Genomic DNA, 42,281 nt, shown 5'->3' with positions numbered 1-42,281 from the left:
CCTGAATTATTCATAGAAAATCATTAATTGGTTACAATCGTTATTCCAATAAGCTTTTTTGTTAAATGTTAATTCACTTGATAAATGAAAAAAGAATCCATTTCTGATAAGGTTAAAACAACGACGAAATAACCACAGAAAGGATTCTTATAATGGCTACTTTACCGCAAATTACCCTTGATTTCAATCGCAAAATTAAATTGTCAAATGATGGAGGGGATCTGTCCTCCGATACTGGTGAATTTCTTTTTAGGGAATTCGATGAGAAAATTGGATTTTCAAAAACACTAGAAAACCATTTGAGGTTAAACGATTCTAGGGCCTATTACCTCCATTCAAACGAGAACTTATTACGTCAAAAGATTTATCAAATGATTGCGGGCTATTCCGAGGATGATGCAGCTGATCATTTAACGAAAGATCCAGTTTTCACCCAAATCATAGGAACGCCAGCGCTCGCTTCACAACCGAGTTTATCTCGTTTTTACACACGTTTTGATAAAGAGTCTATTGATCATTTAAATCAAGCAAACCAAGAATTACTTGATAAAATCCATTCATTTCGGGGGTCCGAAGCTTTATTTATCGATTTGGATTCAACCCATTCTGATACTTATGGAAATCAAGAGGATTCTTCCTACAATACGCATTATGGAACAATGGGTTTTCATCCATTGGTTGCTTTTGATGGTGCTACAGGTGACTTTCTTAAAGCGAAGCTTCGTCCCGGAAATGTATATACTTCAAATGGTATTGTTGAGTTTATTCAGCCATTAATTGAACACTACAACCAAAAGTTCCCTGAAACGAATTTATTCCTTCGTGGAGACAGTGGGTTTGCCGTCCCCGACTTGTACGAATTGTGTGAAAAGGAATCCGTTTTATATGTGATCCGATTAAAATCTAACCTACAATTACAAAGTCTTGCTAAAGAATACCATCCTTCTTCTGCACCACGAGATGTTTCAGAAACAGAGCGCTATTTTGAAGAAGCCACTTATCAAGCCAAGTCATGGTCGAAACCAAGAAAAGTGATTATCCAATCGGTACGACCAGCTGGTGAATTACTTTTTGCCCATTCCTTTTTTGTTACAAATTTTGAAATAGCTTCTCCAAAAGACATCGTACGAGCTTATCAAAAAAGAGGAACGATGGAAAACTATATCAAGGAATCAAAGAATGGCTTTTATTTGGATCACATGAATAGTCATTCTTTTCAAGTCAACACGGTAAAAATGATGCTAAGCCTGCTTGCTTATAATTTAACGAATTGGTTACGAACCATTTGCTTTCCACAAGGTCAAAAGATGATGCAAATTGATACCATACGTACAAGGCTTATTAAAGTTGCCAGTAAACTAGTGAAATCAGGTAGATCTTATTACTTTAAATTGTCATCAAGTTTTGTCTATCAGAAATTCTTTTGGAACGTATTGGGTCAAATACAAAAACTCCAGATTGAGTAGCTTAACTTGGTTTTACCAACTGAAAAAAATTTAAATTTCAGTTAAGGGGAGAAGTCTGCCTAAAAATAGGACATTTCCAATGGGAAATAAATTAATTAGATTTTAAAGGTTAGAAAATGTTCAATCTTATAAAAAGATAGAAAACTCTCACCTGCATTTTAGAAAAACGTGCATCTTTTAAAGTGCTATGAATATTTCAGGTATCTATTTTTTTTATTTAGCAACTAGGGTTATTCGTGATTTTGGAGAATTGGTAACAACATTTATTCTTCCTATCACTCCTGTAGAAATTTGTAATTTTAGCTTAATAGTAATCCTTACCTACATCATCTATTTAGGAATGGAAGTCTTAGGAAGAGTAACAGAAGTATTTACACCATACGCCATTTTGTTCCTTATCATTATGACCTTTCTATTAATTGGAGATGGTGACATAAAATTAGAGAGAATTACACCTATTTTAGCTACAGGTATAACACCAGTGTTAGATACCATTTTCCCGTATGAACTCATTAGACCATATGGTCAATTATTTACATTAACATTTTTATTCTCTAATTTGCCACAACAAAAATATGTACGACATACATTAATTTACTCTGTAATTTCATCCGGCTTTTGGTTGACGATAGGAACTCTAATTATAACTACTTCTTTAGGCACTTCCATCGCAATTCGAAGTAATTTTCCACTTGTAAGTGCATCTCGCTTAATTAACATAGGCGATTTCTTACAAAGATTAGATGCATTCGCCGTGTTTATTATCGCATTAGGTGTGATTATTAAAATTTGTATTTTTTCCTTTGCAGGTTTAAAAGGTTTAGAATACATCTTTAAAATCCCCTATCGAGTATTAGTCGTTCCAACCATGTGTATTTTATCCCTGTATTCCACCTTTATTAGTTTCGAACTTTCTGACCATATCACCGAATCAGTAACGGTAGTTCCATATTTTTTAAGCTTACCTTTATTTTTTCTATTACCTAGTTTATTTATGTTATTAGCAATAATTAAACTGAATTTTAAGTCACAGTGACAACCCGAAATTTGTCGATAAATATAGGTATATCTGTATCTATCCTACGCAAATGGATTAATCAATTTCGATTTAAATAAGGAATATTCCCAAATGAAGTTCGTTCATTTGTCCTCCCAAAAAATATATGCGGTGTAATTGCATTCATTTTTCTTTACAATGTTGCCATCACAATCACTTAAAAATACAGCATTGCAATCTTATTAACTCCCTGTCAACATAATTCAAGGTATCACTATGACAGAGAATCAATATACTCGCAGATGAAAAAAATCAATCATGATGAGTATTTAGAATGGTGGAGGATAACAATAGCGAACTCACTCAGCTTGCAGAAAAGAAAAATGACATGATCTCCATGCTTGAAAGTAATCGACAAGTTAAAAGAAGAGCTTCTTCCATTTCTTAACTTTGATTGCTAACGTCCGAAATTCTACATCGTCTCATCAATATAATCAATGTAAAAGAAGACGGCACACCGGTTATTCATTACCGATTTGCCGCCCCGACATTTGTATAGAAGCATGATTTCCCCTTATCGGGAGCCTGCTTCTTCTTTTAAAATCATCTGCGATACTACCTCAACATGGCTTGAGAGGACAGAATGAATGTCATTTGAACCTGCCAGTTCTCGGAAACATATCTACTGCGTTTTTGGGGCTATCGGTAGACGGAAACATATCCACTCAGTCAAATTACCTTCACTGGACGAACCACGCTGTCATCTTCATCATTAATCAACTTTCCTTCTAAATATTTATCAAATATTCCAAGAGAAAGAAAGGTAACAACTCCGTCATTATTTTAAATTTCCAATTCTATTGGCTTTGACGAAAGGAAAATCAAATGCACTTTTATATCCTCATCCACACCGATAAATTCCTTTACTTTCTAAGGTTCTGAAAGTATTATGTCATATCTCTGCCTGCAACGATCATAATACCCATATAACATCAAAATCACCATAATATATTTCCCAATCACCGAAAATCCTTTGGTATTTTACATCTTTTTCATTAATCTTTTTAGAGTATGGGATAGGTTTGTACGTAACGAGGATTAGCATAATAGGGCGGTCTAGGTCCTATTAACGGCATTGACCACGTGTAAGGGTTGTTATTATAGAGCATCTCTACTTTTTCATCTAGAAAATTCACTAGTAATAATTTGACTTCAGGGCTATATTGAAACAAGCGAATAACCTCCTCTTAAATTTACCTAATACACCTTATTCAGCAACCTCTTATAAAGAGCAAGTACTTCTTTCATAAAGCTTTAAACAATTTTGGATTGGAACATGCACTAGGTACGCCCATGCAACATAATGTAAAATGGTATTTTCTATTAATGCAAGGAGGTCTCCAATGAAACAGTATGAGCAAAAAAATCAGAAGAGAATCACCGATGGAAATTATCCAATATATCCAAATTACGGGGTAATAACTCGCTATGAAGAAATTCCGATTAATGTCCCTGAACAACGTCAACTTCGACAACCGGGCGTTGAAAAACTGATGGTTCCCCGGCCTATTATTGAAAATCCAGAGTACAGGGGAAGCGGGAAATTAACAGGGAAAGTCGCCCTCATCACAGGTGGGGACAGTGGGATCGGAGCAGCTGTAGCAATTGCGTTTGCTAAAGAAGGTGCTAGTGTTGCCATTTCCTACTTGGATGAACATGAAGATGCAAGCAGAACAAAAGCACGGATCGAACAACTCGACCAGCGTAGCATTTTATTGCCAGGTGATGTCCGAGAGAAAATTCAATGTATCTCCATCGTGGAACAAACGATCCAATCATTCGGACGATTGGATATTCTTGTTAACCACGTGGGTATCCAGTTCCAGCAGCCAAGTTTACTCGATATCACTGACGAGCAATTCGATGACACCTTTAAAGTTAATATCTATTCTCATTTTTACACAACTAGAGCAGCGCTTCCCTATTTGAAACCAGGCAGCTCAATTATTAATACATCTTCGGTTACGGCTTTTAAAGGTCCTTCACAATTGATTGATTACACATCAACGAAGGCAGCGAATATTGGCTTTACTCGTGCTTTGGCCAATAATCTTATAGATAATGGAATTCGGGTCAATGCTGTAGCACCAGGATCAACCTGGACTCCACTCCAACCGTCAACATATTCTGCAGATCAGGTCGCTATATTAGGTTCCAGTAATCCGATGCGGAGAATGGCCCAACCATTTGAGCTTGCGCCAGCATACGTCTATCTTGCCTCTGACGATTCCAGATTTGTTACTGGCCAAACCATTCATGTTAATGGTGGAGAGCTAACATCATCATAAGAAACTATTCGACCAGTAAGATTAGTTAATCTTGATGCTTGATAAATTCCATTAAATAAGTTAATAATTGTGGGTACAACTTGTCAGTTCCTTGGTGTTAGGGATTAAGTGTTGCGTGTGGTAACCCCACTTTTAATCTAAAACTATGGGGGTGGCAAGTTTTTTGCATTTATAGCCCTTTAAATCAAGGATTATTAACTTTTTTAATATAAAAGTTTTGACATTACGGTATGTTATAAAGGAGGCGAATTATGATTCTCTCTAAATTTGTAGACGAACTACCCATCCCACCTATTTTAAAACCTCGATGGAAAGATCAGTTTTATACTTATTACGAAGTAAATATGACTGAATTCAGTCAATCACTTCATAGTCAGTTAAATGACTCAACTGTTTGGGGGTACGAAGGTGGATATCCAGGACCTACAATTGAAGTCGAAAGTGGAGAAAAAGTGTTTATTAAATGGATTAACAATCTTCCTGATAAGCATCTTTTTCCAATCGATTATACGGTTCATGGGGCTCATCGGGACGTGCCTGATGTAAGAACAGTCGTGCACGTACACGGTGCTTGTGTTGAATGGGAAAGCGATGGCTACCCAGAGGCTTGGTTTACAAAGGGATTCAAACAAGTGGGGCCATATTTTAGAAAGCAAATCTATCGATATGATAATTGTAATAATGCTTGCACGCTGTGGTATCATGACCATACGATTGGGATTACGAGGCTAAATATTTATGCAGGTTTGGCAGGATTTTATCTTATCAGGGAAAATCGGGAGCGTTCATTGAATTTACCGAGTGGAAAATATGAGATTCCTCTTATGATACAAGACAAGACATTTAATGAGGATGGTTCTCTTTACTACCCGAAGCAACCGGAAAAACCGATTCCTGAATTAGAAATGTCGATTATTCCTGAATTTATTGGGGATACGATTCTAGTAAATGGTAAAGTATGGCCTTATTTAAAAGTGGAACCACGTAAATACCGATTTAGGCTTTTAAACGGATCCAACACTCGTTTCTATAGGATTAAGCTTGATTCTGAACAACTTATGTATCAAATTGCGACTGATGGAGGACTGCTAGAATATCCAATTGGTATCAAGGAAATCATGTTAGCCCCTGCAGAAAGGGCAGATGTAATCATTGATTTTACCAACTTAGAAGGGAAGAATATTATCATGAAAAATGATGCCCCCGCTCCTTTTCCAGGGGGGATCAAACCGGATCCAAATACGGTTGGTCAAGTGATGCAATTTAGAGTAACTCTTCCTTTATCAAGTGTTGACACTAGTACAATTCCGGCTTATATGATACCTGTTCCAAAAATAAAGGAACAGTCAGTTACGAGGATAAGATACCTAACATTAAATGATAATATGGATCAGTACGGTCGTGAATGGATGCTATTGGATAATAAACCATGGGATGCACCCATATCAGAAAATCCAAAATTAGGGGCAACCGAAATATGGTACCTCATCAACGTAACTGATGATTCACACCCAATTCATCTTCACTTAATTGATTTTCAAATACTTGACCGAAGAAATTTCGATGTTGATAAGTTTAACAAGGAGAAGGTTATCGAATATACAGGTCCGGCAATGCCACCGGAACCACAAGAACGAGGATGGAAAGATACCGTTCGAGCTAATCCGAAGCAAGTTACTCGAATAATCATGCGGTTCGGACCATTTACCGGGTTATATATATGGCACTGTCATATCTTGGAGCACGAGGATTATGAGATGATGAGACCGTATATTGTTATCCGATAATAATCGATGGCTCGAGAGGACAGAACGAATGTCTTTCGAGCTGTCGGTTCTTGGAAACATATCCACGACATTTTTTACACTATCGGTAGGTAGGAACATATCAATCAATTTTCCATTTTTTGAGAAACATGATATGAGGGAATATATCCATCTTAAGCTAAATTTACATAAATCTTATCACATATTAACTTAATCACGCTCCTAAATTTAAGTATTATCACTACTCATTTTTCTAGTGAAAACTATAATTGCTATAGACATAACTATAACAGCATATCCAATTACCCACCATAAATGTGGGAATATATGATGATAGTCACCTGAAATTGCAGCCCGTCCTGCATCAACAGCATGTGCAAAGGGAAGCAATTCAGCAATTTTCTTAAAGGGTCCTCCAACAAGGGCAAGATCAAACCAAGTACCTGAAAGCCATGCACTTAAATTTGTCAGTAAAGCTCCGCATACGCCACCTACCTGCTTATCGGTGAACAAACTGCCACAAAGTAATCCAATAGCAATAAACAGTATTGCAGCTGGAACTAAAACTATAACTGCTAGTAAAACATTTAAACTAATTGTCAATCCAAGAAAGAATGCAACAGCAAAGCACACTCCAACCTGTAAGATTGCCATGGGTAGTAAGGGGAGTGTGTACCCAAATATGAAATTACTGGACATAAGCGGAGATGTGAATAAGCGTAACATCAATGAACTAGTTCTGTCTTTTGCAATCAACATGCCGGAGAAGAGTGAAATAAATGATAGTCCGAAAACAGCAATTCCAGGAGTCAATTGTTCAATTACAAATAGCTCTACAGGAACATTCGATTGAATAGCAGAGAGTAACAAGAGTAAAATAACGGGAAAGCCTATGCCAAAAGCTAAGTTAAGTTTATCCCTCAAAATTTCTTTACTATTCCTCGTAGCCAATGCTAATGTCTTCATACACTAGCCCTCCCTTCTCCTGCAATGGCAATAAAGGCATCTTCAAAACTTTCGGCGCTTGTTTTTTTAATCAGTTCGTCAGCTGTACCAACTTCTTTTAACTCTCCTTTTGTCATTATCCCTATACGATCTGACAAAGAGACTGCTTCCTCTAAGTAATGGGTGGTTAATATTATCGTGACCTTACCTTTCATTTTTTTAATAATAGTCCAAAGTTCTCTTCTTGCAATTACATCAAGTCCAAGAGTGGGTTCATCAAGAAATAATAACCGTGGTTCTGATATTAATGCCATTGCAATACTAAGACGTCTCTGCCAACCACCTGATAATGTTTTAGCTCGATCTTTTGCTATGTTAGACAGACCAAATGAAGAAATGATTTCATTTGATTTTTCTTTGGAATCTTTTCTATCATACCCATATATTCCGGTAATAAATTCAAGGTTCTCTCTAACAGTCAAATTTGGAGCGATTGCAGTTTCTTGAGGAGAAACATTAATTAATTCTTTTACCTTGAAAGCATCTGAGATAATGCTGTTTCCTAATACTAAGGCATCACCATTTGTTGGTTTTACAAGACATGATAACATTTTTATAGTTGTAGTTTTACCAGCACCATTTACTCCGAGCAAAGCAAATAATTCTCCTTGATTAACGCTTAGATTAAGAGCATTAACTGCAACTCTCTCCTTATATTTCTTTGTAAGATTTTCTGTTTGGATTGCTATCATTCCTCGCCCTCCTTATCTTTATTTAGCTTTTTGATTTCTTCCGCAAAAATTAAACTATCTTTTTCGTTATGCTCAGGATAAATTTCTTTTGATCTCCCATCAAGAATTGCATCTGCAATCTTGTCGAAAACACCCATCCGTTCAATTGCAATACCTTTTTGAGCGTCTGCAAGTAGTATCAATGTATCCCCAGATTCAATGCTAAACATATCACGCACTTCTTTTGGTATAACAATCTGTCCTTTAGGTCCTACTTTAACTGACCCCATGTATTTACCATCCTTTTCTTTATCACTCTTCATAACATAACCTCCAAATCATTTTTATAATTTTATCTACCAACTCGTTTTACTTGTATAACAAGTTATACTAATTATACTTATAAATAATTCCCTTGTCAATAATTATTTGAGTAGGCCGACATTCAAAGAGAGTTTTCTTCTCACTCGGCAGCCTTCTAATCTGAGTTATATTTCTATATCAATCTCAACATCCGATTTGAATTCAACGGTGAGTTTATCATCAAAAACTGTTACCTTTTCAATAAGCCGCCTTACTAATTGCTCATCATATTCCTCCAACTCGCAGGATTGCTCATTCAAGAAATCAGTCATTTCAGCGATTCGTTGCCTTTTTCCTTCTCGCTCTGCATTTTCAACAAGTGCTTTTTGCTTTAATTCTTGAAGTCGGTAAATTTCATCAGCAACATCTTCATAGTCATTCTTGGACTTTGCTTGGACAAGAAGCTGTTGTTGTAATTCTTCCAATTTGCTATCAATGTCATCAGTGATATTATCTTTTTCTTCATTAAATACAGTAGCTATGTTTTTCTGTAGCGCCTGGATGAAGGGTTCTTTGTTAGCCAAAAGTTCGTTAATAGCCTTAACCACTGCTGTCTGCAATGTTTCCTCGTTTATGGTAGGGGCAGTGCATTCAGACCCTTTTTCCTCCAAACGACTGACACATCTCCAAACAATAGACTTGTAACCTCGGTTATTCCAGTGTACTCGTCGGTAAATATCACCGCATTGCCCGCAGTAAACAATACTTGATAAGGCATACTTACTACTATAAACTCGCTTTTTACCGCCCTTGCCGCCGCGAAGATTTGCTCTTCGAACCATCTCTTCTTGAACCTGCATAAAAAATTCACGTGGGATGATAGGCTCATGGCTGTTTTCTACGTAATACTGGGGAACGATGCCGTTATTCTTGACCCGCTTTTTAGAAAGGAAATCAACTGTGTATGTCTTTTGTAGTAGGGCATCACCGATATACTTTTCATTCTGCAGTATCTTTTTCAGTGTTTCCGGTCTCCATTTTGCTTTGCCTGCTGCTGTAAGAATACCGTCTGCTTCAAGTCCTCTTGCTATCTGCAAAAGGCTGGCTCCCTCTAGGTACTCCCTATAAATCCGTTTAACAACTTTAGCACCCTCTGGATCAATCACTAATTGCTTGTTTTCATCCTTAGTGTAACCAAGGAAACGCTTGTGGTTGACTTGAACCTCACCTTGCTGATATCGATACTGAATACCTAGCTTAACGTTCTGGCTTAAGGACTGGCTCTCCTGCTGGGCAAGTGATGCCATAATGGTAAGTAGGACTTCACCCTTAGAATCCATGGTGTTGATATTCTCTTTCTCGAAGAACACAGCAATGTTTTTATCCTTTAACTGCCGGATGTACTTAAGACAATCCAACGTGTTTCTGGCAAATCGGCTTATTGATTTTGTGATGACCATGTCAATATTGCCTGCCATACACTCCTCAATCATGCGGTTAAATTCATCACGCTTTTTCGTATTGGTACCAGTGATACCGTCATCCGCAAAAATACCTGCCAATTCCCATTCCTTGTTCCTCTTAATATAGTTTGTATAATGCTCAATCTGAATTTCGTAACTTGAGGCCTGCTCATCACTATCTGTTGAAACTCGGCAATAAGCTGCCACTCGTATTTTGGGTTTACTCTCACTATTTTTATTATTTCCGATTCGTTTAATTGCTGGAATTACTGTTACATTCCTGCTAACTGCCACTGGTTACACCTCACTTTCTATCAAACTGTAAGCATATTCTGCCTGCTTATATGGATCGTCATATTTTTGTACCAGAGGTTTTGCTTTGAACTTTACAGGATAAGTCGTTTCCGGCACATCTTTGGGCTCCCATATCCTTCCGAGCTTTTCTGCTCGCTTTCGTTTTTCTAACCTTGCTTTTTCAAATGTCTCCTCATCAATAATTGGAGGGTAGAATTCATCGCCAAGGTAATGCTTGTTCTGCAACATCTTACTTACTGTGGCATGGTAGCAGTCTATCCCAGCTTGTTTAGCAGCATCCTTCAAAGAAAGTCCTGCCAAATATCCTGAATATAATTCTTTTACCTGCTCTGATGATTTTTCATCCACAACAGCCTTTCCATCTTCAATTCTATATCCATAGGGTGTGTGCCCCATCTAATTCACCAACCTTTCCTTCAATGTGATTCCACATTTTAATTCAAATCCGACTTCCTCTCGTGAAAGGACAATAATCTTCTCTACGTATTCTTCAAACAGCTCATCCCCATAGGATGTGAGCATTTTGGACTTAGTGGCAAACTTAAGTAAATGGTCAACCTCGTCTACTTTTGCAAAATTGCCATTGACAGAACGAGTAAGTTGATCCTTTTCAGCAAGAAGTCTTTCTCTTTCTGCTTCCAGTGAATTCTTTTCTTTATTAAAAAGAGCAGGTTCCAGATATCCTTTGGCCATTAAACCCGTCAACATCTGGCTCTGCTCCATGTTATTTTCAATCTTAGTCTCCAACTCTTCAATTCTGCGAAAACTTGCCGCATTGTTCTGGTTACGTAACCCATTCAAAAGTGGTCTTAATATGAATTTCTGACCGAAAATGAGTTTATTCATCATCGTGACAAATGCAGTCTTTATATCTTCATCTCGTATGAACTGCATGGAACATTCCGTTATATTGCTTATATGCTTACTGCAACACCAAGCAATGTATTTTCTTCCAGATGAATGAATCCGTCTTTTAAAGGTACTGCCACATTCCGAGCAGATGATTTTACTGGAGAAAGAATATCGGTTTAAATATTTGCTGTTGCGCTTTTCGATGCTTTTTTCCTTTGCTCTCTGATTGAGAACGGCATCTACAGCTTCAAAATCTTCATGGCTGATAATTGCCTCATGATGGTTTTCTACTAGATACATATCTTTCTCACCATAATTGGTGTGCCTATTAAAATGGCTGTCCGTATAAGTCTTTTGCAAAATAACATCACCAGTATATTTTTCATTAGTCAGAATCCCTCTAATCGTAGTAGCTGTCCAACGACCACCTCTTTTTGATGGGATACCCTTTTGATTAAGATCATTTGCAACTTTCTGTGTGCCTTTGCCCGATAATACCTCTGCAAAAATATACTTCACAACTTCAGCCTGCTTGGGGTTTACTATCATTTGACCGTCATTATTTTGATAACCATATGGCGGGTAGGAAATTTTAAAGGTTCCGTTTTGAAATCGTCTTTGAATGGCCCACTTCGTATTTTCTGAAATGGAAATTGACTCACTTTCTGCAAGCCCACTTAAAATGGAGAGCATCAACTCGCTTTCCATTGAACCCGTATTGATATTTTCCTTCTCAAAATAGATATGAACCCCAAGGCCTATCAGTTTTCGAACCATCTCCAAGCAGTCTGTAGTATTTCTCGCAAATCGGCTGATGGACTTTGTAATAATTAAGTCAATCCTTCCAGTTTCACAGTCTGATAACATTCTAAGCAGGTCAGAGCGGTTTTCCTTTTTCGTGCCACTGATTCCCTCGTCATAATATAAGCCTGCATATTCCCATTCTGGATTCGCCTTTATATAAGTCTCATAATGAGCCTTTTGCGCTTGCAAGCTGACTAGCTGTTCATTACTATCTGTTGAAACTCGGCAGTAGGCAACTACTCGTGTTTTTGGCTTAATAAAAGAGTTGGCTAGATTCCCTTCTATTTTCGTTATCTTTTTCATCCTCTCACCTCCTTCTTGGTAGGTCACATATTACCTCTGGAACCCTTATATATCAACGGTTTCAGGGCATTATCTCAGCTAAAAAGGGGGAGAATGTTTGGCGATTGAGTGCATCTATCTTGTTGAATTCTACTTCAGTTATTAAGCCTTTTTCGAGCATCTTTCTCAGCAATTTTTCTGCCTGAATATAATCAAACTCACGTTGTAACTGTTCCTGTGACACTCTCTTAAGTGCGGTGATGCTTTTGTCTATAACCTCATCCGAGATCTTCGTAACTTTTTTATCCTCGTGCTGATTCACTAGGAATCACCTCCTACCTAATAGCCGTGGGAACAGGTCGAAGTTGAGGATTTGTAGAATTTAATTAAATCAAGGCATAAAAAAAGAGCCTGCAAGGGAAGAACCCCCGCAGGCTAGATAAATTAATAGTTTAATATTTTATTTAGGAATCTCGATGATTTTTAACTCGCTCAATTTGTTAATCATACTTAATAAATGCATCCGTAAAGCCTGCCTTTTTAGCCTTGGCAAGCTGTGCCTCAGCATTTGCTTTATCCGAATATGCACCGATCTGCACACGGTAATATTTCTTTTTCACTGGTTCTGCTGGCTTATTTTCTGTGATTAGTAATTTCTTCACATCCGCTCGAAAGGTGTCCATACTCTTCCCATGTTTAGGGAACCAGTGCATCACATCCCCATGGTTACTGGCAATGCCTCGTTTATAACCTTCGCTGTGACAGATGATATCTTTTTCGCTAAATCCATAGAGTTTGCAAAGATGTACACAAAGCTCCACAGCTTCCTTGTAAACAGCAGAAAAATACGAGGCATCGGTCAATCCGTCCTCGCAAATTTCAAATCCAATATGAGTATTGTTCGCAGCTCCGCCAGCATGCCAACCTCGGTGATTCCAAAGTAATGTTTGATAGGTAGCAATGGAACCATCTGCTAATTTACCAATGAAGGCATGGACACAGACTTCACGCCCTCCAGGTTTGTCTTGATTCCAATGGTTGTTATACTGGTTCTTTCCTAGCAAGCCATCGTCTGGGCCAACGTAGCGCTTCAACCATGGGTTGTTTGCACCAGTCGAGTGAACCATAATACCCTTTGGCGTTATGATTTTACCCGCTTTATAGCAGGCATTGTTCGTAAGTAATAGTTTGCGTAACTTCATTAAAATCACCTCTAATCAAATATTAAGTCAATCATCTTCCACCACCAGGCTTAGGCGGTTCCCCATCACGTCCATGTAGTTGCTGTAAAACCGATTTTAGGTTTTCTGGAATAGGCAGTCCAATATGTCCAGCGTTCTCTAAAATGGATACTCCTTCATTACTTAGGTAGAAAAAGATTACTGCTGTTCGTAAAATGCCACTATTTTCTCCAATACTAACCAAAATTTGTGTATCGATAATATGAGCGATGCCTACCATTATAAAGATGAGTACCTTTTTGAAAATCCCCTTAGCACCGATTTCGCTACACAGTTTTTTGTTTGCAATTGCACAAAAGACACCTGTCAGGTAGTCAATGATCACAAAGGCTACCAGTGCATAGAGAAATCCGTCATAACCGCCGAGAAACCACCCAAGAAATCCACCGACTGCGGCAATAGCCAGCTGTATCCAATTCCAAATTTCTTTCATTAAAGACACCTCCGTTTCGTGTATTTCCATATAGAAAAGCGCCCCTGCAAATGACAAGAGCGCTGAATTTTATTTTTACATTATTTTTATTAGGTCATGAATTTGTTGCATCACATCTGCCCTAGGCCTTCCTGTACCAATAGGTAGCCATGTGACAGATGGTATATCGAACGCATGGGAAGAATCAAAACTATTAATTATCATAATAATCGCATCAATAGCTTTACGCATTTCAACGATATGGAATGGCCAATTCTTAACAGTGGTCTTTCTTGCGATGATCTCCTCTTTCCAAGTTGCAGGGGACATATTGTAATAGCTACGTACCCTGTTTATAGCAGTTCGAAGCGTCTTAATATGCGCTGCCTTTACATGTGTCACATTAGCGGTGATGATTTCAAAAGGTAATGCTAAAATCGTGAAGGTACGAACAACTTCTGTGCTTGCTGACTCGATATCACTGTCAAGGCAACGAAAAGTAACCGTATGATTTCCTACAGAAAGCGGTTCAGCTTGGTAAATTGTCTTGACCCCATTACCAAGATAGCCGCTTACAGAAAACCGCTCAGGATTGTCTACGCTGTTTTGCCATGAACCAGAGTCAATCCTTACCTCCACTATTTGTGTTTGTCCATCTGGTTCAATTCCTGTTGTGATCATAAAACGTGGTGTAGCATTATAAGTAAAATTGCCAGACATTGGACAGTCCACTATCGGTGCTACAGGCGGGCTGTTTTTCTTTACCGCGTTACTAACAACATAGGCAGACACTGCATCAAGTGCATCTGTGACGCTGATTCGATAACGAGTATATCTACCGGCAACCTGTGAGGCATTTACCTGAAGAGTGCCTGAAGTCGCATTGGAAATAACTGTCGTCAGTGCTTCATAAGCAGACCAATTTAGTCCATCTATCGAAGTGGCCTGTTGAATAACATATTGCTTGATGGAGCTGGTTCCAGGTACCGTTCCACTCCACGAAAGGTTTATTGTATTTACTTCATAGATAGGAGGGTTTGCGGCAAAAATAGTCGGCGGTATTGGTAGTATGTTTTTACGAACAGTATTACTGGTAATAGTCCAGCCTGAGTAAAAATCCTCTCCAGCTGTACCACGGGTTCTTATTCGGAACCGACGATAATGACCACGTGTAGCAGGTGGACTGACATTTAAAATACTGCTTGTTGCAGAAGTATTGACTATCGCCAATGCCAACCAAGCACCCCAATTGCTATTATCTGGCGAATCACTATATTGTATTTCGTAGGAAGTGATGGGATTACCTGCGCCACCAGCTGCTCCACTCCACGAAAGAGTAACGTTTCCTTCAGATAATGTTGCACTTACCGTGCAGGCAGTCGGTGCTGCACAGGCAGTGATGTTGCAATAAATGCTATTACTGATTTTCTCTATTGAGTAAACATCAAATGTGTCAATTGTCCAAATACCAAATTGTGTATATGTTCCTGGGGTCCTCGATACAATTGGATTATAGCTACCACCGCTTGCTGCCAATGTCAACATGGTCAACACATTCCACGCACTCCATGTGCTGTTATCCGTGGATGTGCGACTGGCAATTTGATACCCCTTAATTGGACTGGTACCGCTAGACGCTCCGCTCCAAGTAAGTGTGATAGTCTCATTACTATATGCCGCAGGGGAGGCAACAGCAGTCGTTGCTGGCTTTGGTACCGTATTCCTGCGGACGCTGTTTGTGGATACTTTCCAGCTAGAGTAATAACTAGCTCCTGCTGTACCACGGGTTCGTACACGAAATCTTCGGTAATTACCTCGCGTTGAGGGCGGTGCTACTGATACACTGCCACTTGATGCTGTGGTGGTCACAGTTGTCAGAGCAGTCCATGCTCCCCATGTGATGTTATCGGCAGAATCACTATATTGAATCTCATAACTAGAAATCGTATTATTGATGCCCCCAGAAGCACCACTCCAAGAAAGAGTCACATCCCCTTCCGCAAGTGTCGGGGAAACCGTACAAGATGTCGGTGCTCCACATGCTGTAGTAAGCAATGGAGAGCTTAATACCGTATAACTCGAATTGGTAATTACACCAGAGGATAATGGCAATCGCCCATCAGATACCACTTTGAATGTGACTGGCTGGGTTGCATTACCTGTAGTAGAAGCACAGGTCACCGAAACATACCTGAGTCTTGGTGTAGTTCCATCCCAGTTATCCCCGTCCGCCGCTTTGATTCGCACCTGCGAAGAAGATCCATTTACAGTCATTGTACAAAGCAATGCATAACCATTATGGATGAAGGAACCTGAAGAACCCAATGCAGCGGATATGGTAAAGTTGTATGTCATCTGGCTATTATTAGGTCGGCTTTTAGTATAAGTAATCGTGTAATAAACGGTCGGGCTGGAACCCGCCTGCAGAGTGATGCCGTTAATATCCGCCACTTATATTCACCTCCTATTCATAAACCGCAGAAACTAGCGAGTTTACCAACCCGCAAAGACTAGTATTCAACCGAGTATCAATAATGTTATTTGCTGAAATCGATGTAGCAGCTGAAGGTATTAGAACATCAGCAATACCTAGTTCATAGACATCGCTTGTTCTTGTCAATTCCGGAGCTATGGGCGATGCCGTTGGAGTACCAGTAACAATGGCGAGCTGAATGCTTCTCGTAATTTGACTTAAACGAACCACAACCCTGTCTATGCGAGGATTGCTCCCAGCTGCTGTAGCAAGGGGTTTATTTAAAACATCCGTATTTTCATATCTATAACCATTAATCCATGCACTGCCCGGTGCTATGGTTACTGCTAATCCAATCCCAGGAGATACCAGTAAGTTTGTTGGTGTCGCATAAAACACACCATTCGAGACAAGGCTTCCAAAGTATGCAGCGAAGTCCGTTGCATCATAGACTCTATCACCATCGGATGAATTGAAAAATCCGCTTTTTTCCATCAATCACTCCTCCTTCTATTCCGTTTTTGTATACTCTATTACTACATAGCCTGTATACGCAGTTCTATCATTGCCTGGTTCGACTACAATGTCGGTCTTATTTGCGAAGAGTCCGATTTGCGATGCGAAGTTGTTGTACCGGGCAAGGGGCAGTGGCAAGAATACGGTCCCATTTGTCGCAAAGCCTGTTAAACTGACAATAGTGCTGAGGTTTGATATGCCGTGAGCTACGCTTTTCGGTGTCGCATTTGTAAGTGACCCAAGATTCACTTGCTTGCGATAAATTGTCTTACCATCTATCCATAGTCGCCCAGTGTTTTGTTCTGTAGTTGAATAGTCGCTAAAAGAAGAAACCATTTTAGTAGCTGTAATTGTACGGTCTGCAATTTTTAAACCTGTAACTGCTCCATTGGCAATTCTTGCAGTAGTTACAGGTTCATTATTGATATTAAGCCAGTTTGCTTGTCCAGAAGGGTTATTAAATACGAAAACAGAAATCACATAGAAAGTCAGCGTATTGCGAGAAATAAAGAAACCCATTGCCCGCTGATATCCATTTCCCGTATTGTCCCCGCTATGTTTTATCAAAAAGACATGGCCGTCGTCACTTGGCTGGTCACTAAACTTATTGCCACTCCATGAGGTGAAATAAAAGGCATCTCCAGGTTTCATATAATACAACGCATATTGTCCAATCGATATAGTTCCTCCGCCAACATTGATTTCGAGCGCAGGTAGTTTTCCATACAGATTGTTGATAGTAGATGCTACGTTGTCTCCTTGAATCTTTGAATCTACCTCCGTCAAGTCGCCTAAGGTTTCCTCAACTGTTACTAGCGTATCCTCCACTGCTCCTAAAGCCTGTGCAATTTCAGATATGCCAGTTGGAGCCGATATTGCTGTTTTCACCTCGCTCAAGTCGGAGTGTAATTTTTGGGCTATTGTCAATTCAGCTTTTCCGAATACTACACTGATACTCTGGCCATCTGCGTCATAGGTTTCTTCAACTTCGGTGATGCGTGTCGTCATGGATACACCCCATGCTTTGGAAATGACTTTGACGGTCTGCCCAAGATCGAAGTCTATCTTATATGACAAATTACCGTGTGGATTGACCGATGTATCAAATGAATAGCGTATGGCTTGCTCACTCAGCTTACTTTGACCTCGAAAGATTAGTGTATCAATGTAATCTAAACCAAAGTCTTCTGCCCGTAAGTCCTTAGCATCCACAAAAATTTCGTGCCTTGTCTCACCAGAGCCACTTGTAATTGCAACAAAAGTTCTGTCTGGACCTTCTCCTTCACCACCAACAAGGGCGGTGTTGGCATAATCTCCAGCACTTATTGTATAAATCTGTTCTGTAAGGTTTTCATATTCCTTAGAAAATACAGCTTGTGATTCCGTTCCCATATATAACGCTACGGTAAAAACCCCTGTAGCAGGAGTGAACACAGTCTTAATGCCAACATCCGATGCAACACATAGTTCCGTCACAGCATCCATCAAATTTCGATACGATACCTGTGTGCTGATAGGAACATTAAAGTTTGGAGCAGAAAAGGATATGTTCGCAATCTTCCTTGCTACATCAGAAGGATTGATAAGATTATTATTTAAAAGTTGCTCTACACAAGTAGAAATATCACCAGACAATTTCTCCGTTTGCCAAACAATGCGGCGGGAGAGGAAGGAAGTTGCAAACCGACCACTTGCAGTAATAATTTCATGCTCGGTTTGAGAAAGTTCCAGATGTTCGATGATCCCGACTTCCTCATCATCATTTTTCCAGATGATATTTCCTTCCTTTAATAGCTCTGTATTTTCCGTAGTTGCAATCGCTTTTAACTCAAATGAGCCGCACTGGGAATAGCGTCTCGTCCAGCGTAAGTACTCAAAGGACTCCACAATGCCCACAAGCTCTCGGTTTGAATTGTAGATATACAGTTCCATCTTCACACCCCCAAAAACTGCGGACGAAAGTATATGCTAACCTCTAACAGTTCCATATTGACAGAAGCATCGTAACGCAGTGTATTAAGACCCGCCGCGAGTTGAAAGAACACCGAATTGGTATCCAACAGGGAAAATGCATTTGTAACCGTTGACCCATCAATCTGGACCACACGCTTACTAGCGAAGTGGGTATATACACGAAGTTCATCCCCAGCGCTCATTGTTGTGAGAAGTCGGATATACTCGCCAGTATCTATGTTTAATAGTTCAGGATTCGACACAGTGCCTAATGCCCTAAACACAATTTCACATCCGCAAGATACATCCCCGATATTTTCCACCGTTATAATCTGGCTAGGCTGACGCATTCCAAACTCCATCCCACTCGTTGGAATTTCCAGTTCAAACTCAAACAGTGGTATCCATGATGCCAGTTCCTCTCGCACCTCATTTAATGTCTCGAAGAAAGGGGATGGGCAGAGTAGGCTGATAAAGAAATTAGGTATTCGTTGCCGATTAGAAACACTAAAGCCTGCCTCCTCCACCACACAGGATATCTGTCGGTCACGGTATTGAAGGGTCCCAAGTAGCTTTGGGCTAAATATTTGAAGGAATCGTTGTCTCCTTTTATAGGCTTCATCGGGAGTATCAGCAACAACCGTACCTTCAATTGTTATGTTTCGCATATCTAGCGTGGAAGAAATATAAAAAGCGCCATCCTGATCTGGCGCCTTGAAAGTGTTGACGGTTTGACGCACATTGCCAGTACCATCTACCTTCGTAAGAAAGTACGGTCGGCTTTGCTTAAGCGTAATGCTCTCTCCGTCTCTATTGGTGTATGTTAGCTCCATTGCCGTACCTCCCTTACAATTCAAGTGCCAGTTTACGGGATAGATTCTTAAACTCCCGTGCTAGTTCTTTTTCTGATAGAGCCTTAGGTGTCATAACTGAAATATTTTGAGTGATACTTGCACCAGTGGCATTGCCTTGCCCAGATACACCTCTGTAATTAAAATCAAAGGTCGTTGGTACTGCATTTTGCATATCCTTTGAAACTGCTGTCATTGCATCCTCAAAACCCACGCCGATACCTTCACCCATGTTGTGACCAATTCCAGCAAATAGGGTTGAAGGGGAGCGGATACCCAAGAAGTCTTTAATCCTTGAAACAACATTTCCGAAAAATCCAGAGATTTTACTCCATAGCCATGCACCTGCGTCTGAAATCCCCTTCCACAATCCTTTAATTAAATTTCCGCCTACTTGAGACATTTGACCGATATAACCAGTAAAGGCTCTGACCAGTCCAGAGATAATCTGAGGAACTGCTTTAACGATCTCCACGATTATCCTTGGCAGATTTGCAATAAGTGCCACAAACAGTTGTACACCCGCTAGGATAATCTTATCGATGTTGCCAATAATTGCATTCACCAGTGAACTAACAATCTTGGGAATAGCACCTACAACAGTAGTAATAATCTGTGGCAATGCCTGTATGAGTGATATTAGAAGCCGGATACCTGCATCAATAATCAAAGGAATCGACCCAATAACAGCACTGATGATACTATCGATAATTTGCGGAATTGCTTCCACAACTGCTGTAATAATGGTAGGCAAAGCTGTAACCAGTGAGGTCAATAATTGAATCCCCGCTTCAATAATCTGCGGAATAGATTTAATGATGAAATCCACTATTGCTTTGATGATGACAGGCAACGCAGAAGTAAGCTGAGGTATTGCATCTACCAATCCCTTTGCTAATCCTATAATCAACTGCAATGCGGCATCCAAAATGAGAGGTAGATTATCCATCAATCCTTGGACAATCTGCATAACTGCAGAAACTGCCGCAGGGATGAGTTGTGGTAACGCTATGCCGATTCCCTCCACAAGTGCTGTTACTAATTCAATTGCTGCATTTATTAGCAGTGGAAGGTTATCAATTAATGCACCGACAATCGTCATTAGAGCACTGACCGCAGCCGGAATAAGTTCCGGTAAAAGGTTCAAAATTGTTTCCAGTACTTGCGTGAATATATTTGTGACTAATTCAAGAAGCATAGGAAGCAAGTCACCTACAGCTGTTAAAATTGCACCTGTCGCTGTCGGTAATGCGGCTACGATATTCTCTAAAACCGGTACGATATTGGTGACAACCGCCTCAAAGGCATCCACAAGATTCTCAGTCAGATTTGTCATATCCGCATTGGCATTGCCGAGTCCGGCTGTAAATGAGCCAAGTGCAGCTTGTAACAATCCAATGGAACCGGATATTGTCTGGGTTGACTCTCTCGCAAAATTCCCAGCATACTGCTCCGTATTCTCAAAGAACATCTGCATTGCCACTTCAGCCTTTTCCGCTTGTGTTGCGGTATTCCAAGTAAAATCCAGACCCTTTGCGAGAGCATAGGCTTCGATGTTTGTAGCGTTCATCGCAACACCTAAGTTATCCATCATATCAAAGTTACCCTTTGCCGCCCCAGTGACTGCCTCCAATGCCGAGGACATATCAATACCCATAACAGATGCCATATCTGCCGCACGTTGCATGGCCTTTTCAGTTAGCTCAAGACTCCTCTGTTGCTGTATACCAGAACCTTGTAACAATGCCCCCATTTTATTGGCAGTAGCAAGATACTCACTTTGGGAAATACCGAGGTTTTTATAGGCTTCCTCACCGGTTTTCTGAATCGATGCAGCGTATGCTCCAAAAACCGCCTCCGATCCACCTAGGTTTTGTTCTAATTCTCCGAACTGAGTAACTACCTCTTTACCTAACTTAATAGCCGCGGCTCCAGCTGCAACGGCAACTGCACCCATAGCCACACCAATTCCCTTTAGTACACCGCCAAGCTTTTCAAACCTGCCACCTGCGTCTTCTGCACTTTTACCGGAATCCTCTAACTCTTCACCAAGATTCTCGGCTTCAACTGTGGACTCCTCAAGTTCACGCTCCATAAGGTTCAGTTCTGCTTGTGCCCTGTTCAGCTGAATCTGCCAGTTCTGAGTACGGCGGTCATTTTCACCAAAAGAGGAGGAGGCATTATCAAGGGCAGCCTTAAGGGTAGAAATCTTTTCTTTCTGTGCGTCAATTTCTTTATTCAAAACGGCATTACGAGCGGTAACTGACTGAATGGATTTATCGTTTTTATCAAACTGACTCGTTACAAGGGCCATTTCACTGCCCAATACTTTAAATGATTGATTGATTTCTCGCAGTGCGTTCTTGAATTCACGCTCGCCTTCAACACCTATTTTTAAACCAAAATTGTCTGCCATGCCTTCACCTCCTCCTAAATACCTGGTGGGATAATATCGTCAATGGTCCGTGTTTTCTTTGGCTTTTCAATACGATGCCATTGTTTATGACAAGTCCATAAATCAAAAAACAGCCCAATTGGCATAAGCCAGAATTCCTCTGTCTCCATGCCCATCTGAACTGTTCCATAATAAAGAAGCCGGGTAAAGACCTCATCGTCCGTTACCCGACTTCCACGTTTTTTGGAGTTTCCTCCTCACTTTCTACATTTCGCTTTGTACCTTTGAACATCGCCTCGGTAATTGCAGTTTTATATGCCGATAAATCAAGCGGTGAGGTAAGAAGCTCTACTTCTTCCTCTGTCAGTAATTCTTCTGGTGCATTCTTATTCTTTAGGTTTCGAATCAAAATGGACTGGTTTGCAAGCAGCGTGATTAACCAAACAATCTCGTCCAGTGCCATCTCGAAGTTTTCTGATTTCATCAGTTTTTCTCCAAGGTTTTCAAGACCACCATAACGACCGGCAATGGCCTTTGTAGCTCGTGTAGTTAAAACCAGTTCATACTCTTTGTCACCTATGTTAATTGTGGCACTTCTCTCATTATCCATGATTTCTCCTCCTATGGTACAGGTGTATAAACAGGTTCATAGACCTCAGTGAACCAACCTGTTATGGTGGTCGATGAAACACCAGGATCACCTTCTGTAACTTCCGCTTTCCATGGGTGCTTGCCCAATCCATCCAGCTTATTCCTGCGCATAACGGTTCCTTCAATGGTGGGTGTAGAAAAGGTAATGGAATCAGCCTTTGTCTGTAAGTTGGTAGCTGGTAGTCCAAACTTAACACGATACAGCCAAAAATAGCGGTATGTTCCATTAGCCCTTTGCGCACGAAACCCCACTGCAACAGGTGTACCCACGTTTTCACTAGCAGAGATTAGTACCCCGTTGTCATCAGTAGAAGCGCCAGTTAAATCCGCTGCGACCGTTGGACCAATGTCGTCTACACCGAGAGTGAGAGTACCACTGTTAAAGTCTTTCACAACCTCAGCCGCACCATCGTCAGCATACAGAATTGCTTCCACCAGTTCTACCGAGAGTTCAGCAGTGATGGCTTTTGCAAGTACGGAAGGTTGGGCATAAGTTTCCTCACCGTTAGTGTCCTCGGTTATTTTTGAATAGTACAGTCTATCAAGACCGATTGTTGCCATTTGTTATTCCTCCATTCTATAGTTTTTCGCCACATCGATGGCGTAATGGTGATATCCAGTATCATCTTCGTGACCGATATATCTTCGTTCAGTCACAGTAAAATCCGCATTTATTAAAGCAGTTGTGAGCTGCCATTTCCGCTCTAGGTAGTTATTTTTTGAGAACAGTGATATCCTCGCTTCCTGCACATCAAAGCCTGGACGATTATCCGCATGAACTTCAAAAATATCCGAAAGAGGGAGAATCACGACATACTCATCTGGTGCCAAACCTGAAAAAACCCCGGTTTCCACGGGGAGCGGTATGGCGGTCACAAGTGTATTAAGTTCCTCTAAGATATTCATATTTTGTCGATCTCCTCCTCCAGCTTGGCAACCATTGCGTTGATACAGGGTTTCCTAGATGCATTCCTCGCAGGCTTTAGGAAGGGTTTTGCAGGCTGACCATGCTTCCCATATTCGATGATGCTGGCAAGTTTAGCATTGCTCTCACCATCAGAACGTGGCTCTGCAAAGCCAACTTTTACATTGAAGTTACCGTTTCTATCCTGCTTTGCTCCAGAAAGACCCAGTGAAGATAGCAACTCACCAGTGCTTTTGGATGGATATTTCGTGCCCTTGCCAACCACCTTACTTAGATTTCCTTTGACTTTATCAAGCACCACTTCACCGCCAACTTCCAAAACCTTAGGAAGAATCACATCGGTCTGGTCAGCTAATCGAGATACCTTTAAAAGGAATTCTTCTGGCATCTTTATATTCGCTTTTGCCATATCCATCACCTCACAGTTGGTTCTAGCTTTTCGGCTAAAACCTCGACATACATCCCTCGATTTCTTACATCCTCAACACTTAAAATTTGATATCTGCCATCATCACAGACGATGACCATTTCATTCGTCACCTTAAGCCCAAAGATTTTCCTAAACCTGAATAAGGAAGTTGCAGAAGAAAAGGATGCCATATTCGTCCACCGTTCACTGCCATGCCGATCTTCCTTATAAGCAAGTACACTTGCGAGTATGTTGTCACCTTTTGTGGCGAAACCTTCCTCATCCTTTATTGGTACCGTGCTGATGATATCGATGAAGGTGTTCATCTTTCCAAAACTCATGCTAAACACCCCACTCTCGATCAAGTCGTAAAAGCAAGTTCACTGTGTTCCATACTTGTTGCCCTGCCTGTACGCTATCAGCAAAGAAACCTGCCGTTGAGCCATCCCTGCTTTCATAGAAATGACTCGACAACATAATCACTGCTTGTTCTGTTGTTGGAGGCATGGCATGTGTTTCATAATAGTTTTCAGGAACGTGTTGATAGCTCTGTGCATATGAAATTGCAGCAGTAATAAATCCAATTAGGAGGGCATCATCCTGATCATGCGTTAAAATTAAGTTCGCTTTAACTTTTGGCAAGAGATTATCTGCCACTGCCATACCACCAACCTCCTTTACATTCCACCTTAGTCAGTCTCCATAAGCCCCGCTGCCTTTAGTTTGGCAAGCAGAGCATTGAAGTCCGTAACTAGACCAGCAACATCGGTGGCTGTGCTGTCTTCTTGGTTTTCAAGAACAGGAAGCCCCGTAACCGAGGCCCCCTCTTTGATTTCTAAAACACCACCGATGACAGTTTTTTCTCCGCCTTGTTCGGTATAATTCTTCGTGTTATAACTCATAAAGCACCTCCGTTAGGCTTTCTGTTGGAGTACCTTAACGGCCTCCGGTAAGATAAGCTTTCCGTCAACTCGTTGAGTCGCAATAAATCCTACTTGACCTGTGACAGCATAGAGTTCATTTAGTCGTTTGAATACTCGTCCTTGACGGTCTGCCACCCAGTAATAACTAAAATCACCGAATACCACTGTCTTTGCACCTGCTTCAGCAGTAGGTACATAGGATGAGGTATACAGCGGGCGGTTAAGAATCGTATCAGGTGTTCCCGCTTGGATGGAAGGTTGCCATAGGTACTGTCCATTACCGTCTTTTAATTTGCGGATAGCTTTTATAGTTGCATCATTCATTACGAAAACTGCCTTGTTTCGATAAGGTGCTTTCAAGCTATAGAATAAATCTAAAACCTCATCCAAAGTGATGGCAGTTGCACTTGCCGCAGTAACACCAACTTGACCACCGCCTGTGGCATTTAAAATCCCTGTTGGCTTACCTGTGCCATCACCTACAAAGAAGGCTTCCTCTTCCTTGTTACCAATGCGACGGGCGAATTCTCTTGTGATGTAGCTTTCGAGATTAAATACGGAATCATTTAGCAATTCCTCAGAGACTTTAATCATCGTTGCTAGTTTATAAGCACCGATGGATACTTGACCGAAGCTGTCATCACTTTCGGGAATGGCTCCTTCTTCATCGATCCAGCTTGCAGTGCCTTTGCTTGCAACAACAGGAATCTTACGGTCACCAGAAGATGTAGTGATTACATTAGCCAATCTACGGAAAATATTTTCTTCCTCAAGAGCTTCTACTAGAGTACGTTCAAACTCATCTGGTACAAGAAATCCGCCTTCAGAATCAGTGCCAATCTTTAGAGCGTTTCTTACTTCATAGCTAACATTGTCACGCATCGCATTCCAGAAAGCTTTTTTGTATTCAGCACTTGCACGACCGGTCTTTTCCTCTCCAGTTCTAGTAGGTTCGTTGGTAATTGGGTTACTGGTTGCTTTCGACAGTTCCAAGTCGATAGATGCTTGGCGTTCTAAACGTTCAATTTCCTTACCAAGAGCCACCACATCGGCTTCCATTTTTTCATAGGTGGTCGTGTCCTCAGCGGATAACAGTCCATCACCGCCACGTTTTGAATCAAGGAATGCCTTTGCTGCGTCCCAAGCTTTAGCGCGTTTCTCACGCAATTCAAGAATTTTACTCATTGTTATTTCCTCCTTTAAATTAGTGCGAAATTAAAGAAAGCCGCTTATCCAGCGACTCAATGGGTGTACCTGTTTTCTGTTTTGGTTGTTTTGGCAGTTTGCTGATGAGCGAGTTAGTAACCGCCATCCTGCTAAAAATAAGACTATCCGTCAAATCCGGTGTTTCACTTTCCATGAACATGATTTTGTCTGCAAAACCAAGTTCAATCGCTTTGTTTGCATTCATCCATGACTCTGCATCCATTAGATGGGAGAGTTTTGTTCGAGAGAGACCCGTTTTTAACTCATAGGCATTAATAATGCTTTCCTTGACCTCATCCAATAGAGCCTTTGCCCGCAACATTTCCTCACTGTCACCGATAGCAATTGTTGAGGGGTTATGAATCATAAGCATAGATACAGGAGACATATATACATCTCCACCAGCCATTGCAATAACGGATGCCGCACTTGCCGCAAGCCCATCAATCTTTACAGTGACTTTTCCGGTATACTCCATCAGCATGTTATAAATCTGAGCTGCTGCGAACACATCACCACCAGGGGAATTAATCCACACCGTAATATCGCCAGTGCCTGCCAGCAGTTCATCCTTAAACATCTTAGGTGTGACCTCATCGCCCCACCACGTTTCTTCGGATATCACTCCATTTAAATAGAGGGTACGTACTTCATCTGAATCTCGCACCCAGTTCCAGAACTTCCTCATTTACTGACCTCCTTCGGTTTTGGCAAACGCACCTGCGTCAGCCAGTTTTGTCATATTTCCGTTAACCAGATATAAATCGCCACCTTCCTCAGCCGGTATCCGGTTCATATCCTCCAGTTCACGGATATCGTTGGCTGACATCCAGCCATTTTGTCGACCTGTAGCGTAGCCATTCATACGACTTTGGTAATCACCACGAAGCAAACCGTCCAAATTGAACTTGATAAACAGTGAAGTTTTCTCAGAAGGCAAAATAAGCGATTGCTGGAGACTTTGTTCCCATCGCACCACCCACGGATCGAGGGTGTATTTTACAAACTCCAACGATTGCTGCTCAATATTGGAAAAACTAGACTTCTCAAGATCACCCACCATATGAGGCGGTACTCGGAAAATCCTCGCAATCTCATTAATTTGGAATTTCCGTGTTTCAAGAAATTGCGCCTGTTCCGGCGGGATACCAATGGCTTGAAACTTCATGCCTTCTTCCAACACAGCAATTTTGTGAGCATTTCCTGTGCCTTGGTAGGCGCTATTCCAACTATCTTTGACCCTCTGTATATCTTTGATTACTCCTGGGTGTTCCAGCACACCTCCCGGATTAGCACCATTGGCAAAGAATGCCGCACCGTATTCTTCAGTAGCAAGTGACATACCGATTGCATTTTTTGCCATAGCGATTGGGCTATAACCAATGAGTCCATCAAAACCTAAGCCGGGGATGTGTAGAACTTCATCTTTACGGAGTGTGACATAGCCACCTTTTGGGTTTAGACCACTTTCGTCAGTATCACGGTAATAGGTGTAGACCAGCTCACCATTTGTTGCTCGGCTAACTTCCATTTTGTTGGGGAGTAGGGGATAAAGAGCCACTGCCTGCCCACGACCGTTTCTGACCACCTGTGCATAGGCATTGCCCCAAAGCAAAAGATGACTCATCAGTGTTTCTCGAAACACGAATGAAGTCATCTCTGGATTTGGTTCATCATGAAGAAGGTAATACAGCGGATGGAAAGGAATCTTTTCTTTACCTCCATCAGAACGATATCTATATACATGAAGTGGCAGTCCGGCAATCGCTTCAGCTAATATCCTTACGCAGGCATACACTGCTGTTGCCTGCATTGCAGTACGTTCATTAACCATTTTGCCAGATGACGTACCGCCAAACAGGAAGGAGAACGCACTACCCACACGGTTTTGCGGTTTGTCTCTTGAACGAAACAGTCCTTTTATTAGATTCATAGGCATCACCTCCGAATATAAACATTGTGCTAACCATTAAGGTTTAAAAGACAATCAAACCTCGCTCGTCATACACCGAATCTCCACTATTACCTGAGCCACAACGAATAGCACGATCAAGTGCCATGATAGTTGCCACCGCGCCATCTATTTTTTCTGTACTTTTTTCTTTATCCGGCTTCACGTTGCCAGCCGGATCGGTTTTTATAAAGATGTTGTCCATCATCCAACGAAGCACTGGATGCCCACCGTGCGCTATTCTTTCTTCTAATGTCAATTTCATCAGTTCTTTGGTTGGTGGTGACATATCTTTAAAGCCTTGACCGAAAGGAACGACAGTAAAGCCTAATCCTTCAAGGTTCTGAACCATTTGAACAGCTCCCCAACGGTCAAACGCAATTTCTCGAATGTTATACTTTTCGCCCAGTTCTTCAATAAACCGCTCAATGTAGCCGTAATGCACTACATTGCCTTCTGTGGTTTGAATATACCCTTGCTTCTCCCAAAGATCGTATTGCACATGGTCTCTTCGGACTCGGAGGTCAATGTTGTCCTCTGGCATCCAAAAATACGGAAGAACAATGTATTTATCTGTTTCATCCTCTGGTGGGAACACCAACACAAAGGCTGTAATGTCTGTTGTAGAAGATAGGTCAAGACCTCCATAACATACCCTCCCTTCAAGACTTTCTGGAATAACTGGAAATGCACAGGCATCCCATTTTGCCATTGGCATCCAACGGACAGACTGTTTAACCCATTGATTCAAGCGCAATTGCCGGAAGCTATTTTCCTCAGCTGGGTTCTGCTTTGCACTTTCACAAGCAGCCCTTACCTTGTCAATCCCCACCGTAATTCCCAAGCTTGGATTTGCTTTCTTCCACACTTTTGGATCTGTCCAATCATCCTCTTCTTTGGCACCATAGATTACGGGATAAAAGGTAGGATCGTATTTTCTGCCCTCAATAATATCAACCGCTTTTTGGTGTGTTTCGTAGCAGATACTCTGAGTATCCGTCCCCGCAGTGGTGATAAGAAAATACAGCGGTTGGGTCCTTGCATCCCCAGATCCTTTCGTCATAACATCAAATAGTTTCCGATTTGGCTGAGTATGAAGTTCATCAAAAACAACACCATGTATATTGAAGCCGTGTTTGGAGTAGGCTTCAGCCGACAATACCTGATAGAAGCTGTTGGTCGGCAGGTACACCAATCGCTTAGTTGAAGCAAGCAACTTTACTCGTTTATTCAGCGCTGGACACATCCGCACCATATCGGCTGCTACTTCAAATACAATTGATGCCTGCTGGCGGTCAGCGGCACAACCGTACACCTCTGCCCGTTCTTCACCATCACCGCAAGTGAGGAGAAGCGCAATTGCTGCGGCAAGCTCGCTTTTTCCCATCTTTTTAGGTATCTCTACATAAGCAGTGTTAAACTGCCGATATCCATCTGGCTTTAAAATTCCGAATAAATCACGGACTATTTGCTCCTGCCAATCGATAAGTTCAAAAGGCTTACCTGCCCATAAACCTTTCGTATGGGAGAGTGCTTCGATAAAAGCTACAGCGTAATCAGCAGCATCCTCATCGTAATATGAACCATCAGCTATAAAGGCGGTCGGCTTATATTTCTTCAGTTTCCGCATAAACACCGCCCCTTTATGAAAAAGGACAAAAGAAAAGAGCCTCAATCCTATAGATGAAGCCCTACTTCTTATCCTAGTTTAATTTTATTTACTTATTTTCATCCACTTCCCCCGTCAGTATGAAATGAGCATATTCCGTTTTATGGTCTATTATATAAACTACCAATTCATAAAACCCTCGTTCATTTGCTTCATACTGGACTCGGTTCACATCAAACATATTTGTGACTCCACTTTCTCGGATGGAAAGGATTTGTTCCTTGATTATTTCATTCATTAGTTGACTCCTTCGAAAACAATACTACAATATAAATCTACATATTTACTGCCACATTTGGCTTAAATTGTGTATGTTTTACTCTTCGATTTTCTTGCATAAATCCTCACCAAAGGCCACTCCAAGAGAGCCACCGGAATCCCAACTGACATGAATCGTTCCTATGTCGTCAACACTAGTAACCGTACCTTTAGATCCAGTTTGAAGTTTGGTATAAGGGTCGTTCATTTTAAGTAGCATGACACGAGTTCCTGGAGTGTAATAGCTTCTTAGTTGCTTTAACATTTCAGGGTGAATGATATTCATTGTTCACTCACCTCCTGCTTGAACGTTCCGCTTTTGAAAGCGGAGCTACCTGAAAGCTTCGAGAGGAGAATCTTTCGTCCCATCTTATATTCTGGTCCGATAAAGCCGAGCCTTAGTAGGAAGCAACGGAAAGCGTACTTTTCATTCTCTATTGATTTCTCGGTGGAATTGACACGGGTCTGTTTTTTCGCCATTTCGCAAAGTGCCTTGACAAAATGGGTGTATGCCTTAACCTCCTCTGAGGCGCACTTACCTTGAAACCAAGGGAAGGTAACATATTCCTCATCTTCAATGATGGGAATGGAGTCCGTATCAAGTGCTTTCTTTATAAGAGTAGCTTTACTTTCTACTAATCCTTTTAGGTTCTCGATTGCCGTGTCGGTAAAATCCGCCCGTGGCATTTGAATTATCAGATTGATAGATTCTTCCCTTTCATTTACTTCTGCTTTCGGAAGTGGTGTGTCAAATTCTTCTGAAATTGCTTTGAGATCGTGAAATCTCAATAGATCATCGACCAGTTCCTTATTGTCTGGTCCACTTAGAACTCCGTTTTTGTTAACATTGTAGTCTGCCACCTCATATGCAAATGTAGGTGCTCCGAGATATTTTACAGGGGCATTTAGTTCTTGGCTGATTGCGTTAACCAGTGCTTTTCTTTTTGGTCCTGTAACATTATAGTTAATCTGCATTTTCATACCGCCTTTCTACTTTCGGTACGTACATATATCACTCTAAAAGCTGTTATTATCAAGTCATTTAGAGCATCTTTCTGTAGAAAATACGGTTCCATTAATCGGCGGTATTTTGTGTAGATAACACAATGCCAGTCAGCACAAAACAAACGCATGGAAGTGCTACACCATTACCCCACATTTTATATTCAGCTGAATCAGAATGAGGATTGTTAAGCCATTTTATAATCTGATTTCTTGTTTTTGGTTTTTTACTTTTACCTATAATTTTGCGGTGGGTTTCCCAAACCTCCGTCCAGAATGAAATTTCATCTTCTGTAGGATTTTCCGTACCAAGGTCATCACACCAATCATCGGGGAAGCCTTGCAATCTTGCACATTCCGTTGGTGTAAGCCTTCGAACAATATAGTCCGGTTCAACCAATCCATTTTGATAGCCTGGATTGGTGCCATTGATAATCGTATTTGATGTACCGTCCTGTCTGTAGCATTGACTTTCAGCTTTCATCTGAGGATAAAATGATGCTGGTTGTGCCACTGCTCCAGGACCTTTTGCTGTAAGCGTAGGTTGCTGTTCTTCATCTATAGTCGGTTTATAAAGAGCGTTCTGTCCTTGATTAAAAGCCGCCCGATCAATACCGTAAGAAGGCTGAGTCACAACAGGAGCATCCTTATAATCTCTCGACAATAGAGTAGGTGCTTTATCTTCTTCAACCTGTGCATAGGCTCCGGTAGTCATGGCATAGGCAACAGCATGACGATCAGCGGTATTAAGCGTAAAAGAAACATCTTCATCTATACCGCTTCCTTGGGGACCGTTTTTATCCTCTCTTCCAATCATCGAGCCTTGCAGAGCAACTACTGCAATACCACCTTGATTACATCCCGGATTTCCCCCATTGGCATCAATGGTCCGAGAAGTATCAGCTTCATATATACCGCTATGCGGATTGCTAGACTGCATGGAATTGCTTTTATCAGAACAGATGCCATATGCGGTGGGCACAAAAACGGTCTGATCATTATTGCATCCAAGAGTTGCAGACTTGTCATCCTGTATCAATGCACCCTTGCCACCGCCTTCACAGCCGGAGCGGATTTTTAAAGTTTTAGGAGTGTTCATAACAAGGGGTACATTTCCACCACCAGTTCCCATCCGAGAGGTTAGCGTCTGTACTTTATTATCCTCCGAGAGTTTCACACGGCTATCGGTTGGATGGTTTTCTATTACAACAGCTGTTTGATTATCTCCCATGTTTGCACGAAGTGATCCACTTAAGTTTTCGTCAGTATGGCCACCAACTCGAGAAGCAGCCCCCGGTTCAAAGGACATGACTGCACCTGGGACAACACCTGCTCTAAGTGTAGGGGAGCGTTCTTCCTCATATCCTACACTTCTGCTCTTGGCACTGTGTTCGGTGCAAAAACCGCTTGACTGCATTACACAAGGCTGATGTCCATGTTCCTCTGCACGAAGTGTTGCAGTAATATCCTTTGAAACAGACATCACTCTTCCACCTTGGTCATTTAGGCAAGTTATGCTATCGCCTGTTTTTCCAGTGCAGTTTTTAGCATTCTCGGCAGTTCTTTGCCACGGGCTGCCGCTCGGCGTAAAATTCCTTGGCATGCCTTCGGACTCAAATAGTATTTCTCCGGCACATCTGTCTGCAAAATCTGCGACAAGGTAGATTCTACGACGACGTTGGGGGACTCCGAAATATTGCGCATCGATAGTTCGGTAAGCCACACTCCATCTGTCTCCCATATAGATGTCTGCGTAAGGCCATCGTCTTTTTTCAGGAAAAGGCACCGAGGTGTTCGGTTCTTTGACACCGATGACCGTTTCGAGGACTGCCCTGAAGTCCTCTCCTTTATTTGACGAGAATGCGCCGGGGACATTTTCCCAGACTGCGTACCTTGGATATTGTCCATTGGTCTTACACCTCATTTCTTTAATAATTCGGATTGCTTCATAAAAAAGGACTGATTGCTCTCCGTCCAGACCGGCTCTTTTACCCGCCACACTCATATCCGTGCATGGAGAGCCAAAGGTTATGATATCTACAGGCGGAAGCTCCGCACCATTTAATTTGTTTATATCTCCATAATGCTTCATCTGAGGGATACGTTTAGTCGTAACCCTTATAGGAAACGGCTCAATTTCAGATGCCCATAAAGGTTCGATGCCACAAAGCAAACCACCCAGAGGAAAGCCACCACTACCATCAAAGAGGGAACCAAGTGTTAATTTACTCATCCTCATTCACCTCTGGCAGGTCACAATATCTGAATTTCGAACCATCTCTTAATAGAAATACACCATCAGAATTTCCCACTTGCTCAATATACCTTTTTACAATGACATCACAGTACTTTTCATCCAGTTCAATGGTGTAGCAGATTCTATTTGTCTGCTCACAGGCAATCAGTGTACTTCCTGAACCGCCGAAGGGATCAAGCACGATACAGTTACTAAGGCTCGAATTCATAATGGGGTATGCCACAAGTGCCACTGGTTTCATGGTTGGGTGGTCGCCGTTTTTCTTCGGTTTCTCAAACTCCCAGATGGTGGTCTGCTTACGGTCTGAATACCAGAGATGCTTGCCTTTCCTTTTCCATCCAAAGAGTACAGGTTCATGTTGCCACTGATAAGGAGAGCGACCGAGAACAAGGGACTGCTTTTTCCATATACAAGTACCAGAAAGATAAAATCCTGCATCGGAGAATGCTCTTCTAAAATTGAGTCCTTCCGTATCAGCATGGAATACATAAATAGAAGCGTCCTTTGCCATCGCTGCCTCGGTGTTTTGAAATGCCGCAAGCAGGAAATCATAGAACGCTTCATTCGCCATATTGTCATTTTTGATTTTTCCAGCAGTGCCTTCATAGTTGACGTTATATGGAGGGTCCGTAACTACCAGATTTGCAGCTTTCCCATCCATTAAGACATCAAAGGTGTCTTTCTTTGTACTGTCTCCGCAGACTAATCGATGCTGTCCGAGTATCCAAACATCCCCTAAATTCGAAACAGCGGGCTTTTTCAGCTCGCTGTCTACATCGAAATCATCTTCTTTTATATTATCCTTAAGGGAATCTTTGAAAAGATCCTCCAACTCTCCTGGGTCAAATCCTGTAAGAGAAACATCAAAATCAGAAGCATTTAGGTCTGTAATGAGAAGTGCCAATTTATCTTTATTCCAATCGCCACTTATTTTATTTAGTGCAATGTTTAGAGCCTTTTCCTTTTGCTCATCCATTTCGACAACTACGCATTCTATTTCATCCATGCCCATACTCAGCAGGACTTTCAAGCGTTGATGCCCTCCGATAACTTTGCCTGTGGTCTTATTCCATATAACGGGTTCTACATATCCAAACTCCTCAAGGGAGCGTTTAAGTTTCTCATATTCCGGATCACCCGGTTTTAAATCCTTCCTTGGGTTATATTCAGCGGGGATGAGTTGTTTCGTTTTAATCTTCTCTATCAACATACTTTTCCACCGCCTTTCTAAATTCACTGTATTTATTTACATCCTCCCACGGGAACAGACAACTATTAAAGTGACCATAAGCCGCTGTGTCAGAATAAACCACATTTCTAAGACGTAGTTTTTCAATGATGGCCGCAGGTCTTAAGTTGAAAGTCTCCTGAGCTGCAATAGTTAATATTTCATCAGAAACAGTTCCAGTGCCAAGGGTATTTACAGTAAAGGCTACTGGATTTGCCTTACCAATGGCATAGGAAATACTCACTTCACACTTCTTTGCATAACCACACCAAACAATATGCTTGGCAATATACCGAGCCATGTAAGCACCGCTTCGGTCAACTTTGGTTGGGTCTTTACCACAAAGAGCACCACCCCCATGGGATGCAAGCCCTCCATAGGTGTCGACCATGATTTTTCTTCCAGTCAAACCCGTGTCGGCAGCGGGTCCACCAAGAACAAACTGACCAGATGGATTGACGAGAAGTTCTGTTTCATCATCAAAAGGGAAATCCTCAAAGCATTGCCATAAGACATTGTTAAGAATATCCGCCTTAAGTTCTTCCTGTGTTTTATTCTTATCATGCTGCACCGAAATCACAATCGTCTTTATTCTTACTGGAGTGTCATCTTCATACTCCACTGTTACCTGTGCTTTACCATCAGGAAGAATCCCTTTTATCAGTTTTCCTTTGCGACAATCATCCAGTCTCTTTACGATTCTGTGGGAAAGCACAAGAGGTAGGGGAAGCATTTCTCTTGTTTCCTTTGTAGCATAACCATACATAGTTCCCTGGTCTCCAGCACCGATAGAACCGTACTGTTCGTTTATCCCATTTCGTGCTTCCAGTGCGGTGTTCACACCAGCCGCAATATCTACACTTTGATTATGTACATATACATAAATCAAAAATTTTAGAGGATTGTATCCCACATCCTTCAGTACAGTTTTTACAATGTCTCTAATATTTACTTTCTCGCTGCAGGAGATCTCGCCCGCCACGATAATTTTCCCCTTAGTTGCCATTACCTCACAAGCGACACGTGATGCCTTATCTTTACGTAGGCATGCTTCCAAAATGCTATCTGCAATAATGTCGCATAGTTTATCAGGATGTCCAGCACATACACTTTCTGCTGTTAAATATCTCTTACTCATTACACCGTATCTCCTCATCTTTATTTTCCTCTGCGGGCAGATAGCAATCGCTCCATCACATCGTCCTGTGGGTTTAAACCAGAGTACTCTGTAGCACAGTTCTCCCTAACGATTTGATATATCTCCATCCATAGCCTGTTTGTCTGACTCATAAAGCTCTGGCTCATCGCTACATAAGGACTTTGAATTGCATTGCCGGTAGTTGGATGCTTTGCTAGAAAACCAAACTCGGTTACCGCTTCCTCACACTGTATCCATCTGGCCGCACTCATGGCATACCGTTCTAGAAGCTGTGGAAGTACCAAATGGGCACATTCTCGCTCCTCAAGCCATTTCCATGTAATTTCATAGATTTCACTCGCTTCTAAGGTTTTCCCATCCTTTTGCACTGCGGAGAGCATGGCCCTTGGCTTTGGCATTTCCTGCCCCTTCAGGTCAGCAGTATTCTTGAACTCGACGACCTCAAGCTTTCTTTTACCGGGATTTCCCTCTGCAATTTTGTCAGCAAGTGGTTTTTTCTTTTGACCGGAGCCTATACGGGCGCCGCCTCGGTTTGTTCCGTCTTTGGCCATTCACTCACCTCTTTTCATCGATGGACCTATTACCCCGTTTGAAACCGCGAATTTTCACGCGTTACCCCACGCCCGTTGCACATCAAAAAAGCTGTAGAGATTTGACTCCCCCTACCGGGTTCCCCAACGGTCTCCATCTTTTGCAGTGATGGTAGAGTGACAGGAAGTACAAAGGGACATAAGATTGCTTCTATCATGTGTTCCACCTCTTGCAAGAGGAAGAATGTGATGCACCTCGGTTGCTGGGGTCAGCTTTCCTTGTCTTTTACACTCCTCGCAAAGAGGATGAGCCGCAATGTAGCGGTCACGTATTCTTTTCCATGCACGACCATATCGCTTACGGGTTGCTGGATCGCGGTCATACTTTTCATACCGTGCGGCTTCCTTTTTAGCATGTTCTTCACAAAACCGTCTGTCAGTCAGTTCTGGACAACCAGGATAAGAGCATGGTCGCTTAGGTTTCCTTGGCATACTACACCTCCTTTTGCCCATAGAAAAAGCCCTCGCAGGAGAAATGCTCCCGTGAAGGCTTCTGTTTGCTATTATTCCATACTACCATTATATAACTTTCACTACGGACAAACAGTGTCATCGTATGCCAACCTGTGCCAAAGTGTGCCAACTTTTATTTAGGCACCTTTAAATGCTGCAAGGCTGATGAGTGAAGTCTATGCACAGTTCTCATAGAAACATTAAGGTTGACACAGATTTCTTCCCAGTTAAGAAAGTTAATGTAACGGTAGCGAAGAAGCAGCTTCTCATCCACGTTTTCCATCTGGTTAATCGCTTCACGAATATCTGACTTAAGCTTTATTAAACGTTCCACCTCTTGTTGTATCTGCTTCTCCAAATCTACTATTCTAATCACGTATTTTTCAAAAGGTGGATCAGTACTTTTTGTTTTACTGACTTTTTCCTCAAGAACAGGAGATGAAACACTTCTTGAGAGTTCCCTTAGATTTTGCAACTCCTCAAGATCGGAATTAATCAGCTCATTTAAGCGATAAGCTTGTTTCAAGAATTCCTTTGCCGTCATCGCACCACCTCCTCATGTAGCTTTTTAATTAGCATCTCAGGATCGAGAGATGTCAGGGTAGTGAAATACCCGGAATGGAAGAAACGCTCAATCTCACGTTTCGTATATCTAGCAGAATCATTGCGAGGGTATTTTGCTAGTCTTTTCAGAGCAAAACGATAATCTTTGACCGCCTGTAGAATAATGGCATTTGCCAGCTTTTCAAATGCATCCATCATACAACACCCCTCGCTTTCCCCAGATTTGCTTTGACAGCGTTAATAAGATCGGACTGTGTCTTTTCCTTTCGTTTCAAGGCTCTCATCACATCTTCATCAATCGTGCCTTTAGTAACAATGTGATGGATAACCACCGTTTCATTTTGTCCCTGTCTCCAAAGTCTTGCATTTGTTTGCTGATAGAGTTCCAGACTCCAGGTAAGACCAAACCAAATAAGTGTTGAACCTCCACTTTGTAAATTGAGACCGTGTCCTGCTGATGCGGGATGGATAACCGCCACAGAAATATCTCCGTTGTTCCAGTCTTTGATATCCTTAGATGTTTTAATTTCTCTAACATTAAATCTTGCTTTAATACGCTCTAAATCGTGATTATACCAATATGCAATAAGAACAGGTTTGCCGTTTGCACCTTCAATTAAATCCTCAAGAGCATCTAGCTTGCGGTCGTGGATAATATGAGGATTTTTATCATCATCATAGATCGCACCATTTGCCATTTGCAGGAGTTTGCCTGAAAGGACGGCTGCATTCATGGCATCTATTTCTTCATCAGCAAATTCAATAACCATCTCTTCACGAAAGTGATCATATACGGATTGTTCTTTGTCATTTAGATATACTGGTACTTCATTGATCACGCACTCTGGCATTTTCAGAAAATCGACTGATTTCATGGAAATGGTAATATCCGAAATGAGCTGATAAATGGCATCTTCAGCACCTGGCAATGGTTTATATGAAAATACGATTTGCTGATTACGTTTATCCGGTGTAAAAAAGGAATTGCGGTAGTGAGTTATGTATCTGCCGAGTCTTTTACCCATGTCGAGAATACGAAACTCTGCCCACAAATCCATTAACCCATTACTGGATGGTGTACCCGTAAGACCCACGATCCGTTTTGCCCTCGGCCTTACTTTTAGTAAACTTTTAAATCTTTTTGCACCATAGGATTTAAAGGATGATAGCTCATCGATTACCACCATGTCATAGTCAAAAGGGATGCCACTTTTGTTTACCAACCAGTCCACATTTTCTCTGTTTATAAGATAGACACTTGCAGGTTTCCTAAGAGCTGCTAACCGCTCCTGTTCTGTTCCAATAGCCACTGAATACTCCAGTCCTTTTAAATGCTCCCATTTGTTTATCTCAGCTGGCCAAGTATCCCTTGCTACCCTTAGAGGGGCAATGACCAGAACCTTTCCAATTTCAAAACTATCAAGACATAAATCAAATATAGCAGTTAAAGTGATTACGCTTTTGCCAAGACCCATCTCTAAAAACACCGCTGCTATGGGATGCTCAAGTATGAAATTCGTAGCATATGTTTGATATTTATGAGGATTGTATTTCACCCAGTATCCCTCCAATCTGCTTAACATCATCAATGACATAGCATGTAAAGCCCAACTTCTGTAATTGCTTTATTCTTCTAATCTGTAATGGACGAGGTTTCTTTCCGGGAGCCTTTAATTCCACAAAAGCCATCTTCCCATATGGTAAAAGCACTAGGCGGTCTGGCATTCCATCTAAACCTGGACTAACAAACTTCGCCGCAATGCCTCCCATCTTTTTTACCTCCGCCACCAGTTTCTTTTCGATATATTTTTCAAGCATAAAAACCTCCCATATAAAAAGGCTCGGAACAAGAAAACAACTTTAACCCATTTTTCCTATACGCGCGCGTATGCGTGTATGCACAGGCTACACTTTCCTCTTTTTTACTATTTGTAAATAAATAGGGTACTTCTTGTTCCACTTGTTCCGAACCGTAGATTTTCCTTTTGATTACTAGCTTTGGGGAAAGAACCAGTATGAGAACAAGGTAAGGTACAACTAGCTTTGTTCCTCGACTCGGGAATAAGCTCGTTGCTTTCCATAGATAGGAAAATTGATTGTTCCGTTCTTGTTCCCGGTGTACTTGTTCCACCCACTGATCTTTCTCATAATGGCACCGATGGCATAAGAATCAGATGTTCTCATTGAGGATGCATCTTTTCCAAAACATTCACACCAAATCTCCATATTGCAGACAAGGGTTCTTTTTACTGTTCCAACACGGGTTCCGCCGCCAAATTCGCTACCGCCGAGGAAATTTCTACGTTCGTATAAAGACATAGTGTCCCAATCATCCGGCAAAAGAGTATCCAGATAGGTACGAACCAATCCTTCTCGTTCATCTGTTTCCATGGCATCTGCCTGCTCACTAGTTGCCATGGATGCATCATCACCTTCAAGGTAGAGTTTTTCGCCTTTCTCATATAGCACTAGTGTCTCTGCCCAAATCTGCTGTACTTCCTCTTTAGTCATCTGCCAAGCTTTCTTTTTACCATTACCGCTAATACGGACTGGCCAGAATCTTCGATTGCCAGTTATATCTCGAAGAAACCCGCTTTCTGCATTTGTTGAACCTACAATCACACACTGACGGGGATGGCTTTCCACATTGACTCCATAACTTGCCCGGTACTTATCATCTGCCCTCGAAATAAAAGACTTCACAATTTCCACATCCGTCTTACGCATACCAGCAAGCTCACCCAGTTCCAATAACCAATATCCCTGAAGTTTCTCAGCTCCGGATTTATCTTTCATGTCCGTAATGGTCAAACTATCTGAAAACCAATCTCCAGCAAGTTTTGCAAAGAAGGTTGACTTACCGATACCTTGAGGACCGTTTAAGATAAGGACACTATCAAACTTTGTGCCTGGTCTATAAATGCGGGCTACCGCTGCAACCATCGTTTTGCGGATGACTGCTTTTGCATAGGAATTATCTGTTGCACCGAAATAATCAATTAATAGATTATCTACTCGCCTAATTCCATCCCATTTTGGCAGGGAGTCCAGATACTCCTTAACAGGATGGTAGGCTCGTTCTGACGCTACAGCTAACACAGCATCCTTGGTCTTGGTAGGTGAATAAACTCCGTATTTGCTGCTTAAATACACTTTAAGAAGTGCATTATCTGAATCATTCCAACCCGCCTTGATCTGTTCCCAAGGCAGGCCACCTTTGGCATCAATACCATCACGGTGGCAATTAAAAGCTATATGCTGTAATTCCTTGTCATGACGAATAATCAAAACGATGTTGTCTAGAGTGTCTTTTATTCGGCCTTGCTTATCCAATTCCAAAGCTGTCTGCCAATCCTCATCACTAAACTCCTCTTCAGCCTGTGCCTGTCTTTCCTTAGAAAACTCAGCTTTTACTCTTTCATCTTTTATAGCAAACTCGCACATTGCCACAAAAGATGGCATCTTACCAGGAGCTGTAGTGGTAGAAGCTTTATCATCTAAAGAACCGAATTTATGAATACGAACGAGATCAAAAGCATTGAGGAGTAATCCACTTGCTGGGTCTGTAGCATGATGGCTGTATGCGAATTTATCATCGTAGATAATCACACCGGCACTACTATCAGCTGGAATATAATCGTATCGCCCTTCCATAGCAGAAGGTGCATAAACTGCACCTAAGAATTTCTCAATTGCTTCACGAACGGAGTAGGCACGACAGAATGTTCCTACCACACCTTCCTTTAAAAGCGGGTCTGCTTGCTCTTTAAGACTGCGATTTATAACTTCAGACTGCCTGCTTGATACTGGCCATGTTGATGTATCCCGCCAGTTTTGATATTTTGAAAGATAAACATCAGGGTCAAGCAATTCTCCATCCTGCTCTTCATAGACAAATTCACCATTAGAGGAAGTGGATGGCCAATACATAAGGCGATGGGCTTCATAAGTTGTATCATCGAAAAGATCTATGCCGATTTCTTTTGCCACCATACGTCCAACGGCTGCGTATTCTTCTTCGCTGATTTCACGAGCAAGAGGAACTATTAGCCTAAGTCTTGGATTTTCCGGTGTGTGCTTATGGGTGGAATAAACACAGCATTTGAAATCAAAAAGCATACTGATTTGTTCCCAGATGTCCGGTCTACCGTAATCCATATCAAGGGTAAGCAAAGAACGGCATAAAACATTGCCCTTCTTTCGCCTTCCTCCTTTTAAATGCCCTCCAACAAAACCACCCACATCTTTGATATCATCTTGTTGACCTCTTTTTAATTTCCGATATTCTTCTACTGTTTCCGTAGTACGTTGTGTTGTCTTTACTCGGGCACAAAAATCCTCCCACGAGATATCTTTGTTTTTCCATTTCTTGTCCATCCGGCTGTTGCCCACAGCGATTTTCATAAGCTTTCGACCTCCTCATGCTCTGGACTAAAATATCTGACCGTTTGTCTGCGTTTCTTGGCTACTTCAATCTCCCTTGCCATACCGCTTGAGATGGTATTGCCTAGCACCCAAACCTCGGAGCATTTGCCCATAAGCACGATGTCCATAAATATGGCAAGTTCCCGTTCCTCTGGATTTTCATCATCCATAAACTGTGGAAACATAAGGTGGGGAGCAATCGGAATACAGTTTTGGTCTAATGCAAACCTGCAAAAACTGCGAGCCTTTTTAATGTTTCCTTCTACATCACCGGAATAGGGAGAACAAATATATACAAGTGGCTTAAAGGCAGATTTTTTCTCTGCCTTTTTCTTTCTTATTATGTTGGTCAGTGCCTCATGGGGAGTTGGGTCATGGTATCCTTCATGATTGAATTTATCAATTCCCATTACACACCCTCCATTTCTATCTGCGGCAAAATACCATCTGCCTTCAACAGTTCGTAAATGAAGAGTCTGCCTTTTTGAGTCCAATATG

45 protein-coding genes (1 of these 45 only partly in view) are annotated in these 42,281 nt (G+C 41.5%); 4 read left to right on the top strand and 41 right to left on the bottom strand.

Annotated elements, in window-relative coordinates; all coding sequences use genetic code 11:
- The first annotated feature begins 152 nt into the window (after positions 1-152).
- The 4 genes from ADJ83_RS13830 (at position 153) to ADJ83_RS13815 (ending at position 6,598) form a co-directional block, all read left to right on the top strand.
- On the top strand, positions 153-1,466 hold the full coding sequence (locus ADJ83_RS13830) for an IS1380 family transposase (RefSeq protein ID WP_016205278.1): 1,314 nt from the start codon (positions 153-155) through the stop codon (positions 1,464-1,466).
- Positions 1,467-1,653: 187 nt separating this feature from the next.
- Positions 1,654-2,502 (top strand): GerAB/ArcD/ProY family transporter, encoded by an 849-nt coding sequence (locus ADJ83_RS13825; RefSeq protein ID WP_031536847.1) that lies wholly within the window; start codon positions 1,654-1,656, stop codon positions 2,500-2,502.
- A 1,364-nt stretch (positions 2,503-3,866) separates the two neighbouring features.
- Positions 3,867-4,811, top strand: coding sequence for an SDR family oxidoreductase (locus ADJ83_RS13820; RefSeq protein ID WP_031536848.1), 945 nt, complete (start codon positions 3,867-3,869; stop codon positions 4,809-4,811).
- Positions 4,812-5,062: 251 nt separating this feature from the next.
- Entirely contained in the window at positions 5,063-6,598 is a 1,536-nt protein-coding gene (locus ADJ83_RS13815) for a multicopper oxidase family protein (RefSeq protein WP_031536849.1), read from the top strand.
- Between the two features lie 207 nt (positions 6,599-6,805).
- Here ADJ83_RS13815 and ADJ83_RS13810 read toward each other — a convergent pair whose 3' ends face one another.
- The 41 genes from ADJ83_RS13810 to ADJ83_RS13615 all read right to left on the bottom strand — a co-directional run.
- On the bottom strand, positions 6,806-7,543 hold the full coding sequence (locus tag ADJ83_RS13810) for an ABC transporter permease (RefSeq protein ID WP_031536850.1): 738 nt from the start codon (positions 7,541-7,543) through the stop codon (positions 6,806-6,808).
- Positions 7,540-8,274 carry an ABC transporter ATP-binding protein gene (locus tag ADJ83_RS13805; protein ID WP_031536851.1) on the bottom strand — a complete coding sequence of 245 codons (735 nt, stop codon included), beginning with the start codon at positions 8,272-8,274 and terminating at the stop codon, positions 7,540-7,542. Before ADJ83_RS13805 ends, ADJ83_RS13810 begins: the two co-directional genes overlap by 4 nt.
- Positions 8,271-8,576, bottom strand: a complete 306-nt coding sequence (locus tag ADJ83_RS13800) for an AbrB/MazE/SpoVT family DNA-binding domain-containing protein (RefSeq protein WP_031536852.1) — start codon at positions 8,574-8,576, stop codon at positions 8,271-8,273. Before ADJ83_RS13800 ends, ADJ83_RS13805 begins: the two co-directional genes overlap by 4 nt.
- 165 nt (positions 8,577-8,741) lie before the next feature.
- A complete protein-coding gene (locus ADJ83_RS13795; RefSeq protein WP_031536853.1) occupies positions 8,742-10,313 on the bottom strand; it encodes a recombinase family protein in 1,572 nt (523 codons plus the stop codon).
- 3 nt (positions 10,314-10,316) lie between these two features.
- The gene (locus ADJ83_RS13790; protein WP_031536854.1) at positions 10,317-10,730 is read right to left on the bottom strand and encodes a recombinase family protein; all 414 of its coding nucleotides are present in this window, start codon (positions 10,728-10,730) and stop codon (positions 10,317-10,319) included.
- Positions 10,731-12,293, bottom strand: a complete 1,563-nt coding sequence (locus tag ADJ83_RS13785; protein ID WP_031536855.1) for a recombinase family protein — start codon at positions 12,291-12,293, stop codon at positions 10,731-10,733. It lies immediately after the preceding gene.
- Positions 12,294-12,354: 61 nt separating this feature from the next.
- Positions 12,355-12,594 (bottom strand): SHOCT domain-containing protein, encoded by a 240-nt coding sequence (locus tag ADJ83_RS13780; RefSeq protein ID WP_031536856.1) that lies wholly within the window; start codon positions 12,592-12,594, stop codon positions 12,355-12,357.
- 178 nt (positions 12,595-12,772) lie between these two features.
- The gene (locus ADJ83_RS13775; RefSeq protein ID WP_031536857.1) at positions 12,773-13,474 is read right to left on the bottom strand and encodes an N-acetylmuramoyl-L-alanine amidase; all 702 of its coding nucleotides are present in this window, start codon (positions 13,472-13,474) and stop codon (positions 12,773-12,775) included.
- Between the two features lie 31 nt (positions 13,475-13,505).
- Positions 13,506-13,946: a phage holin family protein gene (locus ADJ83_RS13770; RefSeq protein WP_027625352.1), complete on the bottom strand. Its 441-nt coding sequence runs from the start codon at positions 13,944-13,946 to the stop codon at positions 13,506-13,508.
- Between the two features lie 75 nt (positions 13,947-14,021).
- Complete coding sequence (locus ADJ83_RS13765; RefSeq protein WP_239687081.1) at positions 14,022-16,172, bottom strand: hypothetical protein; 2,151 nt, start codon at positions 16,170-16,172, stop codon at positions 14,022-14,024.
- 217 nt (positions 16,173-16,389) lie between these two features.
- Entirely contained in the window at positions 16,390-16,893 is a 504-nt protein-coding gene (locus tag ADJ83_RS13760; protein WP_028988104.1) for a hypothetical protein, read from the bottom strand.
- Between the two features lie 15 nt (positions 16,894-16,908).
- Positions 16,909-18,846: a siphovirus ReqiPepy6 Gp37-like family protein gene (locus ADJ83_RS13755; RefSeq protein WP_028988105.1), complete on the bottom strand. Its 1,938-nt coding sequence runs from the start codon at positions 18,844-18,846 to the stop codon at positions 16,909-16,911.
- Between the two features lie 2 nt (positions 18,847-18,848).
- Positions 18,849-19,700 (bottom strand): phage tail family protein, encoded by an 852-nt coding sequence (locus ADJ83_RS13750; RefSeq protein ID WP_028988106.1) that lies wholly within the window; start codon positions 19,698-19,700, stop codon positions 18,849-18,851.
- 13 nt (positions 19,701-19,713) lie between these two features.
- The gene (locus tag ADJ83_RS13745) at positions 19,714-22,134 is read right to left on the bottom strand and encodes a phage tail protein (RefSeq protein ID WP_028988107.1); all 2,421 of its coding nucleotides are present in this window, start codon (positions 22,132-22,134) and stop codon (positions 19,714-19,716) included.
- A 14-nt stretch (positions 22,135-22,148) separates the two neighbouring features.
- Positions 22,149-22,289: a hypothetical protein gene (locus ADJ83_RS25855; protein WP_170211208.1), complete on the bottom strand. Its 141-nt coding sequence runs from the start codon at positions 22,287-22,289 to the stop codon at positions 22,149-22,151.
- Positions 22,290-22,336: 47 nt separating this feature from the next.
- Positions 22,337-22,723 carry a hypothetical protein gene (locus ADJ83_RS13740; RefSeq protein WP_028988108.1) on the bottom strand — a complete coding sequence of 129 codons (387 nt, stop codon included), beginning with the start codon at positions 22,721-22,723 and terminating at the stop codon, positions 22,337-22,339.
- 11 nt (positions 22,724-22,734) lie between these two features.
- Positions 22,735-23,325, bottom strand: a complete 591-nt coding sequence (locus ADJ83_RS13735; RefSeq protein ID WP_028988109.1) for a major tail protein — start codon at positions 23,323-23,325, stop codon at positions 22,735-22,737.
- Between the two features lie 3 nt (positions 23,326-23,328).
- Positions 23,329-23,670, bottom strand: a complete 342-nt coding sequence (locus ADJ83_RS13730) for a hypothetical protein (RefSeq protein WP_028988110.1) — start codon at positions 23,668-23,670, stop codon at positions 23,329-23,331.
- Positions 23,667-24,098, bottom strand: a complete 432-nt coding sequence (locus ADJ83_RS13725) for an HK97-gp10 family putative phage morphogenesis protein (protein WP_028988111.1) — start codon at positions 24,096-24,098, stop codon at positions 23,667-23,669. Before ADJ83_RS13725 ends, ADJ83_RS13730 begins: the two co-directional genes overlap by 4 nt.
- 5 nt (positions 24,099-24,103) lie before the next feature.
- Positions 24,104-24,439 (bottom strand): head-tail adaptor protein, encoded by a 336-nt coding sequence (locus tag ADJ83_RS13720; RefSeq protein WP_028988112.1) that lies wholly within the window; start codon positions 24,437-24,439, stop codon positions 24,104-24,106.
- A 1-nt stretch (position 24,440) separates the two neighbouring features.
- Positions 24,441-24,761 (bottom strand): head-tail connector protein, encoded by a 321-nt coding sequence (locus tag ADJ83_RS13715; protein WP_028988113.1) that lies wholly within the window; start codon positions 24,759-24,761, stop codon positions 24,441-24,443.
- A gap of 26 nt (positions 24,762-24,787) precedes the next feature.
- On the bottom strand, positions 24,788-25,000 hold the full coding sequence (locus ADJ83_RS13710; protein ID WP_028988114.1) for a head fiber protein: 213 nt from the start codon (positions 24,998-25,000) through the stop codon (positions 24,788-24,790).
- A gap of 12 nt (positions 25,001-25,012) precedes the next feature.
- On the bottom strand, positions 25,013-26,206 hold the full coding sequence (locus tag ADJ83_RS13705) for a phage major capsid protein (RefSeq protein WP_028988115.1): 1,194 nt from the start codon (positions 26,204-26,206) through the stop codon (positions 25,013-25,015).
- 19 nt (positions 26,207-26,225) lie between these two features.
- The gene (locus tag ADJ83_RS13700) at positions 26,226-26,915 is read right to left on the bottom strand and encodes a head maturation protease, ClpP-related (RefSeq protein ID WP_028988116.1); all 690 of its coding nucleotides are present in this window, start codon (positions 26,913-26,915) and stop codon (positions 26,226-26,228) included.
- Positions 26,916-28,160 (bottom strand): phage portal protein, encoded by a 1,245-nt coding sequence (locus ADJ83_RS13695; protein ID WP_028988117.1) that lies wholly within the window; start codon positions 28,158-28,160, stop codon positions 26,916-26,918.
- 43 nt (positions 28,161-28,203) lie between these two features.
- The gene (locus tag ADJ83_RS13690; protein ID WP_028988118.1) at positions 28,204-29,808 is read right to left on the bottom strand and encodes a terminase large subunit; all 1,605 of its coding nucleotides are present in this window, start codon (positions 29,806-29,808) and stop codon (positions 28,204-28,206) included.
- Positions 29,809-29,896: 88 nt separating this feature from the next.
- Positions 29,897-30,085 carry a DUF5049 domain-containing protein gene (locus tag ADJ83_RS13685; protein ID WP_028988119.1) on the bottom strand — a complete coding sequence of 63 codons (189 nt, stop codon included), beginning with the start codon at positions 30,083-30,085 and terminating at the stop codon, positions 29,897-29,899.
- Positions 30,086-30,163: 78 nt separating this feature from the next.
- Positions 30,164-30,391, bottom strand: a complete 228-nt coding sequence (locus tag ADJ83_RS13680) for a DUF4314 domain-containing protein (protein ID WP_028988120.1) — start codon at positions 30,389-30,391, stop codon at positions 30,164-30,166.
- Positions 30,388-31,080 (bottom strand): hypothetical protein, encoded by a 693-nt coding sequence (locus tag ADJ83_RS13675; protein WP_028988121.1) that lies wholly within the window; start codon positions 31,078-31,080, stop codon positions 30,388-30,390. Before ADJ83_RS13675 ends, ADJ83_RS13680 begins: the two co-directional genes overlap by 4 nt.
- 100 nt (positions 31,081-31,180) lie before the next feature.
- Positions 31,181-33,340, bottom strand: a complete 2,160-nt coding sequence (locus ADJ83_RS13670; RefSeq protein WP_028988122.1) for a DNA cytosine methyltransferase — start codon at positions 33,338-33,340, stop codon at positions 31,181-31,183.
- Positions 33,333-34,574: a site-specific DNA-methyltransferase gene (locus ADJ83_RS13665; protein WP_028988123.1), complete on the bottom strand. Its 1,242-nt coding sequence runs from the start codon at positions 34,572-34,574 to the stop codon at positions 33,333-33,335. Before ADJ83_RS13665 ends, ADJ83_RS13670 begins: the two co-directional genes overlap by 8 nt.
- Entirely contained in the window at positions 34,555-35,748 is a 1,194-nt protein-coding gene (gene metK, locus ADJ83_RS13660; RefSeq protein ID WP_028988124.1) for a methionine adenosyltransferase, read from the bottom strand. Before metK ends, ADJ83_RS13665 begins: the two co-directional genes overlap by 20 nt.
- A gap of 2 nt (positions 35,749-35,750) precedes the next feature.
- Entirely contained in the window at positions 35,751-36,302 is a 552-nt protein-coding gene (locus ADJ83_RS13655) for a P27 family phage terminase small subunit (protein ID WP_012102995.1), read from the bottom strand.
- A 111-nt stretch (positions 36,303-36,413) separates the two neighbouring features.
- Complete coding sequence (locus ADJ83_RS13650) at positions 36,414-36,773, bottom strand: HNH endonuclease (RefSeq protein WP_048718009.1); 360 nt, start codon at positions 36,771-36,773, stop codon at positions 36,414-36,416.
- 154 nt (positions 36,774-36,927) lie between these two features.
- Positions 36,928-37,338: a DUF1492 domain-containing protein gene (locus tag ADJ83_RS13645; RefSeq protein ID WP_035150326.1), complete on the bottom strand. Its 411-nt coding sequence runs from the start codon at positions 37,336-37,338 to the stop codon at positions 36,928-36,930.
- Entirely contained in the window at positions 37,335-37,553 is a 219-nt protein-coding gene (locus ADJ83_RS13640; RefSeq protein WP_035150322.1) for a hypothetical protein, read from the bottom strand. Before ADJ83_RS13640 ends, ADJ83_RS13645 begins: the two co-directional genes overlap by 4 nt.
- A complete protein-coding gene (locus ADJ83_RS13635; RefSeq protein WP_048718005.1) occupies positions 37,553-38,914 on the bottom strand; it encodes a DEAD/DEAH box helicase in 1,362 nt (453 codons plus the stop codon). The genes ADJ83_RS13640 and ADJ83_RS13635 overlap by 1 nt, the downstream gene beginning before the upstream one ends.
- A complete protein-coding gene (locus ADJ83_RS13630; RefSeq protein ID WP_048718002.1) occupies positions 38,895-39,176 on the bottom strand; it encodes a VRR-NUC domain-containing protein in 282 nt (93 codons plus the stop codon). Before ADJ83_RS13630 ends, ADJ83_RS13635 begins: the two co-directional genes overlap by 20 nt.
- A 219-nt stretch (positions 39,177-39,395) precedes the next feature.
- On the bottom strand, positions 39,396-41,762 hold the full coding sequence (locus ADJ83_RS13625; protein ID WP_048718000.1) for a virulence-associated E family protein: 2,367 nt from the start codon (positions 41,760-41,762) through the stop codon (positions 39,396-39,398).
- Positions 41,759-42,193 (bottom strand): DUF4406 domain-containing protein, encoded by a 435-nt coding sequence (locus tag ADJ83_RS13620; RefSeq protein WP_048717998.1) that lies wholly within the window; start codon positions 42,191-42,193, stop codon positions 41,759-41,761. Before ADJ83_RS13620 ends, ADJ83_RS13625 begins: the two co-directional genes overlap by 4 nt.
- Positions 42,193-42,281: the end of a phage antirepressor KilAC domain-containing protein gene (locus ADJ83_RS13615; RefSeq protein WP_048717996.1), read on the bottom strand. The gene runs 664 nt beyond the window's last position; only the last 89 of its 753 coding nucleotides appear in the window; the start codon falls outside the window, past its right edge; the stop codon is at positions 42,193-42,195. Before ADJ83_RS13615 ends, ADJ83_RS13620 begins: the two co-directional genes overlap by 1 nt.

This window comes from Bacillus sp. 522_BSPC, from assembly GCF_001076885.1.
GTDB classification, from domain to species: domain Bacteria; phylum Bacillota; class Bacilli; order Bacillales; family Cytobacillaceae; genus Niallia; species Niallia hominis.
The sequence above is the reverse complement of the archived record's forward strand: the minus strand, read 5'-3'. Positions and strand labels throughout refer to the sequence as shown.

What these genes read in the sequence shown, in the direction of transcription:
- ADJ83_RS13830 (WP_016205278.1), top strand. Translation starts at nt 153, where the DNA reads ATGGCTACTTTACCGCAAATTACCCTTGATTTCAATCGCAAAATTAAA.
- ADJ83_RS13690 (WP_028988118.1), bottom strand. Translation starts at nt 29,808, where the DNA reads ATGCGGAAACTGAAGAAATATAAGCCGACCGCCTTTATAGCTGATGGT.
- ADJ83_RS13730 (WP_028988110.1), bottom strand. Translation starts at nt 23,670, where the DNA reads ATGAATATCTTAGAGGAACTTAATACACTTGTGACCGCCATACCGCTC.
- ADJ83_RS13665 (WP_028988123.1), bottom strand. Translation starts at nt 34,574, where the DNA reads ATGTTGATAGAGAAGATTAAAACGAAACAACTCATCCCCGCTGAATAT.
- ADJ83_RS13800 (WP_031536852.1), bottom strand. Translation starts at nt 8,576, where the DNA reads ATGAAGAGTGATAAAGAAAAGGATGGTAAATACATGGGGTCAGTTAAA.
- ADJ83_RS13695 (WP_028988117.1), bottom strand. Translation starts at nt 28,160, where the DNA reads ATGAATCTAATAAAAGGACTGTTTCGTTCAAGAGACAAACCGCAAAAC.
- ADJ83_RS13715 (WP_028988113.1), bottom strand. Translation starts at nt 24,761, where the DNA reads ATGGCAGTGGCAGATAATCTCTTGCCAAAAGTTAAAGCGAACTTAATT.
- ADJ83_RS13705 (WP_028988115.1), bottom strand. Translation starts at nt 26,206, where the DNA reads ATGAGTAAAATTCTTGAATTGCGTGAGAAACGCGCTAAAGCTTGGGAC.
- ADJ83_RS13810 (WP_031536850.1), bottom strand. Translation starts at nt 7,543, where the DNA reads ATGAAGACATTAGCATTGGCTACGAGGAATAGTAAAGAAATTTTGAGG.
- ADJ83_RS25855 (WP_170211208.1), bottom strand. Translation starts at nt 22,289, where the DNA reads ATGGGCATGGAGACAGAGGAATTCTGGCTTATGCCAATTGGGCTGTTT.
- ADJ83_RS13710 (WP_028988114.1), bottom strand. Translation starts at nt 25,000, where the DNA reads ATGAGTTATAACACGAAGAATTATACCGAACAAGGCGGAGAAAAAACT.
- ADJ83_RS13815 (WP_031536849.1), top strand. Translation starts at nt 5,063, where the DNA reads ATGATTCTCTCTAAATTTGTAGACGAACTACCCATCCCACCTATTTTA.
- ADJ83_RS13750 (WP_028988106.1), bottom strand. Translation starts at nt 19,700, where the DNA reads ATGGAGCTAACATACACCAATAGAGACGGAGAGAGCATTACGCTTAAG.
- metK (WP_028988124.1), bottom strand. Translation starts at nt 35,748, where the DNA reads ATGAGGAGATACGGTGTAATGAGTAAGAGATATTTAACAGCAGAAAGT.
- ADJ83_RS13805 (WP_031536851.1), bottom strand. Translation starts at nt 8,274, where the DNA reads ATGATAGCAATCCAAACAGAAAATCTTACAAAGAAATATAAGGAGAGA.
- ADJ83_RS13675 (WP_028988121.1), bottom strand. Translation starts at nt 31,080, where the DNA reads ATGCAGATTAACTATAATGTTACAGGACCAAAAAGAAAAGCACTGGTT.
- ADJ83_RS13740 (WP_028988108.1), bottom strand. Translation starts at nt 22,723, where the DNA reads ATGGATAATGAGAGAAGTGCCACAATTAACATAGGTGACAAAGAGTAT.
- ADJ83_RS13735 (WP_028988109.1), bottom strand. Translation starts at nt 23,325, where the DNA reads ATGGCAACAATCGGTCTTGATAGACTGTACTATTCAAAAATAACCGAG.
- ADJ83_RS13645 (WP_035150326.1), bottom strand. Translation starts at nt 37,338, where the DNA reads ATGACGGCAAAGGAATTCTTGAAACAAGCTTATCGCTTAAATGAGCTG.
- ADJ83_RS13725 (WP_028988111.1), bottom strand. Translation starts at nt 24,098, where the DNA reads ATGGCAAAAGCGAATATAAAGATGCCAGAAGAATTCCTTTTAAAGGTA.
- ADJ83_RS13655 (WP_012102995.1), bottom strand. Translation starts at nt 36,302, where the DNA reads ATGGCCAAAGACGGAACAAACCGAGGCGGCGCCCGTATAGGCTCCGGT.
- ADJ83_RS13670 (WP_028988122.1), bottom strand. Translation starts at nt 33,340, where the DNA reads ATGAGTAAATTAACACTTGGTTCCCTCTTTGATGGTAGTGGTGGCTTT.
- ADJ83_RS13685 (WP_028988119.1), bottom strand. Translation starts at nt 30,085, where the DNA reads ATGAATGAAATAATCAAGGAACAAATCCTTTCCATCCGAGAAAGTGGA.
- ADJ83_RS13745 (WP_028988107.1), bottom strand. Translation starts at nt 22,134, where the DNA reads ATGGCAGACAATTTTGGTTTAAAAATAGGTGTTGAAGGCGAGCGTGAA.
- ADJ83_RS13625 (WP_048718000.1), bottom strand. Translation starts at nt 41,762, where the DNA reads ATGAAAATCGCTGTGGGCAACAGCCGGATGGACAAGAAATGGAAAAAC.
- ADJ83_RS13820 (WP_031536848.1), top strand. Translation starts at nt 3,867, where the DNA reads ATGAAACAGTATGAGCAAAAAAATCAGAAGAGAATCACCGATGGAAAT.
- ADJ83_RS13825 (WP_031536847.1), top strand. Translation starts at nt 1,654, where the DNA reads ATGAATATTTCAGGTATCTATTTTTTTTATTTAGCAACTAGGGTTATT.
- ADJ83_RS13720 (WP_028988112.1), bottom strand. Translation starts at nt 24,439, where the DNA reads ATGAGTTTTGGAAAGATGAACACCTTCATCGATATCATCAGCACGGTA.
- ADJ83_RS13620 (WP_048717998.1), bottom strand. Translation starts at nt 42,193, where the DNA reads ATGGGAATTGATAAATTCAATCATGAAGGATACCATGACCCAACTCCC.
- ADJ83_RS13640 (WP_035150322.1), bottom strand. Translation starts at nt 37,553, where the DNA reads ATGGATGCATTTGAAAAGCTGGCAAATGCCATTATTCTACAGGCGGTC.
- ADJ83_RS13700 (WP_028988116.1), bottom strand. Translation starts at nt 26,915, where the DNA reads ATGAGGAAGTTCTGGAACTGGGTGCGAGATTCAGATGAAGTACGTACC.
- ADJ83_RS13630 (WP_048718002.1), bottom strand. Translation starts at nt 39,176, where the DNA reads ATGCTTGAAAAATATATCGAAAAGAAACTGGTGGCGGAGGTAAAAAAG.
- ADJ83_RS13760 (WP_028988104.1), bottom strand. Translation starts at nt 16,893, where the DNA reads ATGGAAAAAAGCGGATTTTTCAATTCATCCGATGGTGATAGAGTCTAT.
- ADJ83_RS13680 (WP_028988120.1), bottom strand. Translation starts at nt 30,391, where the DNA reads ATGAATATCATTCACCCTGAAATGTTAAAGCAACTAAGAAGCTATTAC.
- ADJ83_RS13770 (WP_027625352.1), bottom strand. Translation starts at nt 13,946, where the DNA reads ATGAAAGAAATTTGGAATTGGATACAGCTGGCTATTGCCGCAGTCGGT.
- ADJ83_RS13755 (WP_028988105.1), bottom strand. Translation starts at nt 18,846, where the DNA reads ATGGAACTGTATATCTACAATTCAAACCGAGAGCTTGTGGGCATTGTG.
- ADJ83_RS13650 (WP_048718009.1), bottom strand. Translation starts at nt 36,773, where the DNA reads ATGCCAAGGAAACCTAAGCGACCATGCTCTTATCCTGGTTGTCCAGAA.
- ADJ83_RS13790 (WP_031536854.1), bottom strand. Translation starts at nt 10,730, where the DNA reads ATGGGGCACACACCCTATGGATATAGAATTGAAGATGGAAAGGCTGTT.
- ADJ83_RS13785 (WP_031536855.1), bottom strand. Translation starts at nt 12,293, where the DNA reads ATGAAAAAGATAACGAAAATAGAAGGGAATCTAGCCAACTCTTTTATT.
- ADJ83_RS13775 (WP_031536857.1), bottom strand. Translation starts at nt 13,474, where the DNA reads ATGAAGTTACGCAAACTATTACTTACGAACAATGCCTGCTATAAAGCG.